Below are 57,671 nucleotides of genomic sequence, written 5' to 3'. Positions count from 1 at the left end.
CAGATCGGGGCTTTTTTCATGTGGCTTGTTACCGCTCTATAAGGCTGCGGCAGTAGTCGCGCATATACTGGCCGTTGCGAATGGCGGAGGCGTCGATGTCGTTGTTGAAGTACACAAAGGCCTGCTGTACTCCCGGCTCCCGCTGAATCTGGTCGGCTATCTGGTGCAGCTCGGCCTCGGTATAGGGCGACTTGTACAACTCCGGAATACCGTGCAGGCGGTAGTACAGAACGGGCGTATTGGCCACCACGTCGGTGGGCAGGGCCGGGTGGCTCTGGCCCACAAAGGAAATATTGTGGCGACTCAGTTCCTGAAATACCTGCCCGTCCCACCAGCTGGGGTGCCGAAACTCCACCACGTTGGTAAAAGCCGGGTCGAGGCTTTCGACGAGGCGGAGCAGACGCTCTTGGGAGTACACCGTGCGGGGCGGCAATTGAAACAGCACTGGCCCCAGCTTCTCACGCAGTCCTTCCTGCATGGTGCCATAGAAATCGGCCAGCAGCTGGGCACAGTCGTGAAACTGCTTGTAGTGGGTAATGAGCCGCGGTGCCTTGACGGAAAAAACAAACTCGGGCGGGCTGATCTGGTACCAGTTCTCGACGAAGGACAGCTGGGGAAACCGGTAGAAGGTCACGTTCAGCTCCAGGGTGTTGAAATGCTGGCTGTAAAATTCGAACCAACGGCGCTGGGGTAGCTTTTCGGGGTAAAAGGCCCCGCGCCAATGGCGGTAATGAAAGCCTGAGCAACCAATAAACCAGGTATTCATGGGCAGAGTATGTCAGTGGAAGTAGGCGCCCTATACGTATTTCACTTTCCCAGCAGCCATGCACAACCCTGGATTGACCAGCTACGTTTTAAAGGCGTAATTCTATTTAATCAACTTTAAATTCAAACGTCATGAAAACGTTCAAGATATATCTGACCATGGTACTGGCCTTCTTCATGCTCAGCACCAGCTTCACCGAAGCCCAGGCTCAAAATGAACCGAAGAAGGGCTGGAGTAAAAAAGCCAAAGGCGCAGCTATTGGTGGCGGGGCCGGGGTGGTCGGTGGCGCCGTAGTCGGTGGTACCAAGGGTGCCCTAATTGGCGGGGTAGCCGGGGCCGCGGCCGGGGGACTGATTGGCCGTAAAAAGGACAAGAAAAAAGACCCGGTGCGCCACGCCGAATACACGCGTAAAGACTAGTTTGGACTAGCCCGGCGACACCAGCCAGAACGAGAGCCCGCAGCATCTGCTGCGGGCTCTTTTTTTGCTCTTACAGTTCAGCTACATCCTAAGTTACAGTGCTTACAGCCGGCTTCGAGTACCCATTGCCATCCCAATAGCGAATTCACAAATCATTGTTATTCATATATATTATAGGATAATATCTGCTTCGCGCGATATAAAAAATATTTTCATGTTTTCCAAACCAAAAATTTAGTCGATCGTTAAATCCATTATAGTTCAAAAAAACATTCAAACAATACAATTCTTTGACCATGAAAAACGCATCTATTGCTCTGCCTTTCTTCGCTCTCTGTGCTTCTTTGTCTTTGTCGAGCTGCTCAAAAGAGTCGGAAGAAATTGTTCCCGCCGGCGTCACCACCGAAAGCGCCAGCAACTCCACAAAGTCCAGACCTCTACCCTGTGACGACTTCGATTATCACATGGACGTGACCGGTAATGGCAACCGCTGCTGGCGCCAAGATGTAGTCCGGACTGATTACATGACCCGAACCCTTCTTGACCTTAACTACGAAGTTTATATGACGCAAACGAAATACACTATTACCCCGTCGGGAATCGAAACCTCGGTGTGGGAGGGCGTAATCCCCAACAACAATGACATTCCGAAATCGAAAAAGGTCTTCAAGACCAACATCTGGAATGAGTGCGGCAAATACTACGACTCGGAATGTGAGAAATTTGCTAATGGCAAAATGGTGCTGACGCTGGTGCACAAACAGAACGACAGCCGCGACAAACAGCACTAACTGGCTTCTCTGGCCAACAAAAAAGCCGCCTGCAGTTATGCAGCGCGGCTTTTTTGTTGGCCATAATTCTTCACATCAGGTGTAAGGGTCAGCCTTCCTCAGCTTACTCAGCTTTACTGTTTCGTTAGGCGGTGATAGGAAACGCCATATTTGTGCACCACGCGTAATTGGTAGACCCCAGCCGGCCAGGAATCGATACGCACCTCAACAACACCGGGCTCTATTAGCCGGGCGGTCAGGGCCTGCGAGCGTCCTAGCAGGTCCGTTGCGGCTACTTGGGAGGAGCTTAACAGCTCGGCTGAACATACGGCAACAATGTTCTGAGCCGGATTGGGATAAATATTCACCTGGGACTGAACCCCAGTGCCCGGCCTAGTGGACAGCGCAACACTGAGCTGGCTAAGGCGGTAGCGGCGCAAAAAGCGCCACACCTCCCGGCTGGCGTTGATGTCGCGGTTGGTAACACCGATGCTGACCGGAGCACCCGGCCAGGTGTGGCCGCCGTCGAGGATCTTGTAGTGCTCGACTACGCTACCGTTGCGTCCCCCACTATACACGTAGCGCTCGGCTGTGCTGCCGTCGGTGGTGTTGGTATTGGGCACGGCCGTCACGACTGGTGTAGGAGAGCAGCCGTTGAAACGGACCCAGTAGTCGAGGACCGACGGAATGGGCACAAACAGGATATTGCCATTGTAAGGCACCGTGTTGTCGGCCGTGCCGTGGATTTCCATTACGGGCACCGGATGCTGGGGCGTGCAGGCATTAAGCCGGCTTTGCACCATGCTGCCCGTAACCGAGCCAATAGCGGCCACGCGGTTGCTGAGCTTGCAGGCCAGCTCGTAGCTCATAAAGCCGCCGTTGCTCATACCGGTGCTGTACACCCGGTCCGCGTCGATGGAGTAGCGGGCTTGCAGGCTGGTAAGCAAGTCGGAGAGAAACGCTACATCATCGACGCCCCCGGCGGTAGGTGCCGTGAAGGTGTTCCAGTTGCGGTTGCCAGCAGCATCAACGGTACCGTTGGGGTGCACGATAAGAAAATTGGCCGTGTCGGCAATGGGCCGGAAGTCGCCGTATGCTTCTTGCTCCAGATTATTAGAGCCGTAGCCATGCAGATTGAAGAGCAGCGGCACGGCCTTGCCGGGCGAGTAGGCGGCTGGCACGTACAGCCGGTATTCGCGCGTGATACCGCCGCTGACGATGGTGCCCGTCACAGTGCTTTGGGCCCGCACGGCCGCTGGCAGCAGCAGTAGCAGTAGCAATACCAAGGATCGGAGTAGAGTTTTCATAGGATACCAGGAGTAGACAGGAGTAAAAAGAACAACAGACTAAGAGTAGTACGCAGTAACTGCCGCTGGTGGCACTCCAAAGCCTTTGTGTTTACTCCCTTACCCTACCGGCCTACCCTCCCGCTCTATTCCATAAGCTCGGCGGCAGATATCAAGTACGTCAGCAAAAACCGCGGCGGCCAAGGCGCTCTACCCAGCAGTTTGCCAGTGCGGGGCTGTTGACAGATGTGCCTATTTCCCCAAACGGCGGCCACCCACTACTCGCTCCCGTCCAGCAGTTGCTGCATCTTCTTGGCGTCGCCGACGCCCACGCCCCCAATGCCGTTGTTGAAAAACAGATACACCTGCTCCAGCTTAGGAATGGCGGCTATTTCATCGGCAATGCGCTGCAAGAACTCCCGACTGTACTCCGATTTGTACAACTCGGGCACGCCGTGGAAGCGGTAGTAGAGCAGGTTGGTGGTGGCCACGGCCTCGTCGGGCAGGGGCAGCGGGTGGCTCTGGCTCACGAAGGAAACCTTGTGCCGGCTTAGCTGCTGAAACACCTCCCCTTCCCACCAGCTCGGGTGGCGAAACTCCACTACGTTCTCAAAACCGGGGTCCAGATTATCAATCAGGCGATGAAAGAGCTCCTCGGTATACGCAGCTTTGGGCGGCAGCTGAAACAAGACGGGCCCGAGCTTGTCCTGCAGCCCTTCCCGGATGGTGGCGTAGAACTCGGCCAGAATCGGCTCGGCTTCGGCGTTGAATTTCTTGTAGTGCGTCACCTGCCGCGGGGCTTTCACGGCAAACCGAAATCCGGGCGGGCTCTGCTGGTAGAGCTTCTCGAAGAAACTCAGCTCCGGCATCCGGTAGAAAGTCACGTTCAATTCCAGGGTATTGAAATGGGTGCAGTAGTACTCAAACCACTTGCGCGGGGGTACGTCGGGCGGGTAGAACATGCCTTTCCAGTCACGGAAGGAAAAGCCGGAGCAGCCAATGTAGGTAGTAGGCATGGAGTAGAGTTGGGGTAGAACTGGATTCTACGGAGCTGTCGGGGCTTTCTGCGGCTTGAGCGGGAAAAATACGCGGGGCGTGCAAGCTGCCATTGGGCAACCACTGCGTTACTTGGCGCAAAACTGTACAAGTATTTTCCAACAGTGGATAATACTTGCACACTACTCCCGGCCGAGGAGCTTCGAGCAGAGGCACTTAGGTGGGCAGCGGCGGCAAGGCTTACCGAAGTTGCCTTGGCAGAATTTCCTGGCTGATATTCAGTATATTAGATATACCAAACCTGGCCCGGCCAAGATCGGGTCAAACTATGCTGCCCATGAAACCCGTCCTGCTGCTTTTGCTGGCTCTGAGTGGTTTGCTTAGTGCGGCCTGCCGCCAAACCAGCTCTTCTACGCCCTCTCAAGCCGAAATCAACGCCATTGGCCTTAAGCGGGGGAGCATCACCATGTGCGGCCCAGCTACCGGCCCGCAGCTGGGCACGGCGGCTTTCGGCACGTCCTGCCCGTCCGCTGTGCAGCCCGATTTCAACCTGGCCCTGAGCCTGCTTCACTCCTTCGAGTACGACGAGGCCGAGAAAGTCTTTGCCCGCGTCATTGCCCAAGAGCCAGCCTGCGCCATGGCCTACTGGGGCGTAGCTATGAGCTGCTACCACCCGCTCTGGACCCCGCCCAGCCCCGCGGAGCTGACGAAAGGCGCCAAAGCCATAGCCCTGGCCCAGCGCCTACCGGGCAAATCGGCCCGCGAAACCGCCTACATTCAGGCTCTGGCCACCTTTTACCAAGACTGGGAACGAGTAGAGCACAAAACCCGGGCGCTACGGTTTGAGCAGGCTATGGCCACCGTTTACGCCGAGTATCCGCAGGACCACGAGGCCACCATTTTCTACGCCCTGGCCCTGGACGCCGCGGCCGACCCAACCGACAAGTCCTTTGTGAAGCAGAAGAAAGCCGGGGCCCTGCTACAGGGTCTGTACCCCGGGCAGCCCAATCACCCCGGCATTCTGCACTATCTTATCCACACGTATGATTACCCCGAGCTGGCCCGGCTGGCTTTGCCAGCGGCCCGACAGTATGCGTCGGTGGCGCCTTCCTCGGCCCACGCCTTGCACATGCCTTCCCATATTTTCACCCGCCTGGGCCTCTGGGATGAGTGTATAGCCTCCAACCTGGCCGCAACGGAGTCGGCCAGGTGCTACGCGGCCAGCGCGGGCCTGCCCGGACACTGGGACGAAGAACTCCACGGCCTCGACTACCTGATGTACGCCTACCTGCAGCAAGGCAAAACCCAGTTGGCCCGGGCCCAGTGGCACTATCTGGACACAATTCGGCAGGTGTCGCCGGTGAATTTTAAGGTGGCCTACGCCTACGCTGCCATTCCGGCCCGCTACGTGCTCGAAAACCGCCTGTGGAAGGAAGCGGCCCGCCTGCCCCCACGCCCGGGCCACCTCAACTGGGAGCAGTATCCCTGGCAGGCCGGCATCATCCACTTTGCCCGGGCCCTAGGTCAGGCCCACCTCGGGCAGCCTGATTCGGCCCGCCGGGAAGTAGCCACTCTGCGCGGTCTGCAAGAAGCGCTGCTGCAGCAAAAAGACCCCTACAAAGCCACCCAGGTTCAGATTCAGCTGCTGGCAGCCGAAGCCTGGACCCTGCTGGCCCAAGGGAAAGCGGAGGCGGCCGAGCAGCGCATGCGCCAAGCCGCCAACCTGGAGGACCGCACCGAAAAGCATCCCGTGACGCCCGGCGAGGTGCTGCCTGCCCGGGAGCTGCTGGCCGATATGCTGCTACAGCTTCACCGCCCCCAGGAAGCCCTGGGCGCTTACGAAGCCAACCTGACCCGGCACCCCAACCGCCTCAATGGACTGCGGGGCGCCGCTAAGGCCGCGGCACAGAGTGGAGAAACAGTAGAGGCGGCGCGCTACCAACAGCAGCTGCGCAAGTTGGCTACTGTGGCCCTCAATCCCGAAGCGGCAGTGGCGCACCTTTCTTTGTATCGCAGGCCCTAACCGAAGGGGCAGTTCTATTCACCGCGCCAAGACACTACATTCGCCACGCAACCGTGCTACTCTATCCAACGGCGCTGAATTTGATGCTGTATAGCACCTTATCAGTAGCGGAGAAGTCCTAGCGTGGTGACTCATTATACTATGGCTAACGCAGACGTTGGCTGAACTTCCACAACCATGACCCAAACTAGTACCCCAAAGTGCCTGCTGGTATTCTTCCTTTTTCTTCTTCTAAGCAGCTTCTCAGCGAAGGCACAAATCAGCCATCCTAAAATCGACAGCCTGATAAATGCTTACGTTTCTATTAACAAATTCAATGGCTCGGCGCTGGTCGTAAAGGATGGCAAAAAGATTTACGAAAAAAGCTTCGGTTATCGGAATGCAGCCACCAAAAGTCTGAATAGCGCTAATAGCATATTCCCAATTGGCTCATTATCCAAATCCTTTACCGCCTTAGTTGTCTTAAAGCTTGTCGAAGAGAAAAAACTAGCTATTGATGACCCGATCAGCAACTATATTCCGGCCTACCCCCGGGGAAGTGAAATTCTAATCCGGCACCTTCTCTCCAACAGTTCCGGCATCTACGAAATATTCAGGGACCCGGAATACGTTAAACAACTAAACACCAACAATACGTTTAGTCGTGAAGAGTTAATGGCTTTTTTCAAAAACAAGCCGTTAGACTTCGAGCCCGGCAGTCAGTTTAGCTACTCTAACTCGGGCTTTGATTTATTAGGCATCATTATCGAAAAAGTCACGGGGTCTTCCTACTCAGACGCGGTAAGCAAGTATATATTTAAGCCCCTGAGAATGAACAACAGCGGCTTCGACTTTAAGAGTTTAAAAAACGCTAATAAAGTGGTGCAATACTCCTTTATATCGAAAACAAGACAAGCTGAAACCAAGCCCTGGAACCCGAGTCTAAACTTTTCATCCGGGGGCCTGTATAGCACCACGGATGATCTGCTTAAGTTCTACCAAGGACTAAGCAGCTTCAAAATAGTTTCCAGAGAAACATTCAGTCAGGCTACCACACCCTTCCGGGGGCACTATGGCTACGGTTGGTTTATCGACGACATACACGGTAACAGGGTAATCAATCATGGCGGAAATGTAGAAGGCGCCACCAGCTATTTTCTGCTGATGCCCGAGCATAAGATAGGCATCATCCTATTGAATAATATTACGTCAACCTCGTTGGAAAAAATAGGCAATTCGATGTATGCGGCTTTGCAAAATATGCCCTACAGCCTCCCTAAGCCCAAGAAAGGAATTGAGTTAACCGAAACCACCTTGCTAAGGTACACGGGCACCTTCGAAGTATCGGAAAGCTACAAAGTGAAAATCTACGAGGACGCGCACCGGCTTTTTCTACAAGTTAATGATGCTAGCGGAGTACCGCTGTCGGCTGAAAAAGAAGGCATTTTCTTCGTTAACGACGACGATATTGTGCTCGAGTTTATTTCCAAAGATGACAAAGTCATTCAATTGAAGATTAAACAAGGGTTATCAACAAAAGTAGCTGACAAAATAGGGTAAAGACTGCTCGGACTGTGCTCTAAATATCCTAACTTCTCTGCTCTGATGGTAGCGCAATTCAGCCCTCCAGGCACGCCCTACTCTCCTTACCCTAACTGCCCTCCTATGACCGATACGTGGACGAACCGGTGGAATGAGCGCTACAGCGCCGAAGCCTTTGCTTACGGTGAACAGCCCAACCAGTATTTCCAACAGCAACTTGATACGCTACCCGCGGGGCAGCTTCTGTTGCCGGCTGAGGGCGAGGGCCGCAATGCCGTGTATGCCGCTACCCGGGGCTGGCAGGTTTCGGCCTTCGATATCAGTAGCGCCGGACAGAAAAAAGCCCTCCATCTGGCTGGCACCCGGGGAGTAACCATTGACTATCAGGTTGGGGAGCTAGAGGCCCTGCAGTTTACTCCCGGCCAGTTTGATGCTCTTGCCCTTATTTACGCTCATTTCCCGGCCAGCATCAAATCCGCTTACCATCGGCAGCTGAGCGGCTATTTGCGCACCGGGGGCCTGCTTATTTTCGAGGCGTTCAGCAAAAACCACCTGGCCTACCTGGCCCGCAATGAGAAAGTCGGCGGACCGAAGGATGTTGAGTCGCTATTCTCCCTGGAAGAAATACGCACCGACTTTGCCGAATACGACTTTATCGAGCTGGCCGAAACCGAAATCGAGCTGACGGAAGGCCTGTACCATAACGGCCTGGGGTCCGTTATCCGCTGCGTGGCCCGGAAGAAATAACCAGATTCAGCCCAGCCGGTACTCCTGACAGTCCGGCAACCTGCCCTGCACAGCCGCAACCATGTGCTGGAACTGCGCTAGGTGTTAACTTATCCTAAACTTGCACATTCAAAAGAAGATCAATAATGGGGATGATAACGTGTCCGATTCATGGATTATCAGGTTTTTATGAAGTATGCGAGCATCTTCGCAGAGATTTCAATAAGGAGATTATACCGGAGAGAAGATATTTACCAGTGTATGCCGCCCAATTATGCATCGAGTGCTATAGCAAAAATAATGTCAAAGGAATTCCAGACTTAACTATTGATGAAGCCTTATCACTTCCCGAAGCAGAGCAGCTTATACTAGAAGATAGAATATATGCCGTATATAATGCTATAAACAGAAAGAGTATATGCGCAAAATGTTTTAGTCAAGTTCAAGTAATTGACGCAAAAAGAACCGGGAAAAATCTACCTTTTGAGCCATTTGAAAACACCTTAATGTATAAAGACAGTAATATACTAAATGAGTTAAAAACTCAACTGAACGAAAATTTTCATTTCACCAAAATCACAAATCCCGCAACAGGACAATCCGAGAGTACTTGGGGCGTCTTTAGTGGAGACATTACCAAGCCACTTTCAATATATTTTTATTATATAGCAAAAAGAGAAGAGCAAGACAGGATACTCAACTTCATAGATAGGTTCTTTGAGAACATAACTCAAAAACAGCGTAAGGTTACATTTTACGAAGCAAAAAACTGGATCGTTGAAGAGAGACCTAATGGAACAAGTGTAACTAAAGGCGAGGAAAAAGTGCTTTTAGAAGTACTAGTCAAATAAAATTATTGACGGTGCTGATAACTCCTCCCCCTGCTTAAAACAAAAACGCCCCGAAGCCACTCAGGCTCCGGGGCATTTTTGGTACCACTTCAGCTGCTTACAACAGTAGCTTATCAATCGAAACGGGCAGGTTGCGGATGCGCTTACCGGTGGCGTGGTAAGCGGCGTTGGCTACAGCGGCGGCCACGCCCAGCAGGCCTACTTCGCCCAGGCCTTTGATGCCCAGCGGGTTCACCTTGTCGTCTTCCTCCTCCACGAAAATCACGTCGATGTCGTGAATGTCAGCGTGCACGGGAATGTGGTATTCGGAGTAGTTATGGTTCATGTAGCGGCCAAAGCCGTGGTCCATCACGCTTTCCTCCATCAGGGCCATGCTGATGCCCCACACCACCGAGCCCAGGACCTGACTGCGGGCCGTTTTGGGGTTCAGGATGCGGCCGGCGGCCACGGCGTTTACCACGCGCGTCACGTGCAAAGTGCCCAGCTCAGGATCAACTTTCACTTCCACAAACACCGCGTTGTGAGCGTGCAGCGAGTTTTTGAGCTGATTGATGGGGTTCGGCAGCATCGTGTTTTCGGCTTCCAGCTTGTCCTTGCCATTAGCGGGCAGAATGTCGCGGATAACGACGGCCTGGGTGATGTCGGCGTTGAGGCGAATCTGGCCGTTGACAAACTCCACGTCTTCGTAGCTGGCACCTTTCAGCGGGCTGTCTTCCATCTTCTGAGCTAGCTTGAGCAGCTGTTCACCCAGTTTGTCGCACACCTGCTTCACGGCGTTGCCGACGGAGGCGGCTGTCCAGGAACCGCCTTGCAGCGGGGCCTCGGGCTGGTTGGTGTCGCCGAGCTTGAAGGTCACGGCCTCCAGAGGCAAGCCCAGGGTTTGGGCCGCAATCTGGGTCATGATGGTGTAGGTGCCCGTACCGATGTCGTTCGAGCCGCTGAGCACAGTCAGGTGGCCATCGGCGGAGAGAGAGGCACTAGCGGCGCACTTCTGGATGCTGGCATCCCAAACGCCGGTAGCCACGCCCCAGCCCACGAGCAGGTCACCGTCGCGCATGGAGCGGGGCTCCGGGTTGCGCTTTTCCCAGCCGAATTTGGCGGCACCCTCGTGGTAGCACTCGCGCAGCTTCTTGCTCGAAAATTCCCGCTTCAGGTTCTGGTCTATTTCAGCATAGTTGCGCAGGCGGAATTCCAGCGGGTCGAGGCCAGCCTCGTAGGCCATTTCGTCCATGGCGCATTCCAGGGCAAACGAGCCGGTGGCGGCGCCCGGGGCCCGCATATCCTGGGGCGTAGCCACGTCGATTTTGGCCAGCTGGTAGGTCAGCTTCACGTTGTCGCACTGGTAGAGCATGCCCGACCAGTTCACCACGTTTTCGGTGTAGTCCTCATACTGCGACGTCTCATGCAGGGCGTGGTGGTGCAGGGCCGCCAGCGAGCCGTCGGGGTTGGTACCCAGCTCGACATACTGCAGCGTGTGGGGGCGGTGGCCCATGCTGAACATCTGCTGCCGCGTCATCGATACGCGCACCGAGCGTTTGAGCTCCAAAGCGGCCAGTACGGCCATAAACAGCTGGTACTGGGGCCGCAGGCCCGAGCCAAAGCCGCCGCCGGTGTATTGCGACACTACGTGGGCTTCGTCCTTGTTGAGCCCAAACACCTTCATGACGTACTGCTGGGAGTTGAAGGCACCCTGGGTTTTGTCGTAGATGTTGAGCTTTTTGTCACCGAGAAATTCTACCGTGGAGGCAAACATTTCCATCGGGTTGTGGTGCTGGGCCAAATGGATATACTCGCCCTCGATGCGGTGAGCCGCGTTTTTGAGCTCCGAGTCGGGGTTGCCGCGGGGTTTGGGTGGGGGCACCCAGCCCGTTTTGCCCCGGCCGGGCTCAAAGCCGTCGTCGCGCTTGGTTTCCAGGTCAGTGTCGTGCTTTTCCACGTCGTAGTCGACGCGGAGCAGGCTGGCGGCGTAGCGGGCTACTTCGAAGGTTTCGGCTACGACCAGGGCCACGGGCTGCTGGCTGTATTTCACCTCATTGCCCTGCAGGGGCCGGAACGGCGAGCCGCCGGGGGCCACGTCGTCTTTGTAGCTGCGGTCAAACCAAGCCAGCGTAGGCACGTTTTCGTGGGAGAAAACGTGCAGCACACCCGGAATAGCCAAAACCTCGTCGGCGTATATCTTGGTAATTTTGCCTTTGGCAATTGAGCTGCTCACGATGTGGCCGTAGGCCAGGTTGGGCACGTTGAACTCAGCGGCGTACTTGGCCGCGCCCGTTACTTTAGCCGGCCCATCGACGCGGTTGACGGGTTTGCCGATATAGTTGGTCGTGCTCATGGATTCGAGTTGGTAAAGATGTCGGACGCTTGCTGGGTGCCTTCGGCGGCCTGCTTCAGAGCCCGCACAATGGCGCGCTTGGCTAGCTCAATCTTAAACGTGTTGTGGCCGTAGCCCTGGGCGGTTGCAACCATGGCCGCGGCAGCCCGGCGGAACGTGTCTTCCGTGGCGGGCTGACCTTGGAGCATGGCTTCGACCTGCTGGTCGCGCCAGGGCTTGTGGGCCACACCGCCCAGGGCCAGGCGGGCTTCCTTGATGGTATTGCCGTCGAGCTGTAAAGCCGCTGCCACCGATACCAGCGCAAAGGCGTAGGATTGCCGGTCGCGCAGCTTGAGGTAGCTGAAATGCTGGCTAAAGTCCTCGTTGGGCAAATCAATGGCCGTCACGATTTCGTCGGGGGCCAGGGTAGTATCCAGCTCAGGTTTATCCTCGGGCAGGCGGTGAAAGTCCTCGAACTTCACCGTCCGCTCGCCGTTGGGGCCGGTTACCTGCACCGTGGCATTCAGCGCGGCTAGGCCGATGCACATATCCGACGGGTGCGTAGCAATGCAGCTTTCCGAGGTACCCAGAATGGCGTGAATCCGGTTGTAGCCGCCGATGGCCGAGCAGCCCGAGCCGGGCTCCCGCTTGTTGCAGGGCGTGGCCAGGTCGTAGAAATAGTAGCAGCGGGTGCGCTGAAACAGGTTGCCCCCGTTGGTGGCCATGTTGCGCAGCTGGGGCGAGGCTCCGGCCAGAATAGCTTGGTTCAGCAAAGGGTAGCGCTGCTTGACCTGCTCGTCCCAGGCTGTTTCGGCGTTGGTTGCCAAAGCGCCCAGACGCAAGCCGCCGTCGGGAGCGGCTTCAATGGACTTTAGCGGCAAATGGTTGAGGTCGAGAAGGCGCGAGGGCCGCTCGACGTTTTCCTTCATCAAGTCCAGCAGGTTGGTGCCGCCGGCAATGAATTTGACGCCCTCGTCAGCCGCCTTTTCCCGGACGGCCGCTTCCACGCCGGTGGCGCGGGTATAAGTGAAACTGTTCATCAGGTGAGATGGTGAAATAGTGAAATGGTGAGTTATTGTTCTGCTGGTGCGGAATGGTGAGGCCTAAACAGCAACTCACCATTCCGCACCAGCTCACTATTTCACCGTGGCTGATTCAGCACTTCTTCAATGGCCGACACGATGTTGGTATAGGCCCCGCAGCGGCAGAGGTTGCCGCTCATCAGCTCCCGGATTTCAGCCGTGGTTTTAGCCTTGCCCTCGGTGAGCATGCCTACGGCTGAACAGATCTGGCCGGGCGTGCAGTAGCCGCACTGGAAGGCGTCATGGTCGACGAAGGCCTGCTGCAACGGATGCAGGTTTTCCTCGGTGCCCAGGCCCTCAATGGTGGTTATTTCGGCGCCTTCCTTCATCACGGCCAGGGTCAGGCAGGAATTGATACGCTTACCGTCGACGAGTACGGTGCAGGCCCCGCACTGGCCATGGTCACAGCCTTTTTTGGTGCCAGTCAGGTCGAGATACTCGCGCAGGGCGTCGAGCAGGCTGGTCCAGGGCGCAATTTCCAGCTGCCGTTCCACACCGTTGATTTTTAGCGTGACGGTACCCGTTGGTGGTAGGGCAATAGCCGGATTGCCCAAGGGTGCTTGGGTGGTGGTAGTACTCATAAAGTGGCGCGGATAAATGAGGTGAAAGAATAGAGCCAAACGGGGGCGTGCGAACCGGCCGCCTGAAGGCAGCTGATACCATTCGCAAAAGCAAAACCCTGGTGTGCTTACGCCCGGAGCTCAACCAGTGTTTGGGCTACCGAGCTTCTTTTTAAGGCTTTTATCTTATTTATAATGATTATAGTTAAAAGTTGCCTACCCGGATTTCCTTTATAAAAAGTAGTGGGTGCGGGCTTACAACCCGGGGCAAGACCAAGCGCGGCCGTGGCTTCTTCCCGATGACGGGAATGCAACTAAGCCGGCGGCGGCCAGTAAACGGGAAGCAGTGCCCGCCCATCGGCAGGGTGCTTTCCACGCAACCTGGGCTTCTTATGTCTACCATTGTTACGCTTACTTTGAACCCGGCCGTCGACAAAAGCACGACAGCCGACCAGATTATTCCCGACCAGAAAATCCGCTGTGCCGCGCCCAAGTTTGAGCCCGGAGGTGGCGGCATCAACGTTTCAAGAGCCCTGAAGCGGCTGGATACCGACTCGCTGGCCGTCTTTCCGGTGGGCGGCCCCAGTGGCACGGTGCTGCGCGAGCTGCTCACCCAGGAGCAAATCCGGCAGGCCCCGGTGGAAATGGCCAGCCGCACCCGCGAGAATTTTATTGTGGTGGATGCAGCCAGCGGGCAGCAATACCGCTTTGGTATGCCGGGCACGGCTCTCACTGCCGAGGAGCAGCACCAGATCCTGCAAACCCTGAAGCACATCAACCAGATTCCGGAGTTTCTGGTCATCAGCGGCAGCCTGCCGCCGGGTGTCGAGCCTGAGTTTGTGGTCAAAGTAGTGCGGGCGGCCAAGGAGCGCGGGGTGAAAGTGGTAATCGACACCTCCGGGCCGGCCCTGCACCGCGTGCTGGAGGAAGGCGTGTACCTGGCCAAGCCCAACGTGGGAGAGCTCAGCAAAATGGCCGGCGTCGATGAGCTCGACAACGAAGCCGTAGCCGAAGCCGCTCACCGGCTCGTGCGCGAGGGCAAGTGCGAAATCGTGGTGGTGTCGCTGGGGGCGCAGGGCGCCTGCGTGGTGACCAAGGACTTGATCGACCATGTGCCGGCCCCGGCCGTGAAGCGGCGCAGCACCGTGGGCGCCGGCGACAGTATGGTAGCCGGCCTGGTATACGGGCTGAGCACCGGCCTCTCGGTGCGCGAAGTGGTGCGGCTGGGCGTGGCCTGCGGTTCAGCAGCCACTATGAACCCCGGCACCGAGCTGTTTCGCCGCGAAGACGTGGACAAGCTCTACCGGTGGCTGCTGCAGACCATGCCCGCCGCCGCGGCCTAGCGTGGTCGGGTTTTTCTCTTTCCTTTTCGACTATAGGCCCTTGCTAAGGTCGAGCCTTTCGCCAGGGCCTATTCGCGTATTCTCTACTAATACCTATGCACTCTGTCAAGTCAAAATTCCACGACATTGAGCTGATTCACTACGGCTGTGTTGAGCCTAACAATGGGCGCATGCTCTGGGAAGTAGATCTAAAAATCAATGGGGAGCTGGTAACTAAAAAGTATTTCGGGGGCTGGAACTACACGGATATGGCCGAAAAGTACGAGCCTGATTCTCCGGACGGCCGCTTTTTCTTTATTCCCGAAGAAGGCGGGGGCTTCGTGTTAGATACTCTCCATAATTTCCAGCCCATCGGTATTTCGTGTCAAGGGCCCAGCGCGGCCACGTTTCGGGGCAACGTCTACTCGGAAAAATACCTGTTCCTGGTGCATACCCGCGAGGTTATCCTCTTCGACCTGACCACGCTGACCCAGAGAAGGCTGGCTTTTCCGGAGCTGAGCATCCGTTGGATCAGGCCGCTCGACGCCACCCGGTTTGAGCTGCTCTACCGCGACTCCGACACCCGGCAGGAAACCACCCGGTTGGTAGTGCTCTAACCGAACTGCGGCGCGTTTTTGCGCGTTAGTTCCTAACTTACCGTAGTCTTAAGAACTTTTTCCGCATGCCTTCCGCCTTGTCGACGCCGACCGAAACCCGAATGCTCACCCGCAAAGACATAGAAGCGCGGGCCCAGGCCGTGTTGCAGCAGGTCAATGGCGCCGGCACCTTGCCCATCGACCCGGTAAACCTGGCCCAGCAGCACGGCATTACTGTGCACAACGCCGAGTTTGCCCAGGACAACCTCTCGGGCATGATAACCAAACAAAGTAGCGGCACGATCATCCTGGTGAAAGGCTCCGACCCAGCTAGCCGTAAGCGTTTCACCATTGCCCACGAACTGGCCCACCACTTCCTACACCTTACCCAGGCCGACGGTTCCTTCGTCGATAACACCATCAACCTGTTTCGGGAGCAGTTTACGGACCACGCCCCGGACGCCGACCGGGCCCGCGAAATTGAGGCTAACCGCTTTGCCGCTGCCCTGCTTATGCCCGAACCGCTGATGCGCCGCGAGTTTGCCCACAACCCCGACATCGACTATCTGGCCTGGCGCTTTGGCGTGTCGGAGCAGGCCATGGGCTACCGCATTGCGGAATTAGGTCTGCGCTAACGATGCAGGATCTGCTGCAAGCCCTCCCCCCGAACTGCGCAACCAGGTAGCCGCCGTGGGTGAGCAGGTAAATCCCGGCGAGTTAGAATCCTTTGAGCGCGTAACCCGGGCCCGCGACCAGAGCTACAAGCTCCAGACCCTGGTTACGGCCTGGAAACAGCAACACGAGGCTGAGCGCAGTCTGCGCCAGAAAGTAGCTTGGTGCATCTTGGGCGCTCTGGCTTTTCAGATTCTGCTGGTTAATACCTGCTTCTTCCTTATCGGCTTCAACGTGCTGCACGTCGACGCGGATTTGTCGAAGATCTTCGTGCTGGCCGTTTTTGCCGAAATCGTTTCCATGGTGCTCATCGTGCTGCGCTACCTGTTTCCGCAAGTAGGCACTGAGTTTCTTCAGCTTATCAAAGAATTGTAGGGCTAGTAGGGCTTTGGCTTAATTTAGGATAATTCTTATCCTTGCTATAATACCCACTGGCAAATCATCCAGTATTATATATAAAAAACAACATTATTTATTAAATTTTAACACCATCGTAAACCTATGGTAATCAAAATTTTACTTAATTGCTAAAACCATTAATCTAACTAAAATTAAATTTATTGTTTACCTATATAATGAAGATTTACTATTAGGTTTGTCGGATATAAGCCTTTTCATTTTTCCGATAAGGCGTTGCCATTCTACTGCTTACCTAATGAAAACATCTTCTCTACTCAAATCAGGGCTTCTGCTTACGGTTCTGCTTGATGCCAAAGCCAGCCAGGCACTTGAGCTGCCCGCGCCCCGTACTGTGGCCGCACCGGCCAAGGCTAGCTTACGCGCTGCTAGCGTGGATGTAACGACCACCCTGACCGGCCCCACCACCTTGGGTGCCGGTGTATCGTCGGGCACGTACACGGTCACGTTCAGCAACAGCGGCCCCGGGGATGCTTTCGACGTAACGCAGCGAGTGGCTCTGCCGGCTGGCTCCAGCCTGACGGCGGCCCAACGAGCCGCCCTGCCCGGCACTGCCACCTACGACGCCACCACCAACATCATCGACTTTGGCTCGACGGTACTGGCCAATAACGGCTCCAAAACGTACACGTTCAGCTTCACAGTCCCGACTACTCAGGGCAGCAGCTTTCTGACCAGCACGGTCGGCACCAGCTCCAACCAGGCTTCCAACAAGGATGCCGACCAGGACCGGCTAAACGTGACCATCACGGCCGGCAACTTCTTTGTAACCAACGAGGACAGCAACGAAGTACCTGCCAACGGCACCAAGACGGGCAATATTATTCTGAACGACCCGAACCCGGCCAACCTACCCAACAGCAGCTTCAACGTGCAGCTGGTCACCGGCCCGGCGCACGGCGCTCTGACGCTGAACTCCGACGGCAGCTACAGCTATACTCCCGTGGCCGGCTACCTGGGGCCCGACAGCTTTACCTACCTGGTCAACGTGCCCTCGACGACGCCCCCCAATTCGAACGTGTCGTTGGTGTCGCTGAACGTGTATGACGCCAGCCTGGTGTGCCTGAGCGGCACGGGCACGAACCTGCTGAAAAACCCGAGCTTCACGGACGGCAACACCGGCTTTACCTCGGCCTACGGCTACGCTGGTACGGGCGCTACCAGCCTGCAGCCCGAGGGCAAGTATATGGTGGGTACGGAAGCCGCCAACTACCACAACAACTTTTCGGGCCACGGCCGCACCGGGGCCGGCGACAATTTCATGATGGTAAACGGCTCGGCCGACTTGAGCATCGTGTACTCGCAGACCGTGACAGTGCAGCCCAACCGTTACTACACCTTCTCGGCGTATGCTTCGAGCGTAAATACCGGCAACCCGGCCCAGCTTGGCTTCGTGATTAATGGCAAGTCTACGTCGTCGGTGACCACGCTGACAACCGAAGCCAACGTCTTCACCCGCATTTCCGACCTGTGGTTTTCGGGCAGCAACACTTCGGCCGTTATTGAAATCCGGGATGTAAACAAGGTAGCCAGCGGCAACGACTTCGGCCTAGACGACATCTACATCGGCACCTGCGCCGTGTCGCTGGTGGTGAACAACGTGCGCAACGCCAAAATGTATAATAAGTCCGAAGCCCTTAGCATTTCTCCCATGAGTGCGACGGTGTCGAGTGGACCGGCGGTGGGCAGCTTCACCATTCAAACCCTGCCTAACCCCGCCAGCGGCGTTTTGTACCTCAACGGCGACGCCGTGCTGCCGGGTCAGGTTATTCCGCTCGACCAGGCCGACAAGCTGAGCTTTGACCCAGCCGACGGCTACGTGGGCAACGCCACGTTCACCTACAGTGGCACCGACACCAGCGGCTCGGGCAGCAACAACACGGCCACGTTCACCATCCCGGTCGAAAGTGCCCCGCTGCCCGTAGAGCTCACCGCATTTGCTGCTCGCCGCGTCGGCAACTTCGACGCCCAGCTTACCTGGCGCACCGCTCAGGAGCTGCACAACGACCATTTCGAGGTGGAGCGCAGCTTTGATAAGGAAGGCTTCACGGTGGTGGCTTCCGTTGCCGGCCAAGGCACCACGACCAGCCCCACCAGCTACACCCATACCGACCGGAACGCGGCCAACCTGGGCCGGACCGTATACTACCGCCTGCGCCAGGTCGACGAGGATGGCAGCACGTCTTACTCGCCTGTACGTACGGTAATCTTCGAAGGCCCGCAAACACTGAACGTGTACCCCAACCCTACCAGCGGCTCGTCTACGCTTGATCTGCGGGTGCTACCAGCGGGCAGCTACCAGGTAACGCTAATCGACGCCACGGGTCGGCAGGTGCTGAGCACCGCTCTGCTGGGCGGTCAGCAGCATCCGTTGCTGCTCGAAGGCCTCGCACATGGCACCTACGTGCTGGTGGTGCGCGGTAATGGGGTCAAACTTAGCCAGCACCTGGTGCGGGAATAGGCCTCACGTAGTCCTTCCAGCCATAAAAAAAGCCTTTACCACCTGGTAAAGGCTTTTTTTATGGCTGCTATACATCCAGCAGGCTGGTGTTGGCTAGGGCTGCTTGGCCGCTACGGCGGTAGCCGTATAGTCGGTAAATACGCCATCCAGGCCCAGCTGGTAGAAGTTCTTGTACTCGGCCTTGGGGTCGTTGTTGTACTCCTTGAGCAAGTAGCGGCTCTCATCCCGGAACGTATAGGCGTGCACCAGCAGGCCGCGCTGGTGGGCCCGCTCGATGAGCGAGGTAGCGGGCAGCTTTTTCTCGGGCGTGTAGGGCTGCACGTAGGGTTTCCAGGGGCCGATGCCTACGGCGTAGGTTTTCACGAAGTCGAGGCCGGCATCGGTGGTCAGGTCCAGGAAGGTGCGCGCGTCGCCGGCCACCACGAAGTCGTAGGGCTGGGCGTAGGGTGCCTTCATCACCAGGTTGCCGCTGGCATCCACGTCGTCGGCATCGAGGAGCTGCACCAGCTTCAGGGGCGACTTCTGGTGCAGGGCGCGCAGGTTGCTGACCTCAAACGACTGCACGTACACCGGGGCGTCCTTGCTGTTCCAGCCTGCGGCCGTCAAGGCTTCCAGCAGCTTGTCGGTCAGGGGCAGGCCCAGGTTTTTTTCGTGAAACGTAGGGTGCTTGGTTTCCGGATATACCCCAATAACCCGCCCTTTGGCCGTGCTTTGCGCCTTGGCCAAGTCAATTACTTCCTGAAACGTCGGAATCAGAAACTGCCCGTTGTACTGCTGGCCCCGGTCGGCCATGGCCTGCTTAGCCCGCAGCGTCTTGATTTCGGCCAAGGTAAAGTCGCTGGCAAACCAGTCGTCGTAGGCTACGCCATCCACCGTTTTGGTGGTTTTGCGGCTGGCAAACTGCGGCAGCTCGGCCACATTGGTCGTGCCCGAAAGCATGGGCTCATGCCGGCACACCAGCACCTGATCCTTGGTCAGCACCACATCCGACTCGATAAAGTCGGCTCCCTGGTCGATGGCCAGCTGGTAGGCTTCCAGGGTGTGCTCGGGCCGCAGCCCCGACGCCCCGCGGTGGGCAATTATCAGCGGGGCTTTGCCATCGAGGGTGCGGTAGGCGGGGGTCGTCGGCTCGTCGGAGTCGGTATCCTGGCAGGCCGTCAGGCCTCCCCAGCTAAGTACCGTCAGTAAGAACAGGGTTTTTTTCATCGGGCGACAGTAGTAAATGGTACGCCGCAAAGCTGTTGCGCCAGTATCACCCCTGAATTATCCCCGGTTATCAAATCAGGAAGCCGCCTTACATCCGCCAGTGACGCTCTACCGCCACCCGGGCCGTACCATAAATAGCACGGGGCTCATCCACAAAACGTGAATGAGCCCCATGATAGATAAAGCAGGTAACTGACCGAAAAGTAGTATTGCGAATTGCGTTGAGTAGTTGGGTAATTGATGTCCCAAAGTAGCGTCGCCAACTTTTGGCAATCAATCCAGCTTTTCGATTTATTAGACTTTATAAAACGCCCTATTCCGCTGAGCATCGGCTACCCTAGCTTGCTTACATAAGCCTAATCAAATATTCATTACTCAACAGCCACGACCAATCAAGGACTTTTCACCAAGGAGCTCAAAGTGTATTTTTCAAGTAAATAGTTGCCAATCCCCTGGCTCGGCGGTGAAAGTCCGTTCCCTAGGCCTCGGCTTCTACCGTCAGCTCTGTGGTAATAGCAATGCGGTTCCAGCCATTGATAGCAACAATTGCCATCAGGGCCTGGGCCACATACTGCTCGCCGCAAACCGCTACGGCCTGTTGGTAGGTGGCATCCGAAACTCCGCCCTGACTAATCAGCGTGACTTCTTCGCAGAGGGCCAGCAGGGCTTTTTCCTCGGGCGTAAAGAGCTTGGTTTCGCGCCAGGCCGAGAGCAGGTAAAGCCGCTGCTCGGTTTCGCCGTCTTTGCGGGCTTCCTTGCTGTGCATGTTGAGGCAGTAGGCACAGCCGTTGAGCTGGGAGGCGCGCATTTTGAGCAGGTGCTTGTGAGTAGCACTCAGGCCAGTGGCAGCCAGGTACTTTTCGAGGCCGAACATAGCTTTGTAGGAATCGGGCTCCAGGGCTTGCAAATTGAAACGCATGGTTAACAGTTGGTTAGGTTGAAGTATGCACCAAAGGTCCGCTTCCGCCCACCGATTCTCCTTAATCTAAATTAAGAAACGCCAGACCGCTACGAATGCTCCACCTTCGCCCGGATCTTACTCAGGAATTCGGGCGTAAACCCTAGGAACGACGCCAGCATGTACTGCGGCACCCGCTGCACAAACCCCGGCCAGGCGTGGCTGAAATGGCGGTAACGCTCCTCCCCCGACATACTGTACAGAAACTTGATCCGGAACAAAGCCGCCGCGGCCGCCCGCTGCAGCACCAGCCGGAAGTACCGCTCCAGTTGCGGCAACTGCCGGAATACCTCCTCTTGCACGTCCTGACCAAACACGACCACCTCCGTAGCCTCCACCGCCTGAATGTGGAACTGCGAAGGCTGCCCGGTATCGAGGCTGGCGTAGTCAGTCAGCCACCAGTTTTCGATGCCGAACAGAATGGTTTGCTCCGTGCCCTTCTCGCTCACCAAGTAAGTACGCAGGCAGCCGCGTAGCACGAAGTAGTTGGCCCCACACACTTGCCCTTCCCGCAGCAGATGTTGTTTGCGGCTTAGGGTCTGCACCCGCAGATACGAGCACAGCAGCGTCGCTTCGGCTTCGGTCAGGGTTACATAGCGGGCAAGGTGTGCAAGCAGGGATTCGTACATAGCGGAGCCGACGGTAGTCGTAGCAAAAGGAAGTACCCCCGAAGATACACGTTAGCAGGCACTGCGCCCCAGGTGCCTACTGCCTACCGGCCCGACAGTTTTCCTCACTGGGTTCACCGCCCCAGCTGCTTTTGCCAGCAGCTCACTGCTCCGCCAGCAGCGGGGCCTTGCCCACGTACGCGTCGTCCCGCAGGCTGTCGACCATGAACCGGGCCAGCTGCCGCCGGCTAATGCTGAACGGCGCGGGCCTCTCGTGGTAGCGCACCACCAGCTGCCCGAGTTCCTCCTGGTCATTCAGCGCCACTGGCCTAGCAATAACCCACTCCAGCCCCGACTGCCGCACCAGCTCCTCCTGGGCCGCGTGGTCGGCGAAGACGTGCCGGAAGTTTGTCAGCCGGATCATCAGCCGCATGTACCAGGGCGCGTATGGCCACGAATCACCGGCCCCAATCGAGGACAGCGTCACGATGCGCTTCACCCCCAGCTCCCGCATGGCGGCCACCGTGTGCTGCATCACCGTAGCCAGGGTATGCGGCGGCGTAATCTTCTGTACCGAAAACGACTCCGTTTCGCTCAGCGCGCTCAGAGCACTTACTACGGCCTGACACCCCGCCATAGCCCGGCGCACAATATCCGGGTCGGTGGGTGAGCCGGCTACCACCGTCAGGTGGGGCGAGGTACGGGTAAGCTTCTGCGGGTTGCGGACCAGCGCCGTAACGGCGTAGCCCTGGGCCAGGGCATAGTCCAGGATGAGGCCACCCGTGCGGCCGGTGGCTCCGTAGAGCAGGATACGTTGCATTGCGAAAAGTCAAATCGGTGATACGAGCCGCAAACCTATCGGCCGCTTGTGCTAGGTTTGCTACCAGTTCCTTTTTGAATACCGGTTCCCTCCACACAACCATCCCATGCAATCCTGCCCCGGCAACGGCCCCAAAAGTCAGTACCAGGCCGTGCGCGACACGCTCGACGTCGTCAGTGGCCGCTGGAAGCTTGTTATCCTGGCGGCCCTCTTCGTGCGCCCTTTCCGCTTCCGGGAGCTAAGCCGCGAAATCGGCATCACGCCCCGCATCCTGACCAAGGAGCTCCAGGATCTGGAGCAGCACCAGCTCGTCACGCGCACCGTCCTCGATACCCGCCCCATCACCGTCGAATACGCCTGCACGGCCCACAGCCGCACCCTGCTGCCCGTCGTGCAGGCCATGAGCGACTGGGGCTACTTTCACCACGAAGTCATTGTGGGTCACAAGCGCCCCGACGACCCGGCCCGCGCTTCCGAACCGGCGGCTCCGTAGCAAATAGCCGCTCCACCCCGGCAGTTACCGGCTGCGCCCGTATAAGGCGGCAGGGCCCGTTCGCGCAACGGCTATAACTTGCGTCCAGGTTGAGCTGCGCAAAAACGCATCAGCCTCCCCAAAACGAAAATCGAGTAACGAACACAACGAGTATGGCTTCAGGTTTTTTTGCGCTCTTAGATGACATTTCCGCTCTGGTCAAAGTAAGCGCGGCCAGCCTGGACGACGTACCGGCTCAGGTCGCCAAAACCACCGGCAAGGTTTCCGGCATCGTCATCGACGACACGGCCGTGACTCCCAAGTACGTCGTCGGCCTCGACCCTTCCCGGGAGCTGTCCATCATCTACCGGATTGCCAAAAAGTCCCTGGTCAATAAAATTCTGATTCTGAGTCCGGCGGCCCTGCTGTTGGGCTACTTTGCGCCCTGGGCCATTACGCCCATCCTCATGCTGGGCGGGGCCTACCTCTGCTTCGAGGGCTACGAAAAGGTCCACTCCATGTTCAGCCCCCACCACGACGTGGACGTGGAAAGTGACCAGGTCCAAACCATTACCCCCGAGGAATTAGAAGAGGAACGGGTAGCCAGCGCCGTGCGCACCGATATTATCCTCTCGGCCGAAATCATGGCCATTGCCTACAGTCAGGTCACCGGCCAGCCCGTCATCAACCAGATTGCCGTCATGCTGGCCGTGGCCGTCTTCATCACCGTGGCCGTCTACGGCTTCGTGGGCCTCATCGTGAAAGCCGACGATATCGGCGTCCACCTGGCCCAGGAAAAATACGGCCCTGCCACGCGCAAATTCGGCCGCGGCCTCGTCAAGTTCATGCCCCGCTTCCTGAGCATCCTCAGCTACGTGGGCACCGCCGCCATGCTCTGGGTCGGGGCCGAAATCATCCTCCACGGCATTCCCTTCACCGCCCACCTGCTGCACGAACTGGAACTGGCCCTAGCCAATATCCCCGCCCTGGGCTGGCTGGCCAAGGTGCTGGTCTGCGCCATAGCCGGCTTAATCATCGGTTTTGTAGTCGAAAAGCTGGTACTGCTGGTCAAAAAGGTGCTCGGCAAGGATAAATAAGCGGCGTGTTCTTCCGGTGCTACGTGCGGCCCCTTCAACGCACAAAGCCCTTTCCCGCGCAAGTAGGAAAGGGCTTTGTCGTTTGTTTAGCTGTTCGGGCGCTACTCGTGTATCTATTCAGGGCAAAAGCTGCGTAGCTCGTTAGCCGGCCTCAATCGAGGTATAACCTCCACTTCACCGCCTGCCAAGCCCTACACGCTCCCGCCGGTTTGCAGCCATTGCTTATACAGCAAGCTGGCTGCGGCCTGCAGCAGCGGCAAATCGGTGGTGCGCTCCTCGCAGCGCTGCATATCGTAGTGGCAGAGGGTGCCGAAGGCCTTGCCCTGCTCATCCCGAATGAGTACGCCACAATAGGATACCACGGGCGTATCAATTACTCCTTTAACGCGGGCATCAACCAGAGCGTCGTTGATTTCCAGGGGAGCCTCCTGCCGGCCTACCAACGAGCAATACGTTGCCTCCATCGGCGCATCACCGCCCTTGGTTGAGGTCGGCTGGTACCGGTCATACAGCGCCAGGTTGCGGAGCGTATCCCCGTCGAACTTGAAAATGCCGGTATACCGGTGGGGCGTCCGACCATTCAGGTAGCTAAGCCCCCCGTTAATGCCCTGCTGCTGGAGTAGAGCAGTGAACTCAGCTATTTCGCGCTGCATCGACGCATCCTGCATAATAGCCTGCATAGTAGAAAGAGAAGCCATAAAAAAGAGCGGCGTGGTAATAGAAGCTGCACATGTGCCCCGCTAGTACTACTGGTGTAAAGGGCGACGCAAAAGCATCACCGAAAGGTATCAAACAATACCTTAGACATAAAGTGGGAAACCCTTGCTACGGACCCACTCAGTCAAAAAGACATTTATTGCCCCAGTTATGTTTCAAATTTTCAGTCAAAAAGTCATATTCATATAACTCATACTTCGTTTTCTGCACCTGATAGCCTAGCTCGGTCACTTTCCTAGCCGCGCTGCTTAAGCCGAAAATCTGCCCAAAATCTCGACTGTAGACCAAACGACTCTGCCCTGATTTCAGTCGTTCCGGGTGTAACCCCTATCATTGCTCCCGTCTGCCTCCATAAGCTGAATGATGTCCTCGCTGTCGTTAGCGGTACCCAAAGGCCCCCGCCAGCAAACCACCGAGGGAATAGCCGCCGACATTCTTTGCAGGAAGCAGTTCAGCCAGCTTACTACCTTGCTCAAATACCACCTCGACCGCAGTCTGCGCAAGGACACCCGCCTCGGCATCCAACAGGACGAAGATGATCAGAAGCCAGCTCGAAGCTAGAGCATCGGTGGCTACCGCACTTTGTATTAATTTATCCTGACGCTTATCAACGGTGCACATAATAAGTCCCAGCGTAGTATCATTGCGGCACCGTTTTGCCTATTTATTATTCTCCTTAGCCCATTTCAATGCGCTATTACCTCTATGCCCTTAGCCTCGCCCTGACGGGCTGCGACAAGAAGGAAACTAACCCGCAACCCGAGCCTAAGAAAGATTTTACGGTTGGTTACTTCTTCAACAACGGGGGCGACGCCCGTCTTAAGTCTGTTGCGCTGAACACCCGCACATTATACCCCGACAAAAATGGACCGGGCATCTCTCAGCAGACATTCAATCAGGTCTACTCCGACATCTCGGCTACCGAGCGTATTGCGCACGTCTTCACTGAGCCGCATATGCGAAAGACGCTGTATCCGGGCTGCGTCACGAATATGGAGGTGATTCTGTATTTCCGCAAGCCCGTCTACTCGCCCTTCGACGCCAATGGTACCCGTACGTACCGCGTCTTCGAGCTACCAGCCGACACCGTCACGGCCGAAGCCAACTGCACCCGTACCTTCAACTGGCCCGCCGATACCCTGAAGTACCCTGAGCTGAGTTGGCGGTAAATCCCGCCCGCCTTCAAGAGCTACGCAACGCCCTCACTGCCTTCACCGGCACCAAAAACGACCCGCGCCAGCAAGTCACCGAAGGCAAAGCCGCCCGCATCCTCATCCAGGAGCAGTTCAGCCAGCTCGCCACCCTGCTCGAAGACCGCCTCGACCGCAGCTTGCGCAAATACGCCCGCTCCGCCCCCGCCTTCTACCACCGCCTCACCGCCGCCCGCCAAGTCATCGACCGCCCCGGCAAACAGCAAGGCGGCACCGAAGAACCCCCAACCAAACCCCAGTAACTTCCCTCTCCCCCTGTCATCCTGAGTGCAGCGAAGCGGAACGAAGGACCTCTTGCGCTTCGCTGCAATCTTTCCATGCCCAAACGAACCTCACACAGCAATATTCACCTGTCGGTTAAGAAACGGCAGTTTTTGTGTAGTTTGCTTCGATTCAAAATACAATTCATAAAAAAGAAAGATGCCACCAATAGAAATAAATAGCGCATTTAGCTTCAAGTCGGACAAAGATCTAACCATCGGCGAAAGCAGAGCAGCTTTGAGTGTATTTGCGGATAGATTTCCACAAGCAGTTATACTCAAAGACGAATTTGAATTTTTGTTCTTAGACACCAATGTCTTACTAGATTATTATGGCATGTCTAAAAGCGAGAAGGCCAAACTATTAAAGTTTTTTCAAGCAAATATTGAAAGAATTTACTTACCTTATCGAGTACAAGTAGAATTCTTAAGCAACCGCCTAGGAGTAATTGAAAAGGATTTGTTCAATCCTTTAAACCAAATTCATACTGATTTTATTACCACACGCAACAATATCAAACAAAAATATAGCTCCTATTTGGAATCTAAAAAAAAGATTTTATCAAATGACTTCCCTGAACTATGGAATGAATTAGACAATATTGCGAAAGGATTAGATAAACTTATTGGTGATAAGGAGATAGACGAAAAAGTCAAAAAGGCCGTCAACGACTCAAGGGCAGGATATAAAGACATTGAAGTGGTAGATGAGTTACTCGAACTGTGCTCACAATTTCATTTGCTAGAACCATTAAGCGCGAATGAAATAAAGTTACTAGAGAAACAATACAATGAGTTAGCTACCTTATTAACCAATGCTAAAGAAGGTGAGAAGTGGAAGAATGTTTTTCCAGGCAGTGGCGATTTTGGAAAAAAGGACTATCCATATGGAGATTATATTATCTTTCATGAGATTATTAAATTTATGAAAAACAATAATTCCGACTCGATATTTTTGACTAATGAAAAAAGCAAAGGGGATTGGATGCAAAAGGACATGCGCCCTATAATTAGATATGTTGAGAAGTCGTATTCTTTAACCTCTCACGTGATGTTCATAATCCATGCGGAAGAACCCTTAAAAATATCATTTGAGAACATTCACAAGCCCGCACAGCCAGAGAGCTTATTAATAAATCATTCAGGAGCTCACCCCAATTATACGTATTTCTTAGAAGCGGATCATCCGCTAAGTGTTAAATCAGAGGCTTTACGCGAATTTCTCTCTAAATACAAAGAAGAAGCAGAGTTCTCATACAGCACTAGCGAAGGTGTATTTTCAAAAATCGTTGTAACTGCTATCATTGATGGAAATGATTACGACTCATCAGCAAATCCTACACTCTATATTAAACCAAGTACGGTTTTCTTTGAGCACACTGAGGAGGGCATTACTCTAAAGAAAATATATGAAAGCGTACTTGAATTACAGTGCGATATCGATCAAGTTAAAAAGACTGGAAATAATTATGTAGTATTTTGGCGCAGGAGTACAAAGTGCAAAGTCATGATACTAGAGCAGTTTGTAGAAAAATATAGACACGATTGGATTAGAATAGAAAATAGTTTCTTGGGTACACGTAGAGCTATTGATATAATAGCTTCAGGCACTACGCCTACTGAAATACTTACTATTCCTATCAATCCTTCTATTAAAGACGAAAGTGAAGTGCTGGAAAAAGCTTTTGAGCTCTCAAGGAGGAAATCGACTAATTCTCCTACCACAGACAGTTGAAATGATAAAATCATGATTACATACATGGAAAAATTGTCATATCCAATAATTGATTCAACCCTAAACCCCGCCAAAACGTCAGCAAAACCACTTCTGCACCCCGTTTGCTAGTCCCATCGTAGAACTTCCTAACCCGAAGCCTACCTAAGACTCAGCAAGCCATGAACTTTAATAATTATACCATCAAGGCACAGGAGGCCGTGCAGAAGGCCACTGAAATTGCCGGGGGCAACCAGCAGCAGGCCATCGACACCGGCCACCTGCTGAAGGGCCTCTTCCAGAGCGACGAGAACGTCCTCTCGTTTCTGGCCAAGAAGCTGGGCGTCAACCTCAACATCCTCACGCCCCGCCTCGATACCATCGTCGCCGGCTACCCCAAAGTAAGCGGCGGCTCCCCCTACCTCTCCAACGAAGCCGCCGCCGCTCTGCAGCGCGCCACCGGCTTCCTCAAGGAGTTCGACGATGAATACGTGTCGGTAGAACACCTGCTGCTGGGCCTGCTCGGCGGCAACGACGCCACCGCCACCCTGCTCAAAGACACCGGCTTCAACGAGAAAGACCTCAAAGCCGCCATCAAGGAGCTGCGCGGGGGCCGCAAGGTCACGTCCCAGACCGCCGAAGACCAGTACCAGAGCCTCAACCGCTACGCCCGCAACCTCAACGAGCAGGTGCGCACCGGCAAGATGGACCCCGTCATCGGCCGCGACGAGGAAATTCGCCGCGTCCTCCAGATTCTGAGCCGCCGCACCAAGAACAACCCCGTCCTGCTCGGGGAGCCCGGCGTCGGCAAAACCGCCATTGTCGAGGGCCTGGCCCAGCGCATCGTGGCCGGCGACGTGCCCGAAAACCTCCAGGACAAAATCATCATGTCGCTCGACATGGGCCTGCTCATTGCCGGGGCCAAGTACAAGGGCGAGTTCGAGGAGCGCCTCAAGTCCGTCATCAAGGAAGTCACCGACTCCGAAGGCCAGATCATCCTGTTCATCGACGAGATGCACACCCTGATTGGGGCCGGCGGCGGTGGCGAAGGCGCCATGGATGCCGCCAACCTGCTCAAGCCCGCCCTGGCCCGCGGCGAGCTGCACTCCATCGGCGCTACCACCCTCAAGGAGTATCAGAAGTACATCGAGAAGGACAAGGCCCTGGAGCGCCGTTTCCAGGCCGTGATGGTCGATGAGCCTACCATTGAGGACGCCATCAGCATTATGCGCGGCATCAAGGAGAAGTACGAGCTGCACCACGGCGTGCGCATCACCGACGACGCCGTTATTGCCGCCGTGGAGCTGAGCAGCCGCTACATCACCGACCGGTTCCTGCCCGACAAGGCCATCGACCTCATGGACGAGGCCGCCGCCAAGCTCCGCATCGAGCTCAACTCCATGCCCGTGGAGCTCGACGAAGTGCAGCGCCGCATCATGCAGCTCGAAATTGAGCGCGAAGCCATCCGCCGCGAGGAAAACGTGGACCGGGAAAACGTGCTCAACAAGGACCTGGCCGAGCTAACCGCCAAGCGCGACACGCTCAAAGCCCAGTGGGAAAACGAGAAGTCCGTCCTGACCAACATCCAGGAGCAGAAGGAAGCCATTGAGCGGTTCAAAGTCGAAGCCGAGCAGGCCGAGCGCCAGGGCGACTACGGCCGGGTGGCTGAGCTGCGCTACGGCAAGATTCAGGAAGCCGAAGCCAAGCTCAAAACCCTGCAGGAAGAAGCCAACGCCAACAAGGACGGCGGCTCCATGCTCCAAGAGGTCGTTACCCACGAGGACATTGCCGAGGTAGTAGCCAAGTGGACCGGCATTCCGGTCAGCAAGATGCTGCAGTCGGACCGCGAGAAGCTGCTCAACCTCGAAGGTGAGCTGGGCAAGCGCGTGGCCGGGCAGAGTGAGGCCATTGCCGCCATCAGTGATGCCGTGCGCCGCTCCCGCGCCGGCTTGCAGGACCCCAAGCGCCCCATCGGCTCATTCATCTTCCTGGGCACTACCGGCGTGGGGAAAACCGAGCTAGCTAAAGCCCTGGCCGAGTACCTGTTCAACGATGAGAACAGCATGGTCCGCATCGACATGAGCGAGTATCAGGAGCGCCACGCCGTGTCCCGCCTCATCGGGGCGCCTCCCGGCTACGTAGGCTACGACGAGGGCGGCCAATTGACCGAGGCCGTGCGCCGCAAGCCCTACTCGGTCATCCTGCTCGACGAAATCGAGAAGGCCCACCCCGACGTGTTCAACATCCTGCTGCAGGTGCTCGACGACGGCCGCCTCACCGACAACAAAGGCCGGGTGGCGAACTTCAAGAACACCATCATCATCATGACCTCCAACACGGGCGCCGACATCATTCAGAAGAATTTCAAGGAGCTCAATGAATACAACCACGACGAGGTGGTAGACCGCACCCGCGAGGAAGTAGTCGAGCGTCTGAAAGGCCACATGCGCCCCGAGTTCCTGAACCGCATCGACGAAATCGTGATGTTCCAGCCCCTCAAGCGCAAGGAGATTCGCAAGATTGTCGACATCCAGTTCAAGCAGATTCAGCAGCGCCTGGAAGAAGCCGGCATCCGCCTCGAAGCTACCGACGAAGTGCTCAGCTACCTAGGCGAGCAGGGCTTCGACCCGCAGTTTGGGGCCCGCCCCTTGAAGCGTGTACTGCAGCGCCTCGTGCTCAACGAGTTGTCGAAAGACATCCTCTCGGGCCGCGTGACCAAGGACGCCGTGGTGGAAGCCGTGCTGGAAGACGACCAGATCCGCTTCGTGAACGTGGACGTGGAAATCCCCGGCGTGTAAGTTGAATTGATAGTGCGTAGAAAAGCCCCGCTGACAGAGTGTCGGCGGGGCTTTTGTTTTTTAACCCTTATAAGCCAGTAGCTTTTGGGCAGCTGACTAACTACTTTACTTCCTTGGAAGTCGTTGATACACTGCTTCCATCTTAATAAGATGCTTAACCACTGCAGAAGCCCAATCAGGCAGCGCTTGTAGCTCAACAAGCGGTGAGCCCGGCACAAAGTCAACCAGCTCTTCTGGCTGAGCCTCCGAGTTATCGTAGAGTTGCAGCCGGTCGAATACGCGGTAGTTACGCTTGAGCAGCGACAAACTGCTGTTGTAACGGTGCTGAATGAGGGCTGCCGGAACATCATGGCCGCCTTCTGCCACGCGCTGGGCTACCCGCTTCAAGCAATCTAGGACTGATTCCAGACCCACATACCGACACTCAAGGCGATAACCTGCTTTTTTTAGGGTCTCGAACAAGGCATAATCCCGTTCGCTGGCCGCGTTGGTTTCAATGACGAAAGAGGCCATGTCAGCAACCCACCCCTCCATCTGCTTGCGGAGCTCGGCTTCCACATCATGAATATGCATGCCTTGCTGATACAGGCTGTCGCCGTTCAAGCGGGGCACTGTTGGGGCCTCATGCTGGTAAAGTGACGTTTTACCCGCGCCATTAGGGCCGGCGAGGATGAAAACAGTGGGCATAGCTGCCGACACACTCTTCTACTCTGCCAGCACTTCAACCCGGCCCGTGCCGGGCCATTCCTGCACCAAACGGCCTTGTTCATCCCGGTAAGTCAGATACGAATCCGCCTCCTGTGCCTTAGTACGCACAAAACTGCGGAAACTGCTCTTGAATTCTGATGTAGCTACCCGCTCAGCCATGTTAGCCAGATTCTCTAACTGTTGGGCTACCCTAGGATCAGTCGAAGATGGATTGAAAGACATAGCGCAAAATGTAGAGGTGTTCTCCAAGATAACGTCAAAGTTCTACAAATTGGTGCAAGCACCTATATCAGTTCTACAATTTGGCGCAACCAGCTGCATCATACTACCAGACCGGCGTGCTTTTTGCGCCTTACCGGTCACATTCATTCAATCGTATTTCTATGAAAAAGATCCTACTGTTAACGGGCTTAGCCCTCAGCCTTTGTGGCAGCCCTGCATTAGCCCAAACCAGCCCTGCCAACACTGCCGTGGTGCGCGTCACCGAATGGAATGGCACCTGCACCGTGGTCGTAAGCTACGGCGTGGGCAAAACGGAACTGTTGGAGCTGCAATCAACGCGCGGCAAGCAAGGCCCGATAGTCAACGCGGAGCAGCTGCAGGGAGTCTTTGACAAGCTGCTGGCGGCCGGCTACGTGCTACAGGGCACCTTCAGCGGCCCCTCTACCGGCACACTGATTTTCCGCAAGCCGTAACGAAGCCTGCCTACCCCACACCAAAGCCTTGCCGGCGCTACATCGGCAAGGCTTTTTTATTCTCTTTTATTCTCCTCGCTTTATGCAAACTATCAAGCGTTACCTCCGCATGCTGGGTCTGATAGCCATGCTGTTGTTGGCCGCGGCCGGCGTAGGTCTCACCGGCGCCGCCCCGATTCACCAGAAGCGGGAACGGTTCATCGATACGGACCCCAAGACCGAGCAGGTTGACAAGAAGGAAACGCCAGAGGACGACGAGTTAGGCCAGGAGTAGCTGCCGGCACCCGGACACAGATGTAGCAAAAAGCCCCACTGGCAGCGCGCCAGCGGGGCTTTTGCGGTTTATTGCAGTATGGCTAGGAGGTGGTTCAGGGGCTTAGGATACGTATTACTATTTCTCATTGCGCTGATTCTGTACCAAGGTGGTTCCACACTGCTCTTCGCTGCTAAACACGAAATAACCAGCAGAAGCTAGTCGCTGCTAGTTGCTTTTCGGCTGCTTGGTCTGCTTGGTCAGCCAGTCGCCAATTGCCGACAAAGCAGCGGGTGAAATGGATTCGGGGTTGTCGTAAGGGGAAAGCGTGGTGCCAGCCGGAATAGTCTGCAGGAAGTGCGTAACCTCGGGCACAACGACTGTAGTCAACTGAGTGCTGCTCGACGCAGGCAATGCGGCCTTTAGGGCCGGCAGCTGGGTAGCAGCCGGGGCGTCGGTGTCGAGGGCGCCGGTAACGGCCAGCACGGGTACCCTGATCTTGCGCAAATCAGCCCGCGGGTCCTGCCGCAGGATATCCTGCACCGTAGGTTGCATATAGGTCGGGGCGAAGTAAGCCAGTTCCTCCGGGGTGATGCCTTGCGCAGGAATCGGCTGCTGCAAGGCTGCCACGGCCGCGGCTTCGTTGGGCGAGGCGGCAATGATGGTTAGAACGGCTTCGCATACCAGTTGCGTTTTAAGTATATCCGCGCGGCCGGTCGTATCGGACTTGTTTAGATGCGGGGCCATCTGGGCCCGCAGGCGGGCTTTGTACACCTCTACCAGCGGTTCGGCCAGCCCGCTGAGCAGGGCAATACCGGCCACTCCAGCATCCTGCGCGGCCACGCGCGCCACCTCCAGGGAGCCCTGGCTGTGGCCTATAAGGAAGATGCGCTGCGCGTCTATGCGCCTGTTGGCCCGCAGGGCGGCAACCGCCGCCGCAACGTCCGCGGCAAAATCGGTGGTTGTGGCTGGGGCAAAGCGCCCCGTCGATGCTCCTACCCCACGCTCGTCGTAGCACAGTACGGCAAAACCCCGGCGGGCCAGGTTATCGGCCAGCACCCGAAAAGGCTGGTGCCCGAATTGCTCGCCGTGGCGATTGTGGGGGCCCGAGCCCGAAACCAGCACCACGGCCGGCACCGACCGGCGACCTTTGGGCAGGGCAAGGGTACCGGCAAGCTGGGTTCCGGAGCTGCCGCCCGCAAAGGTTATCGAAGCCTCCCGATAGGGCAAAGGCAACCGCAGCGCCTGGGGGCGTAAGGGAGTCGACCAACTGAGCTTGCCGGGTTGTAGCTGCAGCGGCATACGCTGGCCGGCTAACAACAAAAAACCCGTGAGCCGTTGCGCGTCGGCCGATAATCGTCCCACGAAGCTGCCCGGCAGGGTGCTGACAACCAGGCGCAGGCTGTCATCCTTCGGCCCTTGCATGAGCGTGTCTACTTGCACGCTGTGCAAACCCATCTTGGGCAAATCGATGGTGGCGCGCCGACTGCCAACTGCCTGCTGCAGCGGGTCAAAATTAATGAGCACCGGCGTGGCGCTGCCAAACATATTGACCGTGCCGCTCCAAACGCCCTTAACAGGATCTTTACTTTGGGCTCGGCTCAGTACGCCCGTCAACATGCATGCTACAAACCAAATTACGAATGAAAACAGGCGCATCTGCGAAATAATGGCGATAAACTACATGGAGAAAACCAGCACGGTCAGTGTAATAGTTAGATCACTCCTCGCTGCACAATAGTAAGTTGTGGCACTTCAGCAGTGAGAGATTGTTGGCGTAACGCTGGGTGATGAGCAAGGACGCCGTGGCAGAGGCTGTACGCTTAGACGGCCACATCCACTTTGAGAACGTGAACGTGCAAATTCTGGTACTGTAAGCCGGGTCTTTTTTACTCCTTCTATTCATGTGTGTAACCTCCGTGCTACCCCTGCTACACTCTGGCCGCGGCTGGCGGGGGCCTCACCGGTGCCGCCCTTATTCATCAGAAAAGGGAGCGTTTCGTCGATACCGACCCTAAGGCGGAGCAGGTAGATAGGACGGATACCAAAGATGCTAACAAACTGCATCAGGAGTAGCTTTCCGCAGCTTACCACCCAACATTGAGTCATCAAAAAGCCCTGCCCAGTAATTCGGCAGGGCTTTTTAATGCGAAATTAATTTTTGCAACAATGTTTCATATATACATTTGCCTATCATTCACCTTTTACCAGAAACTGGTTTTTATGAAAACGCTACGCCGCACTCTCATCTATCCGGCCGCAGCCGTTCTTTTCGCCGGAGCCTTCTCGGCCTGCGATAAAAACGATTCGGAAGATGCAACACCTGCCAAAGAGGAAAGCCAGCACGTCCGCCTGCTGGTAGCCGACCAAACCAGCACCGCCGTGACGCTGCTTACCCCTGGCAAACAGACCCAGGAAACCTTTCAGTCCAGCTTTGCTGGGGCGGCCGTTTACCCCACGGGTAGTGGCCGTTTTGCAGCCTTTGTGTACGGCTCCCAAAACGCCGTAGAGTTTTTCGATAGTGGCATTGAGGCCCACGGCGACCATGTGCACACGAAGGGTACGCCTAAGTGGGCTCTCACCAAATCGGCGGCGGTAAAACCCGCTCACTTCAGCGTACAGGAAAGCAGCATTGCCATTTTCGGCGATGGGGACGGCAACCTGCACTTAGCTGATGAAGCCACGTTGCATACAGCGGCTACCACTACGGCCGTGCCGGTGGGAAACGCCCACCACGGCGCCGTTATCACCTTCCTGAATAACACCTACGCCGTTTCGGATAAGGCAGCAACCGGCGCTACACCCTGGCGGGTAAAAATTGTGAATGCCCAAGGCCGCGAAGTAGGCATTCCTTCGACTGTTGCTGTTACCAACATTCACGGCAATGCTACTGATGGCACCATGGCCCTGTTTGGCACCCCGCAAGGCATTCTGAAAGTACAAAACAGTGGCCAACAGGAGCTCATTGCTTACCCAGCCGCGTTTGGCTCAAATTGGCTGTCAACCCTGAGCTATGGAGCCGCGGCCAAGACGTTTGTGGGCATGAGCGCCACCGCTGGCCTGCACCTGATTAACCCGGCCACGAAAACATTCACTAGTGTAGGCGGCATCACGCAGTACACCCGGGCCGTCTACGATGCCGAGGGCCGGGACCTTCTGGTATTGCAAGCCGATGGGAAGCTGCTGGTCTTTGACGGCGCTACCGGGTCGAAAAAGGTTGAAAAGTCTATTTCCAACCTCATTACGGATGTTGCAGCGGCAGCGCCTTACCTTACGGCTACCCACTCCTACGTGTATATCACCAATGCACCCCAGGGCAAAGTACACATGCTGGATAAAGCTACGCTCGAAGAAAAGCACACCTTTACCACCGGCGGCAAACCCTCCCGCATTGTCATGATTGGGGCTGACCTAAACGCTGAGAGTGACCATTAAGCCTGCCTGGAACCAGTAATTGCTACCCTAGAGGCCCGGCTAGCTTTTACCTCGAAGTAGGCCACTGGGCCAGTAGCCTTGGCAGCGCACAAAGCAGAAGTTCCATGAGCACCCTGCCATACCGCGAAGGTCAGCACATGCCTTGCCCCAAAAGCCCCGGCAGTCACTTTCTGTCGGGGCTTTTTGCGGCCATTGTTCCCGCTTGGCCCCCAATGACCGCAATTTCATTCAATCGGTTCTATTCAAGGGACGTATGTACAGCTAACTGAACCGTAAACTTTTACCTGCTTGCTATGCTGCACTCTTCCCTACTCCCTTCGACTGGGCCGTTTCTGCTGTTTCGCTTGGTCCGTCTGGCGGCCTTCACCGTGGCCTTTACCGGCTTGCTGGCCAGCTGCTCCGACGACGACGAGCCCGAAACTATTCCGGCTAATCCGGCCAAAATAACCGTACCCCAGGCCGCACTGCACCCCGAAGGCATTCAGTACGACGAAACCTACCGACACTTTCTGGTCAGTTCCCGCACTAAAGGCCAGATTGGCCGGGTGAAAGACGACAGCACTTACGCGGTATTGGCCGACGACCCCCGCCTGATTTCGACCATTGGCCTAAACCTCGACGCGAGCCGCAACCGGGTACTCGCAGCCGTATCGGACGCTGGGGTCAACTCTACCCGCACTTCCCCCGCCACCCAGCGTAAGCTGGCGGCCGTAGCCATCTTCAACTCAACTACCGGCGGCCTGATTTCCTACACCGACCTGGGCAGCAAAGCGCCTAACTACCCCCAGCACTTCGCCAACGACATTGCCGTGGACGCGCAGGGCAACGCCTACATTACTGACAGCTTCGCCCCAGTTATCTATAAGCTCGACCTGCAGGGCAACGCTACCGTGTTTCTGGAAAACCCCTTGTTGAGTGGGGGAACGGGGTTTGGGCTGAACGGCATCGTGTTTCACCCCGACGGCTACTTGCTCGTGGCCAAAACCAACGACGGCACGCTGTTCAAAGTACCTATCAACGACCCCAACAGCTTCACCAAGGTTACCACCGCCCAGTCGCTGAGCTTGACTGGGGCCGATGGCCTGCTGCTGACCGATGCGCAGACGCTGCTGGTGGTAGCGGGTAACCAAAGCACGGTATACCGTCTCAGCACGACGGCGGCTTGGGCTTCGGCAACCGAAACGGGCAAGTTTGCCACCGGGGCGGTGAGCCCCACCACCATCACCCGCCGTACGCCGGGCGATGCGTACGTGCTGTATCCCTACCAGGCCACCTCGCCACGGTTTGCCATTGTCAAAACGGTTTTCTAGGCTGATACCTGTTCAGCACCAGTAACAAAGCCCCGTTGGAATGCTCCGACGGGGCTTTGTTGTACATACACCTGATAGAACGAACTACCGTGACTCGCCGAAAACCAGGCAGAGCGTCGGTAGTTAACGAATCTTACGGCTGGCCCGGCGCAGCTCCCGGTTGCGCTCTTCCCGGCCGGCTTCGAAGTGGCGAGGCTTGAGCAGCACCCGAATCCTGGCCGGAATAGGTGCTCCGGCCTCACAGGCTGCCCGCACCTCGGCCAGCTTGGCCTTGGAATACGGGCTGTTGTGCACAATCATGTAGGTCATGCTGCCAACTACCAAGCCCAAGCCCGCTGCTACTGCGGCACCGGAAGCCTTTTTATCCTCAAACTGGCCGGTATACATGTTGTAGTCCTTGCCGCTGCTGCCCGTCATGAGGCGGGCGGCGGGCAATATGGCCAGGAGTGGAATCTGGCCACCCAGGCGCCGGGCCGGCCACGGCATCCAGCGAATCGGCCATGGTATACCCCGCAGCACTTGGCCGGAAACGTGTGGTGGAATCAGCGGCAAGAATAGGAGCCGAGGAGCTAGCCCCGCCAAGCGGCCCCGCTGCCAGCAGCGTATCCGTCACAATTTCGGGCCAGGTGCAGTTGCCGGGCACCGGGCGACAGATGCCGCGCAGTCGCCGGCGGTACTTGGGGGCCAGGGCGCCGGTCTTGGCATAGTCGGTCAGCACCACTTGTTCCCGGCTCAGGTTGTAGCGCCGGTGCTTTTTGATTCCCAGCCAGGCCGGCAGGATTCCGACCACCCCGACGACGCCTGTGGCCAGCAAGGTTTCGCCGCTACTGGAGGGTGGTGTCTGAATCCAGCCAATTGTGGTAATTGTCGTCATTGCAACGCCAAAAATGGTAAGCGTTGTTGCACCACTGCGGCGCTGAGCAAACAGCTCGTGCACGGCATAGGCCGTGTCTTTACGGGTGAGTACCGGCTCCGCAGATGGGCCAGCCAGCTTACGGGCACTTTGGGCCTGTCCCGACTGAGGTGCGAGGCCCGTTACGAACAAAAAGCTAAGTAGAAAGAGTAAACGGTAAGGCATATAGTGCAATAGGCAGCAAGCAACATTCCCTCAAAAGTACAAGAAAGCACCCGCAACCGGGGCATTTTCAACAAAGTTCGGTGGGTGACCGAGCTGCCTATGCCGCAGAAGCCCTGCCAGCGAATATGCCAGCCAGCCGACAGCAAGTAGCCTGCTACTAAGCAAATTGACTTTAATAAAGCATAAATGCTATATAAGGGCAGACGCTAACCAGGAATTATTAGCCCATTTTACCAAGCTCCACCAGCGCGGCGGCCGCCAACAACAGAGCGCACCGGCTAGTAAAAAACTGCCGTGCATGAGTCGTAAAAGGGCTTTTAGAGCTAGGTGCACAAATCTAACTAGACGCTGTACCCTTTCTTTCCCATTGCCGTAAGGGCATACGCAGCCACCTCATACCTGGACGGTTGCGAAAAGGACTTTTTCAGTATTCTTCCCACCACATACGCTCCCATTCCCCACTCCTACTTTCAGTTCCTATGACTGCAACCTTACGTTCCCGCCATCTGTCTGGCACAGATGAGCATCCCCCTGTTGTGCGGCAGCGGCCCTCGGGCTGGCGGCTGCTCTGGGTATTGCTGATGTTACTGACGGCCTCCCACCTGGGTCTGGCCCAAACTACCACTACCGGCCGACTGCAATGGTGGCCGCTGAAGGCCAACAGCCAGGATAGCGCCGCGGTGCGGGCTACCGGTATTCTGCCCAGCTCCGCAACACTGCGCAACTTCTACCTCTCGGACGTAACGCTGGGCACCGCCATCAAGCCGTATTCGTCCCGCTTCGGTGCCGCCTTCGGCTCCTCGCCCAGCGGCGACGGGTCGTTTGTACCACTGCCCGGCAGCAACCTCAACCGCGTGTACTACGTCCAGTTTGCTGTTACGGCCGCAGCCAACGCCACCCTGCGGGCCGACTCCCTGGTGCTGTGGTCGGCTTTCAACAACACGGCCAGCGACCTGAAACTCGCCGTGGCCTACTCCCGGTCGGGCTTTACCAGCGACTCGGCGGAGGTAGCCGGCGGCGGCACGGGGCCTATTGGTCCGCTGACGACGCGCACTTCCTCTCCCGGTACCGGCACGGGTACCTTCGCCGACCCAATTTTTCTGCGCAATGAGATTACCGGCGCCAACCAAACTTACCGCCTGGCCCTGGCTTCGGGCAGCGGCGTAACCATTACCGGCGGCCAAACCCTGACTATTCGACTCTACTACGCCAGCGGCAGCAGCCTGGCTGGCCGTTACGCCTTACTGCGCGACGTGCGCGTGGCGGGTCAGGTCAGCACCAGCTCCAACTGCAACGCAACCTTTACCTACGCCGCGGCCAGCTTCTGCACCAACGGCAGCAACCCAACGCCCACCATCAGCGGCACGACCGGCGGCACGTTCAGCTCGACGGCAGGCCTGAGCATTAATGCCACGACCGGTGCCATCAACCTCGCGGCTTCGACGCCCGGTACCTACACCGTGACCTACGCCACTAGTGCCAGCTGCTCCAGCACGGCTACGGTAACCGTTACGGCGGCGCCCACGGCGGCATTCAGCTACCCGAACGCCGCTTACTGCGTCGGCGACGGAGCAACGCCCACGCCTACGCTGGCAGCCGGCGCTACCGGCGGCACGTTCAGCTCGACGGCGGGCTTGAGCCTCAACGCCACTACCGGCGCTATTAATCTGGTGACCAGCACGCCCGGCACTTACACCGTCACCAATACGGTAGCGGCCTCGGGCACGTGTGCGGCCGTAACGGCAACCAGCACGGTTACTATCAGCCCCGCCACGACGGCTACGTTCAGCTACCCGGCCACCACGTTCTGCGCCAGCGGCACCAACCCCACCGCCACGGTGACGGGCACCACGGGTGGCACGTTTAGCTCGACTTCGGGCCTGAGCCTGAATGCCACGACGGGCGCCATCAACCTCGCGGCTTCGACACCCGGCACCTACACAGTGACGTACCGCGTAAGCGGCACCTGCCCCAGCACCAGTACCCAGACCGTCACGATTACCTCGGCTCCGCTGGCGACCTTCTCGTATGCCAACCCGACATACTGCGCCTCAGGCACCACCAACCCGGCTCCCGTATTTACGGGCGGGGCAGTTGCGGGCACGTTCACGGCTACTCCCGGCGGCCTGACCATTAACGCCACGACCGGTGTTATTACACTGAGCAGCAGCACGCCCGGCACCTACACCGTGACCAACACTGTGGCCGGTTCCGGTAGCTGCGGCGCTTCCACAGCCAATACGCAGGTTACTATTCAGGCCACTCCTACCGCCACGCTCACGGCCGGCGGCTCCACCACGTTCTGCCAGGGTGGCTCGGTCGTTCTGACCGCACCAGCCACGGCCGGCGCTACCTACCAGTTCCAGCTCAACGGCAGCAACATTGCTGGGGCCACGGCCAACTCGTACACGGCTACGGCCAGCGGCAACTACACCGTCGTGGTTACCACAACGGGTGGCTGCACGGCTACTTCGGCACCAGTGGCCGTGACGGTCAACCCCGCCACGTCGGCCACGTTCAGCTACCCGGCCACCACGTTCTGCGCCAGCGGTACCAACCCCACCGCCACGGTGACGGGCACCACGGGTGGCACGTTCAGCTCGACTTCAGGCCTGAGCCTCAATGCTACGACGGGCGCCATCAACCTCGCGGCTTCGACGCCCGGCACCTACACAGTGACCTATAGCGTGGCCGGCACCTGCCCCTCCTCGGCTACCCAGACCGTAACCATTACCAATGCCCTGTCGGCTAACTTCAGCTACGCGGCCGGTACGTACTGCGCGGGCAGCACGGGCACGGTAGCCGCTACGCTGGCCTCGGGTGCTTCGGCTGGCACCTTCTCGTCGACTACGGGCTTGAGCATTAACGCCACGACAGGTGCCATCAACCTGGCCACCTCCACGGCTGGTACTTACACCGTGACCAACACGGTGGCCGCCTCCGGCAGCTGCGCTGGTACTTCTGCTACAACCACCATTACAATTACCCCGACGCCAGCTCGCCCGACCATCACGGTGCAGTACAACGGGTCGGTCACCACGCTCACCTCGAGTGCGGCCACGGGCAACCAGTTCTACCTCAACGGGGTGGCCATTGCCGGCGCTACGGGCCAGAGCTACGTCATTAACTCGGCCGCCCAGTTTGGCTCCTACACGGTCGTGACCACCACCGGCGGCTGTGCTTCGGCCCCTTCTATTGCCCTGGTCGTAAGCTCCAGCGTCAAGCCCCTGGCCGGCTCCAGCCTGAGCGTGTATCCCAACCCCACCCCCGATGGTAACCTCACCGTGGAACTGACGGGCTACAGCAAGGCCGTGAATTTGAGCGTACTCAATGCGCTGGGCCAGGTGGTGTATTCGACCACCGTACCGGCCGCTACGGGCACGCGCCAGCAAGCAGTAGACTTGAGCAAGCTGCCCGCCGGCGTTTATATTCTGCAGGCCAAAACTGAAGGCGGCCTCGACACCCGCCGCATTGTAAAGGAATAAGCTGGACTCTGAGCTACTTAAAAAAAGCCTCTCCGCACTGCGGAGAGGCTTTTTGCTTTATTCAGAGCAGCCCAAGTCAAGGCGATTATCCAAGCATATAGTTCAGCGCAGTAGCAGTAAACTTAGGGGCTTGATTCCACCGCAACTACTAGCGGACTACTTCGTTGCTTCGCCCTTTTCCCGGAGCTCGTCCCAAGCTTGCCGCCGACCTACGAAGGAGAAATTTGAAGCGTCGCAACCGCCGTGAAAAGTCAGCAAAACGGACTGGTTGCAAGCTTGCTTAGCGTGGGAGCCGGCATTGAATATTTCCGGTATTGCGGCCTTGCACAAGGCCCACTCAAAAGCTCGACACTTTATTTACAGATATCGGTCCTTTCATAATTCAAATGCCTGGGAAAGGTCTCATATTTACACGAGTACTGCCTCCCTGCCTCTGCTAGTAAGCTGATTGACACTAGCTGATTGGGCAACGCCGGGCAGTGGCTTCAACCCTTATCCATTTCCGACTCTGGCTTTTCCCGTGTAGCCCTGCCTTCGGCCCCACAGCTGAACCGCAGTGCTACGCATTCTTCACTTCCATTTCATCATTTTTTCCATTCCCACCTATTATCACCTCTATGCAAGACACATTACCCAAAACAGGTACGGCACAGAAGGCTGCCGCAGGTCGCCAGACGTGGCGCCCCCTGCTGACGGCCGCCCTGGGCTTGTTTACTCTCGGCGGCGCGCAGGCGCAGCTGCGCAGCCTGGCGTTGCCCACCACCGAGCAGCGCGCTACCCGTCCTGCTACCGCCACCAGTGCCACCCGCACTGAGCTTCCCACCAAAACCCTGGCGCTGCGAAAAATTGCGGCGGAAATCAGTTCGACGGCCACCGGCGGCAACTGGAGCGACCCGACCACCTGGGTGGGCGGCGTAGTGCCCACGGCGGCTGACAACGTAACCATCGTGGCGGGAGCTACCGTGACGCTGGACGTGGCTGCCACCTGCGGCGCCCTGACCGTAGCGGCCACCGGCGCGCTGCAAACCTCGGCTACCACTGCCTACAGCCTGCAAGTGGCCGGCAGCATTACCAACAACGGCACCTTGGACCTGAGCGCCAGCTCTACCATTGGCTCGGACCTGCGCTTCACCGGCGCCGGCAACGCGACCTTCACTGGTACTGGCACCACCGACCTGCAAACCGTGTCGCTGGCCAAGGCAGTGCGGGCCGATGTGGTGGAGATGATTCTGCCCTCGCTGTCGGTAAAGGGTAGCACGAGCACCACCGACGGCTTCCTCTCCACGCGCATCACCACCAACACGGTGGATGACATGACTGGCACCCTGAAAATTTCGGGTACCAATACGGTCACGAACCGGGTGTTCAGCAACGCCGCATCGTACGTTATTCCGGCCACCGGCGGCTTCTGGCTCAACAACCCCAACTTTACTGTAGCCAGCCAAACCGGCTCACCCGTCGTGAACGGCTTGCTGCGCATTTCGGCCGGCACGTTCAACGTGGGTAACTCCAGCGGCAACTCCCTCAACTTCGGCACCGGCTCGGTATACACCATGGAAGGCGGCACGCTAAGCACTGTGGGCCGCTTTACCAGCTTTACCAGTGCCACGGCCGCGGCAGCCATGACCTTTACTTTGAGCGGCGGCACTATCAACGTAGCCACCGTGGGTAACGCGTCGGGCACTCCTTCATTTGGCGTGAATGGCACCACCACTATTTCGGGCGGTACCATCAACCTGGTGCAGCGCAGCACGGCCACTACCCCGCTTGACTACTACGTAGCGGGCACCTACAACTACTCGGGCGGCACGGTGAACGTGGGCGTGGGGGCTACGGCTACCAACTTCGACTTCCGCATCCGTGGCACGTTCCCCAACCTGAACCTTGACAACACGACCAACGCCAAAACGGCCGTGCTACAGGGTCAGACCAACGTATACGGCACCACGCTGATTAACACGGGTACCAACCTGAACCTGAACGGCTTCCTGCTGCTCCAGCTAGGTGCTACCATTACCAACAATGGCACGCTGACGGGCACTACTACTGGCAGCACGCTGTACTTTGCCGGCTCGACTCCCCAGACCATCGGGGGTACGGGCACTGCCACTACTATCCGCACCTTGAGCGTGGATAACAGCGGCGGTGGGGCCACCTTGAACATGCCGCTGGTTGTGACTCGCGTCAACATGTTCACGGGCAACCTCAACGGCACCAGCAACCTGACCATCGGCGACGGTTCGGCCGTTTTCTTCGTGGTTCAGGTGGGCGTAACGGCCAACACCGGCACCAGCGGCTCGTTTGCCTCTGCTCCGACGTTCAACCTCGGCACCGGCGCTTTGCAACTGATTTATGCTCCGGAACTGACCAACCGCACGACTGGCTTTGAAATTCCGGCCACCCGCGTGGTCGATGTCATCACCATCAGCAACCCGGCGGGCGTAACGCTGGCCGGCGGCTCTGTAGCCGTACCCGGCGTTTCGAATGCTTCCCTGATTCTGACCAGCGGCGTGCTGACGACCTCGGTCGCTAGTACGCTCGTGCTTGGCCCCAGCGCCGGCGCTATTCCTACTGGTTCGGCCACGTCGTACGTGAAAGGCCCGCTGGGCATTGCCGTCAACAGCGCCACCGCCGTTAGCCGCACCTTCGCCGTGGGCGACGCGTCCGGCTGGCGCCCGGTAGTAGTAAACGGCATCACGACCAGCACTACCCAGACTTTCACGGCTACGGTTGTGAGTGGTAACACCAACGGCACCGGCATTGCCCCAGTTTCCAGCCTGAACCCCACCCGCTACGTGCGCCTCGAAAACACGGCCAACCTGCCGGCTACGGCCACGATACAGCTCAGCTACGGTGCCGACGACGTCCTCGGCGGCGCTGCTACGGCCGTGGTAGCCCAGGCCGCTACGGCCAACGGCACGTATGCTTCCATCGGTGGTGCGGCGGCCACTACGCCCGCCCCGGGCCTGGTTTCGACGCTGAACCTAACTCCCGGTAACGACTTCTTCGTGCTGGCTAACACCGAAGGCGGCACGCTGACCAGCTCGACCAACACGGTTTGCGCGGGCACCAACTCGGGCACCCTTACCCTGACGGGCTACACCGGTACCATTCTGACGTACGAAGTCAACACCGGCTCGGGCTTCACGCCCTTGTCCACGCCCAATACCACCCCGACGCTGACGTTCAGCAACCTGACGGCTACTACCACGTTCCGCGCGGTGATTCTGACCAACGACGGCCGCCAGATTAACTCGGCCCCCGTAACCGTGACGGTAAACCCTGTGCCAACGGCCACACTGACTGCTGCCACGCCCACCACGTTCTGCGGCTCGGGCACACTCACGCTGAACGCCACGCCCGTGGCCGGCGCTACCTACCAGTTCCAACTCAACGGAGTTGATATTGCCGGTGCTACCTCCGCAACCTACACCACTACGGTTTCGGCCAGCGGCAACTACACCGTTATTGTGACCAACGGCGGCTGCACGGCTACTTCGGCACCGGTGGCCGTGACGGTCAACCCCGCCACGTCGGCCACGTTCAGTTACCCGGCCACCACGTTCTGCGCCAGCGGCACCAACCCCACCGCCACGATAACGGGCACCACGGGTGGCACGTTTAGCTCGACTTCGGGCCTGAGCCTGAATGCCACGACCGGTACCATCAACCTCGCGGCTTCGACGCCCGGCACCTATACCGTGACCTACAGCGTAAGCGGCACCTGCCCTTCCTCGGTCACGGCTTCCGTCACCATCACGGCGGCTCCGGTGGCTACGTTCTCGTACGCGGCAGCCAGCTACTGCACCTCGGGCACCAACCCGACGGCTGTAATTCCTGCCACCAGCACTGCCGGCACGTTCAGCTCTACTGCGGGTTTGAGCATTAATGCCACGACCGGTGCTATCAACCTCGCGACTTCGACGCCCGGCACCTACACCGTAACCAACACGGTAGCTGCTGCGGGTGGTTGCTCGGCCGTCACGGCCACTACCACGGTGACCATCACGGCGGCTCCGGTGGCTAACTTCAGCTACGCGGCCGGTACGTACTGCGCGGGCAGCACGGGCACGGTAGCCGCTACGCTGGCCTCGGGTGCTTCGGCTGGCACCTTCTCGTCGACTACGGGCTTGAGCCTGAATGCTACTACCGGTGCAGTTAATTTGACGGCCAGCACGCCGGGTACTTACACCGTGACCAACACCGTGGCCGCTTCGGGTGGCTGCGCAGCCGTAACCTCCACGGCCACCATTACGATTACCCCGACGCCAGCTCGCCCGACCATCACGGTGCAGTACAACGGGTCGGTCACCACGCTCACCTCGAGTGCGGCCACGGGTAACCAGTTCTACCTCAACGGGGTGGCCATTGCCGGCGCTACGGGCCAGAGCTACGTCATTAACTCGGCCGCCCAATACGGTACTTACACGGTCGTGACCACCACTGGCGGCTGCGCTTCGGCCCCTTCTATTGCCCTGGTCGTAAGCTCCAGCGTCAAGCCCCTGGCCGGCTCCAGCCTGAGCGTGTATCCCAACCCCACCCCCGATGGTAACCTCACCGTGGAACTGACGGGCTATGCCAAACCTACGGAGCTGACGGTAATCAACGCCCTGGGTCAGGTCGTATTCACCACGGCAGTGGAAGGCAACAGCAGCGCCCGTACGGTGCGGCTGGATCTGACTACGCAGCCCGCTGGTGTTTACCTGTTGCGCGCCAAGACGGAAGGCGGCCTCGATATCCGCCGTATCGTGAAGGATTAACGCTTCGTTTCCGGTAAAATCGAAAAGCCCTGCCGCGCTGCGGTGGGGCTTTTTGTTTTCCGGATGGGTCTTACCACTGCCCCTTTACAGCTCATTACCAAGGCCGGCCGTAGCTATTTTCTGACCTTAGTGCCGTAGCTTTACTTTCATGTCCGTCTTTCAGACCTACCTGCAGCTCGGGTTTTTCCACATTTTCAACCTGCAGGCCTACGACCACCTGGTGTTTCTGCTGGCCCTGTGCGCGCCGTATGCCGCCGCCGAATGGCGCCGCGTGGTAGCCCTGGTTACCAGCTTCACCATCGGGCACTCCATTACGCTGGCCCTGGCCACGCTGGGCTTCGTGCAATACAACGCCCGCCTGATTGAGATTCTGATTCCGCTGACTATTCTGCTGACCAGCCTGCTCAACCTGCGCCAGGCTGGTCAGGACACCCGGCGCCAGCCCCTGCTCTGGGCCCTGCCCAATCTGCTGGCCGCCGTATTTGGCCTGATTCACGGTCTGGGTTTTTCGAGTTACCTGCGCGAGCTGCTGGGCCAAAGCAGCCGCCCGCTGGCCGAGTTGCTAGCCTTCAACATCGGGGTGGAGCTGGGCCAGCTGCTTATCGTGGCCCTGATCCTGTCAGTCGGCTTTGTGGTGTTGCGAGCGGCGCGGGTAGCGCGGCGCGACTGGATTCTGGTCGTGAGCGGCGCGGCGGGCGGCATTGCCGTAATCTTGTTGCTGCAAAACCTTACCACTTAAGAAACTATGCCCGCTTGATGCAGCGTTTGGCTGCCGTCCCTGTCTTTTGCTTTCCAGGTGCCGTGCGCAAGTACGTACCGCGCTGATTTTCTTGATTTTTCGCCTCTTTATACTGTTTCTATGTTCAGAAACTTACTGCTGGTCGCGGGCCTGGCGACGCTGACGGCGGCCCCGCTGCTGGCCCAGAATACCAACTCCGGAACCGACAAATTCCAGCAGCTCGACCAGCTGCTGCCCACGCCCAACTCGTTCCGGACGGCTTCCGGGGCGCCCGGCGCCGACTACTGGCAGCAGCGCGCCGACTACAACATCCGCGTCACGCTGGACGACAATACTCAGTCCATCAAAGGCTCCGAGGACATTACCTACACCAACCTCTCGCCTGACGTGCTGACCTACCTTTGGGTGCAGCTCGACCAGAACATCCTCGACAAGAACTCCATCACCACTTCCACCCAGGTGGGCGAGGTAAAGGATAAAATGTCGTTTCAGGCCATGGAGTACCTGATGCGCTCCGACTTCGACGGCGGGTTCAAGGTTGAGTCGGTAGCCATGAAGGGTGGCAAAGCCCTGAAGCACACCATCAACCACACGATGATGCGCATCGACCTGCCCCAGCCCCTGCGGCCCAAGCAGTCAGTGACCTTCAGCATAGCCTGGCACTACAACATCAACGACCAGCTCAAAATCAGTGAGCGGAGCGGGTACGAATTCTTCCCTGACGACAAGAATTACCTCTACGAAATTGCCCAGTTCTACCCCCGCATGGCCGTCTACAACGACGTGCGCGGCTGGCAGCACAAGCAGTTCCTGGGCAGCGGCGAATTCACCCTGCCCTTCGGTGACTACCGCGTGAGCATCACCGCCCCCGCCGACCACGTGGTAGGCGCTACCGGCGTGTTGCAGAACCCCGACCAAGTGCTAAGCGCTACTCAGCGCAAGCGTCTGGCCCAGGCCCGGGGGGCCAAGAAGCCAGTGCTGATTGTAACCCAGATGGAAGCCGAACGGGCTGAGCAAAAGCGGGCCTCGGGCACCAAGACCTGGACCTACGCCGCCAAAAACGTGCGCGACTTCGCCTGGGCTTCGTCCCGCAAGTTTATCTGGGACGCCATGGAAATTGAGCAGGCCGGCAACCCGGTGCTCTGCATGAGCTACTACCCCAAGGAAGGTAACCCGCTGTGGGGCAAGTACTCGACCGAAGTCGTGGCCCACACCATCAAGACTTACTCCAAGCACACCATCGACTACGAATATCCGGTGGCTATTTCGGTGCACGGCCCGGTGGGCGGCATGGAGTACCCGATGATCTGCTTCAACGGCGGCCGCCCCGAGAAGGACGGCACTTACTCAGCCGACCGGAAATACGGGATGATTTCGGTGATTATTCACGAAGTGGGGCACAACTTCTTCCCCATGATTATTAACTCCGACGAGCGGCAGTGGTCGTGGATGGACGAGGGCCTGAACACGTTCGTGCAGTACCTGACCGAGCAGGAATGGGAACGGGGCTACCCCTCGCGCCGCGGCGAGCCCAAGAACATCGTGGAGTACATGCGCACCGATAAGAGCCTGCAAACCCCGATTATGACCAACTCGGAGTCGGTGCTACAGTTTGGGCCTAACGCCTACGCCAAGCCTGCCACCGGCCTGAACATCCTGCGCGAAACGGTAATGGGCCGGGAGCTGTTCGACCACGCCTTCAAAACCTACGCCCAGCGCTGGGCCTATAAGCACCCCGAGCCGGCCGACTTCTTCCGCACCATGGAAGACGCCTCGGGCACCGACCTCGACTGGTTCTGGCGCGGCTGGTTCTACACCACCGACCACACCGACCTGAGCCTGGAAGGCGTGAAGTGGTACACGGTCGACTCCAAGAACCCCGAAATCGAGAATGCCAAGCGCCGCGAAATGCTCAACAGCGCCCCCCAGACCCTGAGCCAGCAGCGCAACATGCAGGACATCAAGAAAACGGTGGTGGATGAGAAGCCCGACCTGAAGGACTTCTACAACAACTACGACCCCACCGCCACCACCGACGCCGACCGGGCCCGCTACCAGAAATACGTCAGCACGCTCACGCCTGAGCAACAGAGCCGCCTCAACGCCGGCCTGCACTTCTACGAGCTGGATTTGCGCAACGTCGGCGGCCTGACCATGCCGGTCATCGTGCAGATGACTTTCGAGGACGGCAAAACCGAAATGCTAAACATTCCGGCCGAAATCTGGCGCAAAAACAACGAGCACGTGACCAAGGTCGTCATTACGCCCAAGCCCGTGGTAAGCTTCAGCCTGGACCCTTTTCAGGAAACGGCCGACACGGACCTGAGCAACAACAGCTTCCCCCGCAAGCTGGCTCCCTCACGTTTCGAGCTGTATCAGCAGCAGCAGCAGGCCGCGCCTAACCCCATGCAGCAGCAAAGCACCACCCAGCAGCGCCAGCCCGCCGGGGGCGGCAGCACGGGTGGCACCAACTAATTGTCTCTGCGGAAACAAGCCAAAAAAGGCCGGGCATTAGTGCCCGGCCTTTTTTATGCGTGCAACCCTTGACCACGCGCTTGGCTCTTCTTTGAAACATTTAGCCAACCTCCTTACCCTCCTGCATATGCGCCACCTCTTCTCCGCTCTTGCTCTTGTCTCCTTATTAGCTCTGCCGGGTTGCCAGGAAGGCTGCATCGACGAAGCTCCCGCCCCAGCCTGCTATTCCGGCAAAGTTGTCGGCGCCGCCTGCATGGATGGCGTGCTAATCGAGATGGACAGCAATTACCCCATTGGCAAAGCCCACGGGCAGCATACGAACCTGGTAGCCGGGGTGAACCTGCTCCAGCAGTCAAAGCCCGAATTAAAGATTGACGGGCAAGTGGTGGAGGTAGGTCAGACCATCTACTTCACTTACACCGAGGGGCCGAACATGTCAAATGCGTTTTGCCCTCAGAATACGGTACCGCTGCCCATTCCGCATCTAACGCTGAGCAACGTGAGCACCGTTGGCTGCGGTCAGACCAAGCCTGATTAGCCGGTAATTCAGCCCGTAGTGTCTGACATTAACAGAGAGCAGCCCGCGGAATTCCCGTGGGCTGCTCTCATTAGAGCCGCCGCTTGTCTGGGCAGGAAAGCAAGGCTTCTGCTTCCTGCAATTACGACGACTCAACTCGGCTCGGCTCTTTTAGAAAAGGCTTGTGCTCAAACCAACTAGTATTTCCTAGCTTGGCAGCCGCAACCAAAATCACTACAACTATGGGAATTCTCGACGGCCTGCTGGGCAATGCTTCCGAAAACGACGCGCAGGAACTCCAGCAGGAGCTCACGCAGATTCTGGCCACCGGGGAGCGGATTGAAAAAGCCTACGCCATCATCCGCGACCAGATCATTTTCACCAACAAGCGCCTGATTCTGGTAGACAAGCAGGGCGTTACGGGCAAAAAGCGCGAAATCCTGAGCGTGCCCTACCGCAGCATCGAACGGTTCTCGATGGAAACCACCGGCCACTTTGACCTCGACGCCGAGCTCAAAATTTGGATTCGCGGCCAGGCCGAGCCTATCAGCAAGAACTTCCGCGACGACCGCAGCATCCACGATATCAGTCGCGCTCTGGCCGAGTATGCCCTGTAGGGGCGAAATAGTGAGATGGTGAGCTGGTGAGTTTGTCTTTCGGCTAGCACGTTTGCTTCCGTCATTGCGAGCTTGCGAAGCAATCCGTCCTCTGCGTAGTACGAAACGTCCTTTTACCAGAAAGCCCCTTCCTACAGCGTGTAGGAAGGGGCTTTCAGTTTAGAAAGCTCGGCACATTTTAAATGATGGATTGCCGCAATTAGCGCCAGCCGGACAGCAAACTCACTAGTCCACCATTTCACCATCTCACCGCTACGCCGCTGGCGTCTGGATGGCAGGCGGGGTCGGGTTGTATTGGGGGGTACCGGTGGCGTGCTCGGCTTTTTTCTTGCCTTGGTCGTCTTTCACGTCGCGGCGGCTGAAGGGGCGGATAATCAGGCGCAGGGCTTGGTCGGAGCTGAAGTAGCTGAAGGCCCAGTCGACAAAGGCCACCACTTTGTTACGGAAGCCCACGAGCGTCATCAAGTGCACAAACAGCCAGGTAAACCAGCCGAAGATGCCGCTGAAGTGCACGTCCTTGGGCAGGTCGACTACAGCCTTGTTGCGGCTGACAATGGCCATTACGCCTTTGTTCTTATACACGAACGGCACGGGGGCCTGACCTTTGATGATGCGCTGTAGGTTGTCGCCCAACAGCTCGGCCTGTTGCTGAGCTACGGGCGCCAGCATAGGCAGACCGCGGGGCATTTCCTCAGTCACCATATTGGCCACGTCGCCGATGGCAAACACATTGGGCAGGCCCTCCACCTGGTTCCACTGGTTCACGTTGATGCGCTTGTTGCGGGCCACGATTTCGGCCGGAATGCCCGGCACGGCGGCCCCGTTTACCCCAGCTGCCCAGATCAGGTTCTCGGTCGGGATAAAGTCGGTTTCGGAGTAGTAGGCCCGGCAGTTCTCGTAGCCCTTGATGTGGGTGTTGAGCCGCACCTCGACGCCCAGCTCCTGCATGTAGCGCATTGCATCCTGCTGCGACTTCACCGACATGGGCCCTAGCAGCTCCGCCCCGGCCTCAACCAGGATGATTTTCATCTTGCTCAAGTCCAGCTCGGGGTAGTCTTTGGGCAGCACGTGCTTGCGCATCTCGGCCAGTGAGCCGCTGATTTCCACGCCCGTCGGGCCGCCGCCGACTACGACAATGTTCATCAGGGCCTGCTTTTCCTCGGGGTTTTCGGTGAGCAGGGCCTTTTCGAAGTTCTGGAAGATAAAGCTGCGCAGGTTCAGGGCATTCGGGATGCTCTTGATCTGCATGGCGTTTTTCTCCAGGCTTTCGATGCCGAAAAAGTTGGTCAGCGAGCCGGTAGCCAGCACTAGGTAGTCGTAGCGAATGTCGCCCACGCTGGTCTGCACCGTGTTGCTGGCCGTGTCCACGCGCTGCACGTCGGCCATGCGGTAGAAGAAGTTTTTCTGGCCGGCGAAAATCTTGCGAATCGGGTAGGCAATGCTGTCGGCTTCCAGGGCGCCGGTGGCTACCTGGTAAAGCAGAGGCTGGAAGTTGTGGTAGTTGTTGCGGTCAATAACCACCACCTGCACCGGCGCGTCGCGCAGGGACTTGGCCAGGCGCAGGCCACCAAAACCGCACCCCACAATCACGACGCGGGGCTGAGAGGAAACCGGAAGATTCGTGTCCATAGGATTTTGCTGAAAGGAACGAGCCAAGGTAACCGCTTTTATATAGCGGCAATGGCATCCTTGGCCTTTACCCCAAAAGCACCGTTCTGGTTACCGTTCAGCTGCTTTCCAAGCTGTAGGTAACGGCCTAAAAACCAGAAAGCCCGCGTTTCTGCGAGCTTTCTGGTTTTTCTGGGCGCGGCAGATTAATAATCGACGCCTTCCTTTTTCTTGAATTCGCCCTGCTTGATCTGGTTGATGAGCTGCAGCCAGCTGAAGGGGTTCAGCAGCGGGTTGTTGGTTTGGGGCGTGGGCGCGGTGCCCATGCGCCGGGCTTGGTCGTTTTGCTGGCTCTGCATGGTCTGGCGGTAGTTGCCCATGCTGGTGACCGGTGCGTTGTTAAAGATGCGGCGCAACACCTGCTCGTTGAGGTTGTCGGCCATGGCCGAGCCCCGCTCCTTGGGCAGCTTCAGGGCCAGAAAAGCGCGCTTAAACTCCTTTTCGGTGGCATAGGGGAAGATGCGCACCTCAGGCAGAATCGTGGCGTCTTCCTTGAGCTGCACAATCACCGAGTAGCTCTGGCGCTGGTAGTCGGGCGGAATGACCACCGTCTGGTTGCGGTAACCCAGGGAGCGAATCACGATACTGTCGCCGGTGAGCACGGGCAAGGAGAAGTAGCCGTAGGCGTTGGTGGCCGTGCCGCGGCCGGCTTTGGGCACAAATACGGTGGCCCCGGGCACGCCCAGCAGCGAGTCGCCGGTGGCAATGATACCGGTAAACTGCACCACGCGGCGCTGCCCCTGGGCCTGGGCCCTAGTGGGGCTCAACCCAAGCAGGGCGAAGATGACCAGCACCAAAACCAGCCACGAAGAAGGAATTCGAACACTACCAGACATACAAGGCATTACAGACTACAATAATACGGCTCTTTCAAGGGTAGAAGCCCGGGTTGGTGTAAATTTGTTCCTACCCCAGCCCACAAGCCTGCTTCGCCTTTCAGACAAAAGATGCGCCTAAAACACTTCAGCGTTGCATTCGGTCAACAACTATTCAAAGCTTTTGGTGACGATTCGCGGGTACGCATCCTGCATTTGCTGTGGCGCAACCAGGAAATGTGCATTTCTGACCTGGAACAGGTGCTCGACTTCACCCAAACCAAGACCTCCCGGCAATTATTATATCTGAAAAATGCGGGTTTGGTGAATTTTCGGCGGCTCGACAACTGGGCTTTCTACTTTATCAAGGACGAAGTAACCGATTTGGTGGTCCAGCTGTTGGCCTTAATGGAAAAGGACGCCCAGCTCACCCACGACCAGCAGATTTACCAGACGCTGTGGTCGAACCGGGAGCTGGCCGCGTACAAGCTCCAAAACCGCCGCTGGACCGGCATGCCCTAATCCGGCGCTCCGGCTGCATTATTTCCCCTCGCAACTCCTCCCTATGACGCTGGCTTACCACCTGTTTGTGTGCAACAACCAAAAAGACGAAATCGGCAAGGACGTGGCCCGTGCCCTCAAGATTGAAATCAAGAAGCAGGGGCTGAAAAGTCTGCTTCTGGGCGGCGTGAAGCGCAAAACCAGGGTCCAGACCTGCAACTGCCTCGACGTGTGTAAGAACTGCAAAAAAGGCCCCGGCGCGGCCGTCATCATCTACCCCGAAGGCACGCTCTACGGCGACGTCAGGCCCAAGGATGCGGCCGACATCGTGCAGAATCATTTGCTCGACGGCCGGGTTGTAAAAAGACTGTTGCTCGACTAACCCTCCCTTTCCGTGCCCATCTCCGCCCCTGCCAAGCAATATCGCCACCTGTTCTTCGACCTCGACCATACCCTGTGGGACTTCGAGAAGAATGCCGAAGAGACCTTGCGCACCCTCTTCGACCACCACAACCTGGGCCGCTTCGGCTCGTTCACCGTCGAGGAGTTCATCAGCCGGTACCGCGACGTAAACCACGCCCTGTGGCGGCTCTACCAGGGCAACAAGATCAGTCAGCAGCAGCTGCGCAGCGTCCGGTTTGTGCGCACGCTCACCAAGCTCGGGGTCGACGAGGCTGATGTACCCTTCAACATCAGCCAGCAGTTCACCGACATCCTACCGCAGAAGTCGGCCGTGTTTCCCTTCACTCACGAGGTGCTCGACTACCTGCACGGCAAGTACACGCTGCACCTGATTACCAACGGCTTCAAGGACATCCAGCATATCAAGCTCACTTCCTCTAAGCTGACTGACTACTTTCAGGAAGTTATTACCTCCGAGTGCAGCGGCTTTCTAAAGCCCGATGCCCGCATGTTCCGCCACGCGCTGGAGCGCACCGGGGCCATCGCCGCCGAAAGCCTGATGATAGGCGACAATCTGGAGTGCGACGTGCTGGGTGCCTATAATGCCGGCATCGACCAGGTATACTTCAACCCCGACAAGCGGCGCCACTTTGCCAGCACGACCTACGAAATCAGCTGCCTGAGCGAGCTACGCGAGTTTCTATAACAAACGGCCCTGCCCTCGGAATTCTGATTCCAGGGGCGGGGCCAGATTTTGGGCCACTAGTCCTTCGAAGCTTACAGCAGCGCTCGGTCCCAGTTGAGTTCCTGCTCACTGATGGCCGAAAGCAGCACCAACCCAACTCCGACCAAGCCCTGGCGCAGGTCGTGCTCCCGGTGCAGGTAAAAATCCGTGTGCAGCTCGTGGCTCAGCCAGCTGCGGGTTTGGGTGAGCCAGTAGCTATAGCCCTTGCGGTAGGCCTCGTGCCCAGTAAGCTGGTAGAGCTTGCGGTACAGGTGGGCCACGCCGGCCGCCCCGGTACCAAACTCGGCGGTGGTAACGCCGGTGGAGCGCACGTCGGTGCGCAACAGCGTATTAAGGCCCACTAGCTCGGCCAGGCGCACCAGCTCGGCATCTTGCAGCAGCTCGTATCCCTTGTAGAACAGCAGCGCCTGGCCCAGGTCGCCGGCCCGCCAGCTTAGCTCGTTGCTGAAGGTGGCATCGTCTTCCTGGTCATGGCCAATTTCGGCGGGAAAGATGGCGTACTTCTTCTCCGAAAAATCGACCTCCCGCTTGGCCGACAGGATATAGAGAATGCCCTGCCGCACCTGCTCTATGAGGCTCGCGCGCAAGGTGCCGCGCTCGGCCAGCTGCACGAGCAGCAGCAGCTCGCCCGCCAGCCCATCGGCCAGGCCCAGGCGCGTAGCGGGGGCCCCGGGCTTGGTGGCACCCGGGAAGCCCAGAGCCTTTTCGGCCAGCATCCGCTCCACAAGGCCCGTCACTTGCTCCCACTGCCCGGCTTGTAGCTGCTGGGGCAGGCGCAAGTAGAAGTAGCGCACAATGCGCAGCAAGTCGGCCCGGTTGTGGCTGGCATTTTCAATCAGAACGGTAGCTTCAGTGAGCAGGCGTACGTCCCACTCAGCCAGCTGGTCGGAGTTTTCGGTGCTGAGTACGGCGTGCTGCACCATTTCGGCATGCAGCCAGGCCAGCACCACCAAGTTATTCAGCTGCGAGGGCGACAATATGCCGGCCACGCTGGGCGCCAGCAGTATCAGCAGCTGGCTCAGCAGCTCCTTGGCCCGAATGGCATCCTGCTCCTGACCAAACACCCGATATACAGCATAGTAATAAGCGGCATACCCCAGCCGCTCGGAAACATTGCCGCCGTGGCTGCTTTTATTGGCCACTATTGTATGGATATCGCGCCAGCCAGTTATCAGGCCGTCCTTGTCCTTGTGCACCGATGATAAAGAAGGCTTGCCCATCTTACTATTCATGACTGGGGAGTAAAGGTCAAGCCCGGCCCTGCTGCTTATCTCCGAAATAAGGTATTGATTCACATTGGCAACCAGCTCAACCGAAGCCGATCCTCAAGGATTGCTTTGGTTGAGCTGGTGTCTGGCCCACTTCACTGAGTCGTTGCCAGAGCTACCGGTAGTACCCTCTGCTTACTAGCACGAGGTGAAGATGCCCGTTACCACGATAATCGTAGCGCATGGCAAGCTTGAGGTTTCGGCATCATCACTGAATAACTTGGCCTGGGGAGAAGGCTGCTTGCTGAATACCGTGATAGTGGTTTTTTTGAAATCGAATTTGGCGGTGGTGTCGATGTTTTTCATAGGATCTAGAACAGTGAGAGGTGGTTGTGAGAGAAGTGATATACTTTGCTGTGGAGTGAAACAAACATACTGGCAAGGTTCGGAAGCTGGTAAAATATTACACCAACCGCGGGTTCAGATACACCAACCCTGAATTTTCGCGGTACCTTCCTGCCTGGTTTCCTTGGTATTTTCTTTGTCTGCTACCTGTGCGGCTTAGCGTTGGGTAGTTGTTCATCTAATGTCACATGCCCTTGTCTCCTTTCAAAGCCAAGTCCGTTCTTATTCACCTGTTCATCTGGCTGGGCTACATTGGGTACGAGTCGGCCTTCTTGTTCATTACAAGCAACATAACCATTAATTTTTGGGAAACGGGCTCCTACTTCGCGCTGATTGCGCTGGTGTTTTATGCGAATAGCCTGTTCCTGCTGCCCTATTTCTTTGCCCGCCGGGCCTACGTGGCGTACGCTGCAGGCGTTGTAGTCCTACTAGGCTTTTATGGCATGCTGCGCTACGGAGTAGCCGTGTATCTACTGCCCCGCATCACGGATAGGCTGCTCTCGCCCTATACCACGGCCATGACGTTCTGGATGATTACTCTCTACCGGGGTATCTACTTTCTGCTGCTGAGCTTTGGCTACTGGTTTTCCCGCAACGCCGTCCGGCTCGAAAAGCAAAAACGACTCAATGAGGAGCAGTTGCGGACGGCGGAGCGCAGCCTGATGGAGGCCGACTTGGCGTTTCTCAAAAGTCAGATCAATCCGCACTTTCTCTTCAACGCCCTGAATTTCCTTTACGCCCAGGCGTATCCACACTCCGAAGATACGGCCAAGGGCATCCTGCTGCTCTCGGACATCATGCGCTACGCCCTCAAGGACGACGACAACAACGGCAAGGTGATGCTGGAAAAGGAAGTGCAGCACCTACAAAACTACATTGCCATCAACCAGCTACGCTTTAGCAACCGCCTGCAGATTCGGTTTGAGATAATCGGCAGCCTGCAGTTTCTGATGATTCTGCCCCTGATCCTCATCACCTTCGTCGAAAACTGCTTTAAGCATGGGGAGCTGAATGACCCTGCGGCCCCGCTGCTCATCCGAATAAAAACGGAAAACAATCGGCTGCACTTTTTGACTTCTAACAAGAAACGGCATGGTCCAAAGGAGAAAACCACCGGTATCGGGCTTGTAAATACTCAGAAAAGGTTAGATATTGTTTATCCGGACCGCTATGCGCTGATCGTAACCAACGAGCCGGAGTTCTACACCTGCCAAC

Annotated in this window: 51 protein-coding genes (1 of these 51 running past the window's edge); 32 read left to right on the top strand and 19 right to left on the bottom strand. The window is 57.4% G+C overall.

Annotated features, from left to right (window positions below):
- Positions 1-28: 28 nt before the first annotated feature.
- Positions 29-766 carry a DUF72 domain-containing protein gene (locus MUN80_RS08530; RefSeq protein ID WP_244722292.1) on the bottom strand — a complete coding sequence of 246 codons (738 nt, stop codon included), beginning with the start codon at positions 764-766 and terminating at the stop codon, positions 29-31.
- A 131-nt stretch (positions 767-897) separates the two neighbouring features.
- Here MUN80_RS08530 and MUN80_RS08525 point away from each other — a divergent pair, with 131 nt between their 5' ends.
- Both MUN80_RS08525 and MUN80_RS08520 read left to right on the top strand, forming a co-directional pair.
- The gene (locus MUN80_RS08525) at positions 898-1,185 is read left to right on the top strand and encodes a YMGG-like glycine zipper-containing protein (RefSeq protein ID WP_244722290.1); all 288 of its coding nucleotides are present in this window, start codon (positions 898-900) and stop codon (positions 1,183-1,185) included.
- A gap of 563 nt (positions 1,186-1,748) precedes the next feature.
- Positions 1,749-1,976 (top strand): hypothetical protein, encoded by a 228-nt coding sequence (locus MUN80_RS08520; protein WP_244722288.1) that lies wholly within the window; start codon positions 1,749-1,751, stop codon positions 1,974-1,976.
- A gap of 113 nt (positions 1,977-2,089) precedes the next feature.
- On the opposite strand, the gene MUN80_RS08515 is transcribed toward MUN80_RS08520, so the two are convergent.
- Entirely contained in the window at positions 2,090-3,262 is a 1,173-nt protein-coding gene (locus tag MUN80_RS08515; protein WP_244722286.1) for an extracellular catalytic domain type 1 short-chain-length polyhydroxyalkanoate depolymerase, read from the bottom strand.
- A gap of 257 nt (positions 3,263-3,519) precedes the next feature.
- Positions 3,520-4,257, bottom strand: coding sequence for a DUF72 domain-containing protein (locus MUN80_RS08510; protein WP_244722284.1), 738 nt, complete (start codon positions 4,255-4,257; stop codon positions 3,520-3,522).
- A 317-nt stretch (positions 4,258-4,574) separates the two neighbouring features.
- Here MUN80_RS08510 and MUN80_RS08505 point away from each other — a divergent pair, with 317 nt between their 5' ends.
- From MUN80_RS08505 to MUN80_RS08490, 4 genes are all read left to right on the top strand, one after another.
- Entirely contained in the window at positions 4,575-6,260 is a 1,686-nt protein-coding gene (locus tag MUN80_RS08505; RefSeq protein ID WP_244722281.1) for a UDP-N-acetylglucosamine--peptide N-acetylglucosaminyltransferase SPINDLY family protein, read from the top strand.
- Between the two features lie 177 nt (positions 6,261-6,437).
- The gene (locus tag MUN80_RS08500; protein ID WP_244722278.1) at positions 6,438-7,799 is read left to right on the top strand and encodes a serine hydrolase domain-containing protein; all 1,362 of its coding nucleotides are present in this window, start codon (positions 6,438-6,440) and stop codon (positions 7,797-7,799) included.
- Between the two features lie 105 nt (positions 7,800-7,904).
- Complete coding sequence (locus tag MUN80_RS08495) at positions 7,905-8,528, top strand: class I SAM-dependent methyltransferase (protein WP_244722273.1); 624 nt, start codon at positions 7,905-7,907, stop codon at positions 8,526-8,528.
- A 236-nt stretch (positions 8,529-8,764) separates the two neighbouring features.
- Positions 8,765-9,358, top strand: a complete 594-nt coding sequence (locus MUN80_RS08490) for a hypothetical protein (protein WP_244722272.1) — start codon at positions 8,765-8,767, stop codon at positions 9,356-9,358.
- A 97-nt stretch (positions 9,359-9,455) separates the two neighbouring features.
- On the opposite strand, the gene MUN80_RS08485 is transcribed toward MUN80_RS08490, so the two are convergent.
- From MUN80_RS08485 to MUN80_RS08475, 3 genes are all read right to left on the bottom strand, one after another.
- Positions 9,456-11,690, bottom strand: a complete 2,235-nt coding sequence (locus MUN80_RS08485) for a xanthine dehydrogenase family protein molybdopterin-binding subunit (RefSeq protein ID WP_244722271.1) — start codon at positions 11,688-11,690, stop codon at positions 9,456-9,458.
- The gene (locus MUN80_RS08480) at positions 11,687-12,709 is read right to left on the bottom strand and encodes an FAD binding domain-containing protein (protein WP_244722270.1); all 1,023 of its coding nucleotides are present in this window, start codon (positions 12,707-12,709) and stop codon (positions 11,687-11,689) included. The genes MUN80_RS08485 and MUN80_RS08480 overlap by 4 nt, the downstream gene beginning before the upstream one ends.
- A gap of 101 nt (positions 12,710-12,810) precedes the next feature.
- Positions 12,811-13,332: a (2Fe-2S)-binding protein gene (locus MUN80_RS08475; protein WP_244722268.1), complete on the bottom strand. Its 522-nt coding sequence runs from the start codon at positions 13,330-13,332 to the stop codon at positions 12,811-12,813.
- Between the two features lie 371 nt (positions 13,333-13,703).
- Between MUN80_RS08475 and MUN80_RS08470 the strand changes: the two genes are divergently transcribed.
- From MUN80_RS08470 to MUN80_RS08450, 5 genes are all read left to right on the top strand, one after another.
- Complete coding sequence (locus tag MUN80_RS08470) at positions 13,704-14,654, top strand: 1-phosphofructokinase family hexose kinase (RefSeq protein ID WP_244722266.1); 951 nt, start codon at positions 13,704-13,706, stop codon at positions 14,652-14,654.
- Positions 14,655-14,749: 95 nt separating this feature from the next.
- On the top strand, positions 14,750-15,250 hold the full coding sequence (locus tag MUN80_RS08465; protein ID WP_244722264.1) for a hypothetical protein: 501 nt from the start codon (positions 14,750-14,752) through the stop codon (positions 15,248-15,250).
- Between the two features lie 65 nt (positions 15,251-15,315).
- Complete coding sequence (locus tag MUN80_RS08460) at positions 15,316-15,864, top strand: ImmA/IrrE family metallo-endopeptidase (protein WP_244722262.1); 549 nt, start codon at positions 15,316-15,318, stop codon at positions 15,862-15,864.
- A gap of 55 nt (positions 15,865-15,919) precedes the next feature.
- Positions 15,920-16,276: a hypothetical protein gene (locus MUN80_RS08455; RefSeq protein WP_244722260.1), complete on the top strand. Its 357-nt coding sequence runs from the start codon at positions 15,920-15,922 to the stop codon at positions 16,274-16,276.
- Between the two features lie 280 nt (positions 16,277-16,556).
- Entirely contained in the window at positions 16,557-18,779 is a 2,223-nt protein-coding gene (locus MUN80_RS08450; RefSeq protein WP_244722247.1) for an Ig-like domain-containing protein, read from the top strand.
- Positions 18,780-18,872: 93 nt separating this feature from the next.
- On the opposite strand, the gene MUN80_RS08445 is transcribed toward MUN80_RS08450, so the two are convergent.
- The 4 genes from MUN80_RS08445 to MUN80_RS08430 form a co-directional block, all read right to left on the bottom strand.
- Positions 18,873-19,985, bottom strand: a complete 1,113-nt coding sequence (locus tag MUN80_RS08445) for a glycerophosphodiester phosphodiesterase (protein ID WP_244722244.1) — start codon at positions 19,983-19,985, stop codon at positions 18,873-18,875.
- A gap of 478 nt (positions 19,986-20,463) precedes the next feature.
- Positions 20,464-20,904, bottom strand: coding sequence for a carboxymuconolactone decarboxylase family protein (locus tag MUN80_RS08440; RefSeq protein WP_244722242.1), 441 nt, complete (start codon positions 20,902-20,904; stop codon positions 20,464-20,466).
- 89 nt (positions 20,905-20,993) lie between these two features.
- Positions 20,994-21,572 (bottom strand): Crp/Fnr family transcriptional regulator, encoded by a 579-nt coding sequence (locus MUN80_RS08435; RefSeq protein ID WP_244722237.1) that lies wholly within the window; start codon positions 21,570-21,572, stop codon positions 20,994-20,996.
- Between the two features lie 142 nt (positions 21,573-21,714).
- Positions 21,715-22,371, bottom strand: coding sequence for an NAD(P)-dependent oxidoreductase (locus MUN80_RS08430; protein ID WP_244722236.1), 657 nt, complete (start codon positions 22,369-22,371; stop codon positions 21,715-21,717).
- Positions 22,372-22,477: 106 nt separating this feature from the next.
- On the opposite strand from MUN80_RS08430, the gene MUN80_RS08425 reads away from it, so the two are divergent.
- Positions 22,478-22,864 carry a winged helix-turn-helix transcriptional regulator gene (locus tag MUN80_RS08425; protein WP_244722234.1) on the top strand — a complete coding sequence of 129 codons (387 nt, stop codon included), beginning with the start codon at positions 22,478-22,480 and terminating at the stop codon, positions 22,862-22,864.
- A 152-nt stretch (positions 22,865-23,016) separates the two neighbouring features.
- Entirely contained in the window at positions 23,017-23,940 is a 924-nt protein-coding gene (locus MUN80_RS08420; protein WP_244722232.1) for a DUF808 domain-containing protein, read from the top strand.
- A gap of 191 nt (positions 23,941-24,131) precedes the next feature.
- Here the strand turns inward: MUN80_RS08420 and MUN80_RS08415 are convergent, their stop codons facing one another.
- Positions 24,132-24,638 carry a hypothetical protein gene (locus MUN80_RS08415; RefSeq protein ID WP_244722229.1) on the bottom strand — a complete coding sequence of 169 codons (507 nt, stop codon included), beginning with the start codon at positions 24,636-24,638 and terminating at the stop codon, positions 24,132-24,134.
- 379 nt (positions 24,639-25,017) lie between these two features.
- Between MUN80_RS08415 and MUN80_RS08410 the strand changes: the two genes are divergently transcribed.
- The 5 genes from MUN80_RS08410 to clpB all read left to right on the top strand — a co-directional run bounded on the left by MUN80_RS08410 (position 25,018) and on the right by clpB (position 30,640).
- Positions 25,018-25,218, top strand: a complete 201-nt coding sequence (locus tag MUN80_RS08410) for a hypothetical protein (RefSeq protein ID WP_244722227.1) — start codon at positions 25,018-25,020, stop codon at positions 25,216-25,218.
- 128 nt (positions 25,219-25,346) lie between these two features.
- Positions 25,347-25,826, top strand: a complete 480-nt coding sequence (locus MUN80_RS08405) for a hypothetical protein (protein ID WP_244722225.1) — start codon at positions 25,347-25,349, stop codon at positions 25,824-25,826.
- Positions 25,817-26,110, top strand: coding sequence for a hypothetical protein (locus tag MUN80_RS08400; protein WP_244722224.1), 294 nt, complete (start codon positions 25,817-25,819; stop codon positions 26,108-26,110). The genes MUN80_RS08405 and MUN80_RS08400 overlap by 10 nt, the downstream gene beginning before the upstream one ends.
- 178 nt (positions 26,111-26,288) lie before the next feature.
- Positions 26,289-27,863, top strand: coding sequence for a PIN-like domain-containing protein (locus MUN80_RS08395; protein WP_244722222.1), 1,575 nt, complete (start codon positions 26,289-26,291; stop codon positions 27,861-27,863).
- 161 nt (positions 27,864-28,024) lie between these two features.
- The gene (gene clpB / locus MUN80_RS08390) at positions 28,025-30,640 is read left to right on the top strand and encodes an ATP-dependent chaperone ClpB (RefSeq protein ID WP_244722220.1); all 2,616 of its coding nucleotides are present in this window, start codon (positions 28,025-28,027) and stop codon (positions 30,638-30,640) included.
- Positions 30,641-30,745: 105 nt separating this feature from the next.
- On the opposite strand, the gene MUN80_RS08385 is transcribed toward clpB, so the two are convergent.
- A complete protein-coding gene (locus MUN80_RS08385; RefSeq protein ID WP_244722218.1) occupies positions 30,746-31,327 on the bottom strand; it encodes a hypothetical protein in 582 nt (193 codons plus the stop codon).
- 404 nt (positions 31,328-31,731) lie between these two features.
- Between MUN80_RS08385 and MUN80_RS08380 the strand changes: the two genes are divergently transcribed.
- Entirely contained in the window at positions 31,732-32,043 is a 312-nt protein-coding gene (locus MUN80_RS08380; RefSeq protein ID WP_244722217.1) for a hypothetical protein, read from the top strand.
- A gap of 82 nt (positions 32,044-32,125) precedes the next feature.
- Positions 32,126-32,317 carry a hypothetical protein gene (locus MUN80_RS08375; RefSeq protein ID WP_244722215.1) on the top strand — a complete coding sequence of 64 codons (192 nt, stop codon included), beginning with the start codon at positions 32,126-32,128 and terminating at the stop codon, positions 32,315-32,317.
- 207 nt (positions 32,318-32,524) lie between these two features.
- On the opposite strand, the gene MUN80_RS08370 is transcribed toward MUN80_RS08375, so the two are convergent.
- Positions 32,525-33,916, bottom strand: coding sequence for an alpha/beta hydrolase (locus tag MUN80_RS08370; protein ID WP_244722212.1), 1,392 nt, complete (start codon positions 33,914-33,916; stop codon positions 32,525-32,527).
- Positions 33,917-34,519: 603 nt separating this feature from the next.
- On the opposite strand from MUN80_RS08370, the gene MUN80_RS08365 reads away from it, so the two are divergent.
- Both MUN80_RS08365 and MUN80_RS08360 read left to right on the top strand, forming a co-directional pair.
- Positions 34,520-35,731: a YncE family protein gene (locus MUN80_RS08365; RefSeq protein ID WP_244722209.1), complete on the top strand. Its 1,212-nt coding sequence runs from the start codon at positions 34,520-34,522 to the stop codon at positions 35,729-35,731.
- Between the two features lie 293 nt (positions 35,732-36,024).
- The gene (locus MUN80_RS08360) at positions 36,025-37,041 is read left to right on the top strand and encodes an SMP-30/gluconolactonase/LRE family protein (protein WP_244722207.1); all 1,017 of its coding nucleotides are present in this window, start codon (positions 36,025-36,027) and stop codon (positions 37,039-37,041) included.
- Between the two features lie 123 nt (positions 37,042-37,164).
- On the opposite strand, the gene MUN80_RS08355 is transcribed toward MUN80_RS08360, so the two are convergent.
- Positions 37,165-37,458, bottom strand: coding sequence for a hypothetical protein (locus MUN80_RS08355; protein ID WP_244722205.1), 294 nt, complete (start codon positions 37,456-37,458; stop codon positions 37,165-37,167).
- The gene (locus tag MUN80_RS08350) at positions 37,409-38,119 is read right to left on the bottom strand and encodes a hypothetical protein (protein WP_244722203.1); all 711 of its coding nucleotides are present in this window, start codon (positions 38,117-38,119) and stop codon (positions 37,409-37,411) included. The genes MUN80_RS08355 and MUN80_RS08350 overlap by 50 nt, the downstream gene beginning before the upstream one ends.
- 479 nt (positions 38,120-38,598) lie before the next feature.
- Between MUN80_RS08350 and MUN80_RS08345 the strand changes: the two genes are divergently transcribed.
- The 6 genes from MUN80_RS08345 (at position 38,599) to MUN80_RS08320 (ending at position 50,712) form a co-directional block, all read left to right on the top strand.
- A complete protein-coding gene (locus MUN80_RS08345; protein ID WP_244722200.1) occupies positions 38,599-41,604 on the top strand; it encodes a beta strand repeat-containing protein in 3,006 nt (1,001 codons plus the stop codon).
- Positions 41,605-42,221: 617 nt separating this feature from the next.
- Positions 42,222-46,364 carry a DUF8696 domain-containing protein gene (locus MUN80_RS08340; protein WP_244722197.1) on the top strand — a complete coding sequence of 1,381 codons (4,143 nt, stop codon included), beginning with the start codon at positions 42,222-42,224 and terminating at the stop codon, positions 46,362-46,364.
- 148 nt (positions 46,365-46,512) lie between these two features.
- On the top strand, positions 46,513-47,103 hold the full coding sequence (locus MUN80_RS08335; RefSeq protein WP_244722196.1) for a HupE/UreJ family protein: 591 nt from the start codon (positions 46,513-46,515) through the stop codon (positions 47,101-47,103).
- A 120-nt stretch (positions 47,104-47,223) separates the two neighbouring features.
- A complete protein-coding gene (locus MUN80_RS08330) occupies positions 47,224-49,578 on the top strand; it encodes a M1 family metallopeptidase (protein ID WP_244722195.1) in 2,355 nt (784 codons plus the stop codon).
- A 127-nt stretch (positions 49,579-49,705) separates the two neighbouring features.
- Positions 49,706-50,116 carry a hypothetical protein gene (locus tag MUN80_RS08325; protein WP_244722194.1) on the top strand — a complete coding sequence of 137 codons (411 nt, stop codon included), beginning with the start codon at positions 49,706-49,708 and terminating at the stop codon, positions 50,114-50,116.
- Positions 50,117-50,337: 221 nt separating this feature from the next.
- Entirely contained in the window at positions 50,338-50,712 is a 375-nt protein-coding gene (locus tag MUN80_RS08320) for a PH domain-containing protein (RefSeq protein ID WP_244722192.1), read from the top strand.
- A gap of 252 nt (positions 50,713-50,964) precedes the next feature.
- Here MUN80_RS08320 and MUN80_RS08315 read toward each other — a convergent pair whose 3' ends face one another.
- Both MUN80_RS08315 and MUN80_RS08310 read right to left on the bottom strand, forming a co-directional pair.
- Entirely contained in the window at positions 50,965-52,341 is a 1,377-nt protein-coding gene (locus MUN80_RS08315; protein ID WP_244722190.1) for an NAD(P)/FAD-dependent oxidoreductase, read from the bottom strand.
- Positions 52,342-52,526: 185 nt separating this feature from the next.
- Positions 52,527-53,216: a carboxypeptidase-like regulatory domain-containing protein gene (locus MUN80_RS08310; RefSeq protein WP_244722187.1), complete on the bottom strand. Its 690-nt coding sequence runs from the start codon at positions 53,214-53,216 to the stop codon at positions 52,527-52,529.
- Between the two features lie 111 nt (positions 53,217-53,327).
- On the opposite strand from MUN80_RS08310, the gene MUN80_RS08305 reads away from it, so the two are divergent.
- Genes MUN80_RS08305 through MUN80_RS08295 form a run of 3 tightly spaced genes read left to right on the top strand, consistent with a single transcriptional unit; the run spans position 53,328 to position 54,804 of the window.
- A complete protein-coding gene (locus MUN80_RS08305) occupies positions 53,328-53,717 on the top strand; it encodes an ArsR/SmtB family transcription factor (protein WP_244722185.1) in 390 nt (129 codons plus the stop codon).
- A gap of 43 nt (positions 53,718-53,760) precedes the next feature.
- Positions 53,761-54,078, top strand: coding sequence for a (2Fe-2S) ferredoxin domain-containing protein (locus MUN80_RS08300; protein ID WP_244722182.1), 318 nt, complete (start codon positions 53,761-53,763; stop codon positions 54,076-54,078).
- A 12-nt stretch (positions 54,079-54,090) separates the two neighbouring features.
- On the top strand, positions 54,091-54,804 hold the full coding sequence (locus MUN80_RS08295; RefSeq protein WP_244722180.1) for a YjjG family noncanonical pyrimidine nucleotidase: 714 nt from the start codon (positions 54,091-54,093) through the stop codon (positions 54,802-54,804).
- Between the two features lie 71 nt (positions 54,805-54,875).
- Here MUN80_RS08295 and MUN80_RS08290 read toward each other — a convergent pair whose 3' ends face one another.
- Both MUN80_RS08290 and MUN80_RS08285 read right to left on the bottom strand, forming a co-directional pair.
- Positions 54,876-56,075 carry a lanthionine synthetase LanC family protein gene (locus MUN80_RS08290; protein WP_244722178.1) on the bottom strand — a complete coding sequence of 400 codons (1,200 nt, stop codon included), beginning with the start codon at positions 56,073-56,075 and terminating at the stop codon, positions 54,876-54,878.
- 174 nt (positions 56,076-56,249) lie between these two features.
- Positions 56,250-56,417 carry a hypothetical protein gene (locus tag MUN80_RS08285; RefSeq protein ID WP_244722175.1) on the bottom strand — a complete coding sequence of 56 codons (168 nt, stop codon included), beginning with the start codon at positions 56,415-56,417 and terminating at the stop codon, positions 56,250-56,252.
- A gap of 227 nt (positions 56,418-56,644) precedes the next feature.
- Here MUN80_RS08285 and MUN80_RS08280 point away from each other — a divergent pair, with 227 nt between their 5' ends.
- On the top strand, positions 56,645-57,671 hold the 5' portion of the coding sequence (locus tag MUN80_RS08280; RefSeq protein ID WP_244722172.1) for a sensor histidine kinase. The gene runs 17 nt beyond the window's last position; the window shows 1,027 of its 1,044 coding nt (coding positions 1-1,027); the start codon lies at positions 56,645-56,647; its stop codon lies beyond the right edge, outside the window.

It is taken from the genome of Hymenobacter cellulosivorans (assembly GCF_022919135.1).
GTDB lineage: Bacteria > Bacteroidota > Bacteroidia > Cytophagales > Hymenobacteraceae > Hymenobacter > Hymenobacter cellulosivorans.
Note: the sequence above shows the minus strand (reverse complement) of the source record. Positions and strands in the feature narration are given on the sequence as shown.

Bases quoted from the DNA above. Each gene is read 5' to 3' on its own strand.
- MUN80_RS08530 (WP_244722292.1), bottom strand. From the start codon at position 766: ATGAATACCTGGTTTATTGGTTGCTCAGGCTTTCATTACCGCCATTGG.
- MUN80_RS08525 (WP_244722290.1), top strand. From the start codon at position 898: ATGAAAACGTTCAAGATATATCTGACCATGGTACTGGCCTTCTTCATG.
- MUN80_RS08520 (WP_244722288.1), top strand. From the start codon at position 1,749: ATGACGCAAACGAAATACACTATTACCCCGTCGGGAATCGAAACCTCG.
- MUN80_RS08515 (WP_244722286.1), bottom strand. From the start codon at position 3,262: ATGAAAACTCTACTCCGATCCTTGGTATTGCTACTGCTACTGCTGCTG.
- MUN80_RS08510 (WP_244722284.1), bottom strand. From the start codon at position 4,257: ATGCCTACTACCTACATTGGCTGCTCCGGCTTTTCCTTCCGTGACTGG.
- MUN80_RS08505 (WP_244722281.1), top strand. From the start codon at position 4,575: ATGAAACCCGTCCTGCTGCTTTTGCTGGCTCTGAGTGGTTTGCTTAGT.
- MUN80_RS08500 (WP_244722278.1), top strand. From the start codon at position 6,438: ATGACCCAAACTAGTACCCCAAAGTGCCTGCTGGTATTCTTCCTTTTT.
- MUN80_RS08495 (WP_244722273.1), top strand. From the start codon at position 7,905: ATGACCGATACGTGGACGAACCGGTGGAATGAGCGCTACAGCGCCGAA.
- MUN80_RS08485 (WP_244722271.1), bottom strand. From the start codon at position 11,690: ATGAGCACGACCAACTATATCGGCAAACCCGTCAACCGCGTCGATGGG.
- MUN80_RS08480 (WP_244722270.1), bottom strand. From the start codon at position 12,709: ATGAACAGTTTCACTTATACCCGCGCCACCGGCGTGGAAGCGGCCGTC.
- MUN80_RS08475 (WP_244722268.1), bottom strand. From the start codon at position 13,332: ATGAGTACTACCACCACCCAAGCACCCTTGGGCAATCCGGCTATTGCC.
- MUN80_RS08470 (WP_244722266.1), top strand. From the start codon at position 13,704: ATGTCTACCATTGTTACGCTTACTTTGAACCCGGCCGTCGACAAAAGC.
- MUN80_RS08465 (WP_244722264.1), top strand. From the start codon at position 14,750: ATGCACTCTGTCAAGTCAAAATTCCACGACATTGAGCTGATTCACTAC.
- MUN80_RS08460 (WP_244722262.1), top strand. From the start codon at position 15,316: ATGCCTTCCGCCTTGTCGACGCCGACCGAAACCCGAATGCTCACCCGC.
- MUN80_RS08450 (WP_244722247.1), top strand. From the start codon at position 16,557: ATGAAAACATCTTCTCTACTCAAATCAGGGCTTCTGCTTACGGTTCTG.
- MUN80_RS08445 (WP_244722244.1), bottom strand. From the start codon at position 19,985: ATGAAAAAAACCCTGTTCTTACTGACGGTACTTAGCTGGGGAGGCCTG.
- MUN80_RS08440 (WP_244722242.1), bottom strand. From the start codon at position 20,904: ATGCGTTTCAATTTGCAAGCCCTGGAGCCCGATTCCTACAAAGCTATG.
- MUN80_RS08435 (WP_244722237.1), bottom strand. From the start codon at position 21,572: ATGTACGAATCCCTGCTTGCACACCTTGCCCGCTATGTAACCCTGACC.
- MUN80_RS08430 (WP_244722236.1), bottom strand. From the start codon at position 22,371: ATGCAACGTATCCTGCTCTACGGAGCCACCGGCCGCACGGGTGGCCTC.
- MUN80_RS08425 (WP_244722234.1), top strand. From the start codon at position 22,478: ATGCAATCCTGCCCCGGCAACGGCCCCAAAAGTCAGTACCAGGCCGTG.
- MUN80_RS08420 (WP_244722232.1), top strand. From the start codon at position 23,017: ATGGCTTCAGGTTTTTTTGCGCTCTTAGATGACATTTCCGCTCTGGTC.
- MUN80_RS08415 (WP_244722229.1), bottom strand. From the start codon at position 24,638: ATGGCTTCTCTTTCTACTATGCAGGCTATTATGCAGGATGCGTCGATG.
- MUN80_RS08410 (WP_244722227.1), top strand. From the start codon at position 25,018: ATGATGTCCTCGCTGTCGTTAGCGGTACCCAAAGGCCCCCGCCAGCAA.
- MUN80_RS08405 (WP_244722225.1), top strand. From the start codon at position 25,347: ATGCGCTATTACCTCTATGCCCTTAGCCTCGCCCTGACGGGCTGCGAC.
- MUN80_RS08395 (WP_244722222.1), top strand. From the start codon at position 26,289: ATGCCACCAATAGAAATAAATAGCGCATTTAGCTTCAAGTCGGACAAA.
- clpB (WP_244722220.1), top strand. From the start codon at position 28,025: ATGAACTTTAATAATTATACCATCAAGGCACAGGAGGCCGTGCAGAAG.
- MUN80_RS08385 (WP_244722218.1), bottom strand. From the start codon at position 31,327: ATGCCCACTGTTTTCATCCTCGCCGGCCCTAATGGCGCGGGTAAAACG.
- MUN80_RS08380 (WP_244722217.1), top strand. From the start codon at position 31,732: ATGAAAAAGATCCTACTGTTAACGGGCTTAGCCCTCAGCCTTTGTGGC.
- MUN80_RS08375 (WP_244722215.1), top strand. From the start codon at position 32,126: ATGCAAACTATCAAGCGTTACCTCCGCATGCTGGGTCTGATAGCCATG.
- MUN80_RS08370 (WP_244722212.1), bottom strand. From the start codon at position 33,916: ATGTTGACGGGCGTACTGAGCCGAGCCCAAAGTAAAGATCCTGTTAAG.
- MUN80_RS08365 (WP_244722209.1), top strand. From the start codon at position 34,520: ATGAAAACGCTACGCCGCACTCTCATCTATCCGGCCGCAGCCGTTCTT.
- MUN80_RS08360 (WP_244722207.1), top strand. From the start codon at position 36,025: ATGCTGCACTCTTCCCTACTCCCTTCGACTGGGCCGTTTCTGCTGTTT.
- MUN80_RS08355 (WP_244722205.1), bottom strand. From the start codon at position 37,458: ATGACGGGCAGCAGCGGCAAGGACTACAACATGTATACCGGCCAGTTT.
- MUN80_RS08350 (WP_244722203.1), bottom strand. From the start codon at position 38,119: ATGCCTTACCGTTTACTCTTTCTACTTAGCTTTTTGTTCGTAACGGGC.
- MUN80_RS08345 (WP_244722200.1), top strand. From the start codon at position 38,599: ATGACTGCAACCTTACGTTCCCGCCATCTGTCTGGCACAGATGAGCAT.
- MUN80_RS08340 (WP_244722197.1), top strand. From the start codon at position 42,222: ATGCAAGACACATTACCCAAAACAGGTACGGCACAGAAGGCTGCCGCA.
- MUN80_RS08335 (WP_244722196.1), top strand. From the start codon at position 46,513: ATGTCCGTCTTTCAGACCTACCTGCAGCTCGGGTTTTTCCACATTTTC.
- MUN80_RS08330 (WP_244722195.1), top strand. From the start codon at position 47,224: ATGTTCAGAAACTTACTGCTGGTCGCGGGCCTGGCGACGCTGACGGCG.
- MUN80_RS08325 (WP_244722194.1), top strand. From the start codon at position 49,706: ATGCGCCACCTCTTCTCCGCTCTTGCTCTTGTCTCCTTATTAGCTCTG.
- MUN80_RS08320 (WP_244722192.1), top strand. From the start codon at position 50,338: ATGGGAATTCTCGACGGCCTGCTGGGCAATGCTTCCGAAAACGACGCG.
- MUN80_RS08315 (WP_244722190.1), bottom strand. From the start codon at position 52,341: ATGGACACGAATCTTCCGGTTTCCTCTCAGCCCCGCGTCGTGATTGTG.
- MUN80_RS08310 (WP_244722187.1), bottom strand. From the start codon at position 53,216: ATGTCTGGTAGTGTTCGAATTCCTTCTTCGTGGCTGGTTTTGGTGCTG.
- MUN80_RS08305 (WP_244722185.1), top strand. From the start codon at position 53,328: ATGCGCCTAAAACACTTCAGCGTTGCATTCGGTCAACAACTATTCAAA.
- MUN80_RS08300 (WP_244722182.1), top strand. From the start codon at position 53,761: ATGACGCTGGCTTACCACCTGTTTGTGTGCAACAACCAAAAAGACGAA.
- MUN80_RS08290 (WP_244722178.1), bottom strand. From the start codon at position 56,075: ATGAATAGTAAGATGGGCAAGCCTTCTTTATCATCGGTGCACAAGGAC.
- MUN80_RS08285 (WP_244722175.1), bottom strand. From the start codon at position 56,417: ATGAAAAACATCGACACCACCGCCAAATTCGATTTCAAAAAAACCACT.